Source organism: Cellulomonas sp. P5_C6 (assembly GCF_054049635.1).
Genome location: NZ_JBFULZ010000007.1, coordinates 1 through 43,965, shown reverse-complemented (window position 1 = coordinate 43,965; position 43,965 = coordinate 1). Strand labels below are relative to the sequence as shown.

At 73.7% G+C, this 43,965-nt stretch carries 42 protein-coding genes, 2 tRNA genes and 1 pseudogene; 25 read left to right on the top strand and 20 right to left on the bottom strand.

Going from position 1 to position 43,965, the window contains the following annotated elements; all coding sequences use genetic code 11:
* Positions 1 to 145 precede the first annotated feature (145 nt).
* The 6 genes from ACXJKG_RS01860 to ACXJKG_RS01835 all read right to left on the bottom strand — a co-directional run bounded on the left by ACXJKG_RS01860 (position 146) and on the right by ACXJKG_RS01835 (position 5,779).
* Complete coding sequence (locus ACXJKG_RS01860; RefSeq protein ID WP_456844052.1) at positions 146 to 850, bottom strand: ATP-dependent Clp protease proteolytic subunit; 705 nt, start codon at positions 848 to 850, stop codon at positions 146 to 148.
* Positions 851 to 890: 40 nt separating this feature from the next.
* Complete coding sequence (locus ACXJKG_RS01855; protein WP_456844054.1) at positions 891 to 1,490, bottom strand: ATP-dependent Clp protease proteolytic subunit; 600 nt, start codon at positions 1,488 to 1,490, stop codon at positions 891 to 893.
* 222 nt (positions 1,491 to 1,712) lie between these two features.
* Positions 1,713 to 3,116: a trigger factor gene (tig, locus tag ACXJKG_RS01850; protein WP_456844051.1), complete on the bottom strand. Its 1,404-nt coding sequence runs from the start codon at positions 3,114 to 3,116 to the stop codon at positions 1,713 to 1,715.
* Between the two features lie 192 nt (positions 3,117 to 3,308).
* On the bottom strand, positions 3,309 to 4,598 hold the full coding sequence (locus ACXJKG_RS01845) for a glycosyltransferase (protein WP_456844050.1): 1,290 nt from the start codon (positions 4,596 to 4,598) through the stop codon (positions 3,309 to 3,311).
* A 74-nt stretch (positions 4,599 to 4,672) separates the two neighbouring features.
* Positions 4,673 to 5,635: a DUF389 domain-containing protein gene (locus tag ACXJKG_RS01840; protein WP_456844049.1), complete on the bottom strand. Its 963-nt coding sequence runs from the start codon at positions 5,633 to 5,635 to the stop codon at positions 4,673 to 4,675.
* Between the two features lie 70 nt (positions 5,636 to 5,705).
* Positions 5,706 to 5,779, bottom strand: a tRNA-Pro gene (locus ACXJKG_RS01835).
* Between the two features lie 106 nt (positions 5,780 to 5,885).
* Between ACXJKG_RS01835 and ACXJKG_RS01830 the strand changes: the two genes are divergently transcribed.
* Positions 5,886 to 5,956: transfer RNA gene (locus ACXJKG_RS01830), tRNA-Gly, on the top strand.
* Positions 5,957 to 6,116: 160 nt separating this feature from the next.
* Positions 6,117 to 6,986, top strand: coding sequence for an SDR family NAD(P)-dependent oxidoreductase (locus tag ACXJKG_RS01825; protein WP_456844048.1), 870 nt, complete (start codon positions 6,117 to 6,119; stop codon positions 6,984 to 6,986).
* Here ACXJKG_RS01825 and ACXJKG_RS01820 read toward each other — a convergent pair.
* Positions 6,890 to 7,252, bottom strand: coding sequence for an SLC13 family permease (locus ACXJKG_RS01820; RefSeq protein ID WP_456844053.1), 363 nt, complete (start codon positions 7,250 to 7,252; stop codon positions 6,890 to 6,892). The genes ACXJKG_RS01825 and ACXJKG_RS01820 overlap by 97 nt on opposite strands.
* 163 nt (positions 7,253 to 7,415) lie before the next feature.
* Between ACXJKG_RS01820 and ACXJKG_RS01815 the strand changes: the two genes are divergently transcribed.
* From ACXJKG_RS01815 to ACXJKG_RS01805, 3 genes are read left to right on the top strand one after another with little or no spacing between them, the layout of a single operon-like run.
* Entirely contained in the window at positions 7,416 to 7,832 is a 417-nt protein-coding gene (locus ACXJKG_RS01815; RefSeq protein WP_456844047.1) for a nitroreductase/quinone reductase family protein, read from the top strand.
* Positions 7,833 to 7,834: 2 nt separating this feature from the next.
* The gene (locus ACXJKG_RS01810) at positions 7,835 to 8,299 is read left to right on the top strand and encodes a GyrI-like domain-containing protein (RefSeq protein ID WP_456844046.1); all 465 of its coding nucleotides are present in this window, start codon (positions 7,835 to 7,837) and stop codon (positions 8,297 to 8,299) included.
* 35 nt (positions 8,300 to 8,334) lie between these two features.
* A complete protein-coding gene (locus ACXJKG_RS01805) occupies positions 8,335 to 9,381 on the top strand; it encodes a Gfo/Idh/MocA family protein (protein ID WP_456844045.1) in 1,047 nt (348 codons plus the stop codon).
* Between the two features lie 18 nt (positions 9,382 to 9,399).
* Here the strand turns inward: ACXJKG_RS01805 and ACXJKG_RS01800 are convergent, their stop codons facing one another.
* Entirely contained in the window at positions 9,400 to 9,600 is a 201-nt protein-coding gene (locus ACXJKG_RS01800; RefSeq protein ID WP_456844044.1) for a hypothetical protein, read from the bottom strand.
* 124 nt (positions 9,601 to 9,724) lie between these two features.
* Here ACXJKG_RS01800 and ACXJKG_RS01795 point away from each other — a divergent pair, with 124 nt between their 5' ends.
* From ACXJKG_RS01795 to ACXJKG_RS01750, 10 genes are all read left to right on the top strand, one after another.
* Complete coding sequence (locus ACXJKG_RS01795) at positions 9,725 to 10,450, top strand: MerR family transcriptional regulator (RefSeq protein WP_456844043.1); 726 nt, start codon at positions 9,725 to 9,727, stop codon at positions 10,448 to 10,450.
* A 416-nt stretch (positions 10,451 to 10,866) separates the two neighbouring features.
* Positions 10,867 to 11,283 carry a VOC family protein gene (locus ACXJKG_RS01790; protein WP_456844042.1) on the top strand — a complete coding sequence of 139 codons (417 nt, stop codon included), beginning with the start codon at positions 10,867 to 10,869 and terminating at the stop codon, positions 11,281 to 11,283.
* A gap of 24 nt (positions 11,284 to 11,307) precedes the next feature.
* On the top strand, positions 11,308 to 11,949 hold the full coding sequence (locus ACXJKG_RS01785) for an SGNH/GDSL hydrolase family protein (RefSeq protein WP_456844041.1): 642 nt from the start codon (positions 11,308 to 11,310) through the stop codon (positions 11,947 to 11,949).
* Positions 11,950 to 12,328: 379 nt separating this feature from the next.
* Positions 12,329 to 13,264 carry a cysteine synthase A gene (cysK, locus tag ACXJKG_RS01780; RefSeq protein WP_456844040.1) on the top strand — a complete coding sequence of 312 codons (936 nt, stop codon included), beginning with the start codon at positions 12,329 to 12,331 and terminating at the stop codon, positions 13,262 to 13,264.
* A gap of 47 nt (positions 13,265 to 13,311) precedes the next feature.
* Complete coding sequence (gene epsC / locus ACXJKG_RS01775; protein ID WP_456844039.1) at positions 13,312 to 13,896, top strand: serine O-acetyltransferase EpsC; 585 nt, start codon at positions 13,312 to 13,314, stop codon at positions 13,894 to 13,896.
* Between the two features lie 101 nt (positions 13,897 to 13,997).
* Positions 13,998 to 14,348: a GntR family transcriptional regulator gene (locus ACXJKG_RS01770; RefSeq protein ID WP_456844038.1), complete on the top strand. Its 351-nt coding sequence runs from the start codon at positions 13,998 to 14,000 to the stop codon at positions 14,346 to 14,348.
* Positions 14,345 to 15,343 carry a DUF1648 domain-containing protein gene (locus tag ACXJKG_RS01765; RefSeq protein WP_456844037.1) on the top strand — a complete coding sequence of 333 codons (999 nt, stop codon included), beginning with the start codon at positions 14,345 to 14,347 and terminating at the stop codon, positions 15,341 to 15,343. The genes ACXJKG_RS01770 and ACXJKG_RS01765 overlap by 4 nt, the downstream gene beginning before the upstream one ends.
* Positions 15,344 to 15,388: 45 nt before the next feature.
* Complete coding sequence (locus ACXJKG_RS01760; RefSeq protein WP_456844036.1) at positions 15,389 to 16,426, top strand: LLM class F420-dependent oxidoreductase; 1,038 nt, start codon at positions 15,389 to 15,391, stop codon at positions 16,424 to 16,426.
* Positions 16,427 to 16,434: 8 nt separating this feature from the next.
* Positions 16,435 to 16,764, top strand: a complete 330-nt coding sequence (locus tag ACXJKG_RS01755) for an MGMT family protein (protein ID WP_456844035.1) — start codon at positions 16,435 to 16,437, stop codon at positions 16,762 to 16,764.
* Positions 16,765 to 16,864: 100 nt separating this feature from the next.
* Positions 16,865 to 18,811: an acyltransferase family protein gene (locus ACXJKG_RS01750; protein ID WP_456844034.1), complete on the top strand. Its 1,947-nt coding sequence runs from the start codon at positions 16,865 to 16,867 to the stop codon at positions 18,809 to 18,811.
* Between the two features lie 4 nt (positions 18,812 to 18,815).
* Here ACXJKG_RS01750 and ACXJKG_RS01745 read toward each other — a convergent pair whose 3' ends face one another.
* Positions 18,816 to 19,907 carry a PP2C family protein-serine/threonine phosphatase gene (locus tag ACXJKG_RS01745; protein WP_456844033.1) on the bottom strand — a complete coding sequence of 364 codons (1,092 nt, stop codon included), beginning with the start codon at positions 19,905 to 19,907 and terminating at the stop codon, positions 18,816 to 18,818.
* Between the two features lie 96 nt (positions 19,908 to 20,003).
* Here ACXJKG_RS01745 and ACXJKG_RS01740 point away from each other — a divergent pair, with 96 nt between their 5' ends.
* Positions 20,004 to 21,272, top strand: coding sequence for a GNAT family N-acetyltransferase (locus ACXJKG_RS01740; RefSeq protein WP_456844032.1), 1,269 nt, complete (start codon positions 20,004 to 20,006; stop codon positions 21,270 to 21,272).
* A gap of 25 nt (positions 21,273 to 21,297) precedes the next feature.
* On the opposite strand, the gene ACXJKG_RS01735 is transcribed toward ACXJKG_RS01740, so the two are convergent.
* The gene (locus ACXJKG_RS01735) at positions 21,298 to 21,747 is read right to left on the bottom strand and encodes a ribose-5-phosphate isomerase (protein WP_456844031.1); all 450 of its coding nucleotides are present in this window, start codon (positions 21,745 to 21,747) and stop codon (positions 21,298 to 21,300) included.
* A 93-nt stretch (positions 21,748 to 21,840) separates the two neighbouring features.
* Between ACXJKG_RS01735 and ACXJKG_RS01730 the strand changes: the two genes are divergently transcribed.
* Positions 21,841 to 23,838: a M13 family metallopeptidase gene (locus ACXJKG_RS01730; RefSeq protein ID WP_456844030.1), complete on the top strand. Its 1,998-nt coding sequence runs from the start codon at positions 21,841 to 21,843 to the stop codon at positions 23,836 to 23,838.
* Positions 23,839 to 23,868: 30 nt separating this feature from the next.
* On the opposite strand, the gene ACXJKG_RS01725 is transcribed toward ACXJKG_RS01730, so the two are convergent.
* From ACXJKG_RS01725 to ACXJKG_RS01715, 3 genes are all read right to left on the bottom strand, one after another.
* The gene (locus ACXJKG_RS01725; protein ID WP_456844029.1) at positions 23,869 to 24,399 is read right to left on the bottom strand and encodes a hypothetical protein; all 531 of its coding nucleotides are present in this window, start codon (positions 24,397 to 24,399) and stop codon (positions 23,869 to 23,871) included.
* 106 nt (positions 24,400 to 24,505) lie between these two features.
* Positions 24,506 to 25,126: a mycothiol-dependent nitroreductase Rv2466c family protein gene (locus tag ACXJKG_RS01720; protein WP_456844028.1), complete on the bottom strand. Its 621-nt coding sequence runs from the start codon at positions 25,124 to 25,126 to the stop codon at positions 24,506 to 24,508.
* Positions 25,127 to 25,209: 83 nt separating this feature from the next.
* Entirely contained in the window at positions 25,210 to 26,754 is a 1,545-nt protein-coding gene (locus ACXJKG_RS01715) for a phytoene desaturase family protein (protein ID WP_456844027.1), read from the bottom strand.
* Between the two features lie 102 nt (positions 26,755 to 26,856).
* Here ACXJKG_RS01715 and pepN point away from each other — a divergent pair, with 102 nt between their 5' ends.
* Positions 26,857 to 29,457: an aminopeptidase N gene (pepN, locus tag ACXJKG_RS01710; RefSeq protein WP_456844026.1), complete on the top strand. Its 2,601-nt coding sequence runs from the start codon at positions 26,857 to 26,859 to the stop codon at positions 29,455 to 29,457.
* A gap of 119 nt (positions 29,458 to 29,576) precedes the next feature.
* On the opposite strand, the gene ACXJKG_RS01705 is transcribed toward pepN, so the two are convergent.
* Together ACXJKG_RS01705 and malQ are read right to left on the bottom strand one after the other, a co-directional pair.
* A complete protein-coding gene (locus ACXJKG_RS01705) occupies positions 29,577 to 30,122 on the bottom strand; it encodes a toxin (RefSeq protein WP_456844025.1) in 546 nt (181 codons plus the stop codon).
* Entirely contained in the window at positions 30,122 to 32,254 is a 2,133-nt protein-coding gene (malQ, locus tag ACXJKG_RS01700) for a 4-alpha-glucanotransferase (protein ID WP_456844024.1), read from the bottom strand. The genes ACXJKG_RS01705 and malQ overlap by 1 nt, the downstream gene beginning before the upstream one ends.
* A gap of 100 nt (positions 32,255 to 32,354) precedes the next feature.
* Here malQ and ACXJKG_RS01695 point away from each other — a divergent pair, with 100 nt between their 5' ends.
* Positions 32,355 to 34,493 (top strand): prolyl oligopeptidase family serine peptidase, encoded by a 2,139-nt coding sequence (locus ACXJKG_RS01695; protein WP_456844023.1) that lies wholly within the window; start codon positions 32,355 to 32,357, stop codon positions 34,491 to 34,493.
* The gene (locus tag ACXJKG_RS01690; RefSeq protein WP_456844022.1) at positions 34,490 to 35,599 is read left to right on the top strand and encodes a mechanosensitive ion channel family protein; all 1,110 of its coding nucleotides are present in this window, start codon (positions 34,490 to 34,492) and stop codon (positions 35,597 to 35,599) included. Before ACXJKG_RS01695 ends, ACXJKG_RS01690 begins: the two co-directional genes overlap by 4 nt.
* Before the next feature lies 1 nt (position 35,600).
* On the opposite strand, the gene ACXJKG_RS01685 is transcribed toward ACXJKG_RS01690, so the two are convergent.
* From ACXJKG_RS01685 to ACXJKG_RS01675, 3 genes are all read right to left on the bottom strand, one after another.
* Positions 35,601 to 36,176, bottom strand: coding sequence for a dihydrofolate reductase family protein (locus ACXJKG_RS01685; RefSeq protein WP_456844021.1), 576 nt, complete (start codon positions 36,174 to 36,176; stop codon positions 35,601 to 35,603).
* Between the two features lie 66 nt (positions 36,177 to 36,242).
* Positions 36,243 to 36,704: a PTS sugar transporter subunit IIA gene (locus ACXJKG_RS01680; protein WP_456844020.1), complete on the bottom strand. Its 462-nt coding sequence runs from the start codon at positions 36,702 to 36,704 to the stop codon at positions 36,243 to 36,245.
* A 16-nt stretch (positions 36,705 to 36,720) separates the two neighbouring features.
* Complete coding sequence (locus ACXJKG_RS01675; RefSeq protein ID WP_055921493.1) at positions 36,721 to 36,951, bottom strand: glucose PTS transporter subunit EIIB; 231 nt, start codon at positions 36,949 to 36,951, stop codon at positions 36,721 to 36,723.
* Positions 36,952 to 37,113: 162 nt separating this feature from the next.
* Here ACXJKG_RS01675 and ptsP point away from each other — a divergent pair, with 162 nt between their 5' ends.
* The 5 genes from ptsP to ACXJKG_RS01650 all read left to right on the top strand — a co-directional run bounded on the left by ptsP (position 37,114) and on the right by ACXJKG_RS01650 (position 42,851).
* A complete protein-coding gene (gene ptsP, locus ACXJKG_RS01670) occupies positions 37,114 to 38,805 on the top strand; it encodes a phosphoenolpyruvate--protein phosphotransferase (RefSeq protein ID WP_456844019.1) in 1,692 nt (563 codons plus the stop codon).
* Between the two features lie 23 nt (positions 38,806 to 38,828).
* A complete protein-coding gene (locus ACXJKG_RS01665) occupies positions 38,829 to 39,212 on the top strand; it encodes a globin (protein ID WP_456844018.1) in 384 nt (127 codons plus the stop codon).
* Positions 39,213 to 39,278: 66 nt separating this feature from the next.
* Positions 39,279 to 40,148: an acyl-CoA thioesterase gene (locus ACXJKG_RS01660; protein WP_456844017.1), complete on the top strand. Its 870-nt coding sequence runs from the start codon at positions 39,279 to 39,281 to the stop codon at positions 40,146 to 40,148.
* Positions 40,149 to 40,192: 44 nt separating this feature from the next.
* On the top strand, positions 40,193 to 41,197 hold the full coding sequence (locus ACXJKG_RS01655) for a DNA topoisomerase IB (protein WP_456844016.1): 1,005 nt from the start codon (positions 40,193 to 40,195) through the stop codon (positions 41,195 to 41,197).
* Between the two features lie 52 nt (positions 41,198 to 41,249).
* On the top strand, positions 41,250 to 42,851 hold the full coding sequence (locus ACXJKG_RS01650) for an SDR family oxidoreductase (protein WP_456844015.1): 1,602 nt from the start codon (positions 41,250 to 41,252) through the stop codon (positions 42,849 to 42,851).
* Here the strand turns inward: ACXJKG_RS01650 and ACXJKG_RS01645 are convergent.
* Together ACXJKG_RS01645 and ACXJKG_RS01640 are read right to left on the bottom strand one after the other, a co-directional pair.
* On the bottom strand, positions 42,832 to 43,326 hold the full coding sequence (locus tag ACXJKG_RS01645; protein WP_456844014.1) for an acyl-CoA thioesterase: 495 nt from the start codon (positions 43,324 to 43,326) through the stop codon (positions 42,832 to 42,834). The two genes, ACXJKG_RS01650 and ACXJKG_RS01645, sit on opposite strands and share 20 nt — an antisense overlap.
* A 20-nt stretch (positions 43,327 to 43,346) precedes the next feature.
* Positions 43,347 to 43,965, bottom strand: a pseudogene (locus tag ACXJKG_RS01640) (GTP-binding protein HSR1); the annotation flags it as partial.

The following is a 43,965-nucleotide window of genomic DNA, read 5'->3' as shown; positions in this document are numbered from 1 at the left end:
CCCTCAGGGTGCGCGTCCTCCCCCATTGCACACCACGACGGGCTGGATGTCAGCCGAACACACGCCGTGGCGTCCCGCCAACTCACCCGTCCGGCGGCGACACGACGACGCCGCACCCGCGGACGGGCACGGCGTCGTCGTGCAGTCAGTCCTTGGGCTGCACCGTCGTGGGGACGACGCCCTTGCGGCTGGCCAGCACCTGGTCGACGATCCCGTACTCCAGCGCCTGCTGGGCCGTGAGGATCTTGTCGCGCTCGATGTCCTTGCGGACCAGCTCGATGTCGCGTCCCGTGTGGTGCGCGATGGTCAGCTCGAGCCACTCGCGCATCCGGATCAGCTCGTTGGCGTGGATCTCGATGTCGGACGCCTGCGCGTACCCGCCACCCTCCATCGCCGGCTGGTGGATGAGCACGCGGGCGTTGGGCAGGGCCAGGCGCTTGCCGGGCGAGCCCGCCGCGAGCAGCACCGCCGCCGCCGAGGCGGCCTGCCCGAGGCAGACCGTCTGGATGTGCGGCTTGATGTACTGCATCGTGTCGTAGATCGCCGTCAGCGCCGTGAACGAGCCGCCGGGCGAGTTGATGTACAGGATGATGTCGCGGTCCGGATCGGTGCTCTCCAGCACCAGCAGCTGGGCCATGACGTCGTCCGCCGACGCGTCGTCCACCTGCACGCCGAGGAAGATGATCCGGTCCTCGAACAGCTTGGTGTACGGGTCCTGGCGCTTGAACCCGTAGGCCGTGCGCTCCTCGAACTGGGGCAGCACGTACCGGGCGGCGGGCGACGACGGCGCGAGGCCGCCGGGGCCGGCCAGCATCCCGGCACGGGCCATGAACTGGGATTCCATGCTCACGAGCTTCTCCTCAAGATGAAGGGTCTGAGGGCGTCGGCCGTCAGGCCGTGCCGCCGCCGCCGGCGACCGAGTCGGCCTTGGTGACGACCTTGTCCACGAAGCCGTACTCGAGGGCTTCGGGGGCCGTGAACCAGCGGTCGCGGTCCGCGTCGTTGTTGATCTGCTCGACGGACTTGCCGGTCTGGGCGGCCGTGAGCTCGGCCAGCACGGTCTTCATGTGGAGGATCAGCTGGGCGTTGATCCGCACGTCGGTCGCGGTGCCGCCGATGCCGCCCGAGGGCTGGTGCATCATCACGCGGGCGTGCGGCAGGGCGTAGCGCTTGCCCTGGGCGCCCGACGAGAGCAGGAACTGGCCCATCGACGCGGCCATGCCCATCGCGATCGTGGCGACGTCCGGCTGGATGTACTGCATGGTGTCGTAGATCGCCATGCCCGCGGTGATCGAGCCACCGGGCGAGTTGATGTACAGCCAGATGTCCTTGTCCGGGTCCTCCGCGGCCAGCAGCATCATCTGCGCGCAGATGGCGTTGGCGTTCTCGTCGCGCACCTCGGAGCCGAGCCAGATGATGCGTTCGCGGAGCAGTCGGTTGTAGATGGAGTCATTGAGGCCGAAGGCCGGGGACTCTGCCCTGGCCATCATCGGCGCTAGCTCGTTCACGAAGGCTCCCTCGTCTGACGGTGACGTCTGTCCTGCACCGCGCGGCGCTCCCCTCGCGGGGACCCGTGCGATGCAGTGACCCTAACGCGCAGCCACACCCGCCCATGTCCCTGCCACCACCGTTTTCGCTGACGGCAGAGCAGGGGCCACGGAACGCCGAAGGCCCCGCACCCGGGGTGGGTGCGGGGCCTTCCACGACGTGCGTCAGGCCTTGGCGTCCTCGACGGCCTCGGCGTCGTCGAGCACCGAGATGTCCGCGGCGGCGTCGGTCGAGGCCTCGGTACCGGCGGCGGCCTCGGCGGCCTCCTCGGCGTCCTCGGCGTCGGAGCCGATGAACTCGCTCAGGTCGACGGCCTGGCCGGCGCTGTCGGTGACCGTGACGCGACGCAGGGCGACGGCGAGCGCCTTCGAGCGGGCGACCTCGGCGACCATCGTCGGGATCTGGCCCTGCTGGTCGATGGTCTGGATGAACGTGTTCGGGTCCATGCCGTACTGGCGCGACGCGTTGACCAGGTAGTCGAGCAGCTCGTTCTGGCTGACCTTGATCTCCAGCTGCTCCGCCAGGGTGTCCAGGAGGATCTGGTTGCGCAGCGCGACGGTGGCCTGCTCGCCCACCTCTGCGCGGTGCTCGTCGTCCTCGAGCCGGCCCTCGCCCTCGAGGTGACGGTGCACCTCGGCCTCGACGACGCCGTTCGGGACCGGGATCTCCGTGCCGGCGAGCAGCTGCTCGAGCAGCAGGTCCCGGGCCTGGACGGCCTGGTTCGAGACCTTGATCCGCGACGCCTGCTCGCGCAGGTCCGCCGTCAGCTCCTCGAGCGTGTCGAACTCGCTGGCCAGCTGCGCGAAGTCGTCGTCGGCGTCGGGGAGCTGGCGCTCCTTGACGGTCGTGGCGGTCACGCTCACCTGGGCGGTCTCGCCGGCGTGGTCGCCGCCCGCGAGCGCGGTCTCGAACGTGGTGCTCTCGCCGGCCGACAGGCCCGTCAGCGCCTCGTCCATGCCCTCGAGCATGTTGCCCGAGCCGATCTGGTAGCTGACGCCCGAGACGTTGTCGACCTGCTCGTCGCCGATGGTGGCGGTGAGGTCGATGACGACGAAGTCGCCCTCGGCGGCCGGGCGGTCGATGCCGACCAGGGTGCCGAAGCGCTCGCGCAGCGCGTCGAGACGGCCCTGCACGTCCTCCTCGGAGACCTCGACGTCGTCGACGGACACGGCGATGCCGTCGAGCGCCGGGACGGTGATCTCCGGGCGGACCTCGACCTCGGCGGTGAAGTGCAGCTCGCCCTCCTCGCCCTTCGGCGTGGCGGTCAGGCCGGGGACCTGCGTGACCTCGACCTCGGGCTGGCCCAGGGGACGCAGCTTGTTCTCGCGGACGGCCTCGGCGTAGAAGCCGGACAGGCCCTCGTTGATCGCGTGCTCCAGGACGGCGGGACGGCCGATCCGCTGGTCGATGATGCGCGGCGGCACCTTGCCCTTGCGGAAGCCCGGGACCACGACGTCCTGGGCGATGTGCTCGTACGCGTGCTCGATGCTCGGCTTGAGCTCGTCGTACGTCACCTCGACGGTCAGCTTGACCTTGGTGGGCTCCAGGGTCTCGACGGCGCTCTTCACTTCGATGGTCTCCAACTGATCGGGGCGGGCGCCGGCGACTCCGGCGATCTCCGTTGCTTCAGGGCCGCACGCCGTCGTCCACGCCCACGAAGGGGCCGACGACCGCACGCTGGCGACCCTCGACCTTACGCCACGCCGGGCGGCGGTCCCAAGCCCGCAGGTTGTGGGACCGCCCACGCCGTCGGCGCCCGCTCACCGACCCGCGCCCGCGACCTCCGTGACGACCGAGACGGTGCGGGCCACGCCGTCGTACTCGGCGTACTCGGCCGCCAGCTCGCCTGCCCGGCGCGCGAACGACGGGTTGTCCAGGACCGTGCGCACGCCCTCGCGGACGGCCTGCGAGGTGGTGGCGTCGGTGGTCCTGTCGGTCGCGATCGCGACCCCCACGCCGGACCAGACGACCCGGGCGCCGACCTCGGCCTTGTCCTCGGTCCGCCCCGCGACGACGAGCGGGACGCCGGCCGCGAGAGCCTGCTGCACCTCGCCGAACCCGCCGTTGGTGACCATGACGTCCACGAGCGGCAGCAGGTGCTCGAACGGGACGAACGGCGCCGCCCGCACGTTCGCCGCGTACCCGATGTCCTCCGTGGTCGCGACGACCAGCACGTCCTCGTCGGCCAGGGCGTCGATCGCGGGCCACAGGAGCCGCTCGGGGTCGGTCGCGATCGTGCCCTGCGTGACGAGCACGACCGGGCGGCCGGTCGCTCGCGCCTCGAGCACGTCGTCCCACCACGCCGGGGGCTCGAACCGGTCGATGCCCGCGGGCAGGTACGGACCCACCAGCTCGACGTTGTCGGGCAGGTCGCTGCGCGGGTACTCGAACGACGGCACCGACGCGTGCAGCACGCGGGTGCCCGCGGTCTGCGCCCAGTCGAGGAAGAAGCCGTCGGGGACGGGCCGGCCGGCGTCCGCGACGACATGCTCGGCGGCCTTCTGGACGTCCCGGAAGACGACCGTGCGCGTGAACCAGTCGAGCAGCGCGTACCGCAGGCCGTCGAGGCCCGTGCGTGGCGGCTGCAGCCCGAGGCCGAACGGTGCCGTGTCCTTGCTCGAGATCGCGAGCGGCGACACCGTGAACAGCACCGACGGCAGGTCGTGCCGCCCTGCCGCGAGGGCGCCGGCCATGAACGCGGTGTCCAGGACGAGGGCGTCGGGTCGCTCCGCTGCGACGAGACCGTCGATGTCGGCCAGGAAGCCCGGCACCGTCTCGACGACGTGATGGAGCACGTCCCACTGGAGCCGCTTGATGCCGGGGGCGGGGGCGCCGTGCTCGAGGGACCACGCGTCGAGCTCGGCGTCGTCGAGGTCGCGGCCCTGCACGATCGGCGCGTGCTTCGCGCCTGTCGCGGTGACCGCCTGCGCGAACCTGCGGCCCGTGTAGACGACGACGTCGTGGCCCTCCTCGACGAGCGCACGAACCAGCGGCAGCGCGGGTCGCACGTGGCCGGTGACGGGCGTCAGGGTGAACAGGATCCTGCTCATGGTGGGGACTCCCAGGGTGTCGGGGCATGTCCCCGAACAAGATCCCGGGTGATTCGTCCTGATACATCCGCGGATCAGCGGTGGTGCAGCAGCCTCTCGCGCAGGCGCTCGCGCCGTGCGGCGAACCTGTTCCACACGGTCTTCTGGAACACGAGCGTGAGCCAGCCGGCGAGGGCCATCCCGACGACGTTGACCCCCAGCTGCAGGGCGCTGCCGCGGACCTCGGCCATCTGCCCGAACGCGAGACCGAGCGCGACGTTGCCCGCGGCGGGGACGGTGGTGACCGAGATGAACACCCCGGCGAGCCCCCCGACCCGCGCCGACGTGAGCGACAGGACGCCCGCCGCGCCGGCGATGACCGCCACGATGAACGACCACTTGTCCGGCGTGTAGATGAACTCGGTCTCCGGCCGCGGGGCCGTGACCTGCTCCAGCGTCACCCAGCCGACCGCCTTGCCGACGAGCGCCGCCACGCACGTCAACGCGATCGCGATGAGGAAGCCGACCACCAGCGTCCAGAGCGCGATCCGGAACAGGTGGAACCGGCGGCGGACCAGCGCGATGCCGAGCGCCGCGATCGGTCCGAACTCCGGCCCGAGGACCATCGCGCCGATGACGAGGATCTGCGAGTCGACCACGATGGCGATGGCAGCGATGGCCGTCGCGAAGCACATGAAGCTCAGATAGGTCCAGTTGAGCTCCGAGTCGGCATAGGCGCGCCTCGTGACGTCGATCCAGACGACGGAGTCGGCGCTGCTGCCCGGCGCGAGCAGCTCGGCGTCGTACCCGCGCTGCGACACCCAGGTGTCCACCGGCTTGATCTCCAGCGTGCCCTCGCGCTGCACACCGAGCTCCAGGAGCTCGTCCAGGACGTCGTTGGCCGCCTCCCGCGCGATGTCCGCGAGGACGACGTCGCCGACGGGCAGCCGCGACGCCCCGTCGAGGACGGCGAGGCTGCTCACCGCAGGCGCCCGCTCGAGCACCTCGACGACACCTCCCGTGAGGTCCGCCGGGACCGAGATCCGCAGGTGCAGCACGGGGCCAGTGTGTCGTCGGCCGCCGGGCAAACGTGGGAGCCGCTCCGCCTGCGCCGCGCGGACGTGCTTGTCGGGGTGGCGGGATTCGAACCCACGACCTTCCGCTCCCAAAGCGGACGCGCTACCAACCTGCGCCACACCCCGTGCACACCCGGCAGCGGCCCTGGCGGGCGGTCCGGGTGCACGAGACGCCCTCACGCACCCGGTACCCTGGGTGCCGCGGTCCGGGCTCGAGAGAGCCGGGACCAGTGCGGACGTAGCTCAATGGTAGAGCCCCAGTCTTCCAAACTGGCTACGCGGGTTCGATTCCCGTCGTCCGCTCCCATCCCTCCCTCGCTCCATCCGCTCCACCCGGTTCTCGATCGACGGACCGTCTCGCGACGACGGATCCGACTCGGCCGGCGCCGATCTGGTCTCTTCTCGAGCCGGTCGGGGCCCGAGCGTCGGCTGTCGTCCGACCTGCCGCCTCTACGGTGGTGTCGTGGGTACCGCGCTGATCACCGGGGCGGCCGCCGGGCTGGGACTCGAGTTCGCCTGGCAGCTCGCCACGGCCCGTCATGACCTGGTCCTCGTCGACCGGGACTCCGAGCGGCTCGGGCGGCTGGCCGGTCAGCTACGGGCCGTGGCGGGCGTCCGCGTCGAGATCCTCGTCGCGGACCTGTCGGTGCGCAGCGACGTCGAGCACGTCGCCGAGCGGCTGCGGTCGACCGAGCGCCCCGTGGGGCTGCTCGTCAACAATGCCGGCGCCGCTCCGGGTCAGCGCTTCGTCGGCGGCGACATCGGCCGCGAGGAGTGGGTGTTCGACGTCATGGTCCGCTCCGTGATGGTGCTGTCGCGCGCCGCCGCAGGTCAGATGACTGCGCGCGGTCGCGGGGCCATCCTCAACGTCGCGTCGGTCGCCGCACTGATCACGCTCGGCACGTACTCCGCGCACAAGGCGTGGGTCCGGACGTTCACCGAGGGCCTGGCGGTCGAGCTGCGGGGCACCGGGGTCACGGCGACGGTGGTGTGCCCCGGGTTCGTCCACACGGAGCTTCACGATCGCGCCGGCATCGACATGACGTGGCTGCCCGAGATCGCCTGGCTGCGCGCCCCCGACGTCGTCGCCGCCGCCCTCGCCGACACTCGGCGCGGTGTCGTCATCTCGACGCCGAGCGTGCGATACCGGCTCGGGGCCGGCGCGGCGCGAGTGATGCCCCGCTCGGTCGTGCGCGCGATCGGGTCGCCACGGCGGCGGGTGCCTTCTCGCGACGGTCACGTGGACCAGATGACAGGGATGAGCGCGATGGCCACGACGAACCACGCGACGGTCGTCGCCAGCCCGAGCTTCCAGAAGTCCGAGAACGTGTAGCCGCCCGGCCCCGAGACGATCAGGTTCGCCGGGGTGGCGATCGGCGTGAGGAACGACGCCGCGCCGGCGACGGCCACCAGCATGAGGACCGGCGCGAGCGGGACGCCGGCGTCGCCGGCCATCGCCACCGCGATCGGCACCACGATGAGGACGGTCGCCGTGTTGCTCACGACCTGGCCGAGCACGAGCGTGAGCAGGAAGATCGCGGCCAGCAGCACGCGCTCGCCGCCGCCCCCGACGAGGTCGCCGAGCCACCCGGCGACCAGGTCCGCCGCGCCGCTTCTTGAAGTCGTCGAGGCTGATCATCGTGCCGAGGTGCACGATGATGAAGCCGACCACGACGCGGGCCAGCAGCATCCGTGGACCAGGCCGTGCCTGCGCACCCGACCCCGGTCGCGGGACGGCGCGGGCTGGACCGACACTGGTCGCATGAGCGACTGGAACAAGCAGATCATCGACGAGTTCCGTGCGAACGGCGGTGACGTGCGGACGAACGGGTTCGGCAAGGGCCTCGTGCTGCTCCACCACCGCGGCGCGAAGACCGGGACCGACCGTGTGAGCCCCGTCGCCGGGATCCGGGTCGACCAGAACACGTGGCTCGTCGCCGCCTCGAAGGGTGGCGCCCCGGACAACCCCGCGTGGTTCCACAATCTGCTCGCGCACCCCGACGTCGAGATCGAGACGCCCGACGACGGGTTCGTCCCGGTCAGCGCGACGGAGCTCACCGGCGCCGAGCGAGACGAGGCCTGGACGCGGTTCACCGCCCGGTCGGAGGGGTTCCGGTCCTACGAGCAGCGCACGGCGCGCACCATCCCGGTCTTGCGGCTCGCTCGGCGGGAGGCCTGACCGTGGACATCACCGTCGAGGACCAGCCGACCGTGCTCGTCGCCGTCCTGCGTGAGCGCGTCCCCATGGACGCCCTCGCCGAGTTCTACGACCGCGCCTACGGCCTGGTCGCCCGGGAGGTGGCGGCGGCGGGCGTGCCCATCACCGGACCGGCGTTCGGCTGGTACCGCGACATTCCCACCGACTCGGTCGACCTCGCGGCCGGCTTCTGGGTCGGCGCCGAGGGTGCACGAGAGCTTGGCAGCGGAGTCGAGATCGTCGAGCTCCCGGGTGGCCCGGCCGCGGTCGGCGTGCACGTCGGCGGCTACGACAGCCTCCCCGGCGCCTGGGGCGAGGTCCGCGCGTGGTTCACGGAGCAGGGGGCGAAGATGCGTGGCGACTTCCTCGAGGTGTACGTGACGGACCCGTCCGAGGTCGCCTCGGCGGACCAGAACGAGACGCGCCTGGTGCTGCCGATCGTCCCGTGACCTGAGCGGGGCCGGGCCGATGCCAGGCTGTGCGCATGCCTGACCTGACCCTCCCCGAGCCACGGACCGCCGACCCTGCGGATGCCCCGGCGCTCCGCTGGGGCATCCTCGCCCCGGGCCACATCGCCGGGCACTGGGCGACCGCGCTGCGCGAGCACGCCCGGCAGCGCCTGGTCGCGGTCGGCTCCCGCTCGCCGGAACGCGCTGCGGCGTTCGCCCGCGAGCACGGCGTGGACCGGGTGCACACGTCGTACGAGTCGCTCGTCGACGATCCCGAGGTCGACGCCGTGTACGTGGCGAGCCCGCACAGCCACCACCGCGACCACGCGCTGCTCGCGCTGCGCGCCGGCAAGCACGTCCTCGTCGAGAAGGCGTTCACGCGCAACGCGGTCGAGGCGCGCGAGCTCGTCGCGGCCGCGGGCGATGCCGGCGTGCTGCTCATGGAGGCCATGTGGACGCGCTACCTCCCCCACACGGACGTCGTGCGGCGGGTGCTCGAGGACGGCCTGCTCGGCGAGGTGCACCGGATCACGGCGGACTACGGCGTGCGGGCAGCGAAGGACCCGACGCACCGGTTGTTCGACCCCGCCCTGGCGGGCGGCGTGCTGCTGGACCTCGGCATCTATCCCCTGTCGTTCGCCTCCGCGGTCTCGCGCGCGATGGGCCTCCCCGGTCCGACGAGCGTCCAGGCCGCCGGATCGCTCACGACGACGGGAGTGGACGCGCAGGTCAGCGCCCAGATCGGCTACGGCGAGGCGCAGGCCCAGCTGTTCACGTCGATGCTCACCGCCTCGGGGCACACGGCGCACGTGTACGGCTCGCTCGGGCGGATCGACGTCGACGACCGGTGCTACGTCCCGGCCGGCGTCACCCTGACCGTCGGCGACCGCACCGGCACGTGGGACGCCAACCGGATCCACGGCTACGGCGGGCTGTCCTTCCAGGTGGCCGCGTTCGCCACCTACGTCGCCGAGGGTCGCACCGACTCTCCGCTGCTCCCCCTCGACGAGACGGTCACCGTCCTCGAGACGGCCGACGAGATCCGCCGTCAGGTCGGCGTCGTCTACCCGGGCGAGGCCTGAGCGGAGGCGTACGCCTGCTCAGTAGTGGGTCGGGCCCTGCTCGCTGTCGACGATGTGGCGGCAGCCCGGGCACTCGCCGGGGTCGGGTCCGTCGTCCTCCGGGAACTCGGTCACCGGCGTGACGAACCGCCCGCACACGCTCATGCCGTCGCGGAAGAAGTGCTGCCGCCGGTCGTTGCCCATCAGGCGCAGCCAGCCCTCGGTGTCGCTCAGCACCATGTCCCTCTCCTGTCCGGGGTCGAAACACCCTCGTTCCATGCTCGCGCGCGCACGGGCGACGCAGGCATGACGAAAGGCCCCCGACGGTTGACCCTCGGGCCACCCGAAGGTCCAGAGTTCTGCTGTGGACATCGACGACCTCACCATCGGCCGGTTCGGCCGCCTCTGCGGCCTCTCGGTGCACACGCTGCGGCACTACGACGACGTCGGGTTGCTCGTCCCGGCGCGCGTCGACGAGGTGACCGGGTACCGCTACTACCGCCCGGACCAGCTCGAGCGCGCGCGGCACATCCGTTCGCTGCGGTGGACCGATCTCTCCGTCGAGGACACCCGCACCGTGCTCGACGACCCGGACGGCGCCCCGGCCGTCCTGGGCGCCCACCGGGCCCGCCTCGAGCGCGAGCGCTCGCGGATCGCCGCCAGCCTCGGGGACGCCGAACGGATCGCCGACGAGGGCCTGCCCTCCCCCGCCCGCGCGGCCGGCGCCCGCCCCGTGCAGATCAAGCTGCTCGTCAGCGACCAGGACGCCGCGGCGGCGTTCTACATCGACGCGTTCGGGTTCGACTACGACGTCACCCAGCGCACCGCGGACGAGGACTTCTCCGGCTTCGTCTTCGGCCGGTACGGCGAGAGGGACTTCTTCCTGGTGCACCTGCAGACGCCCGACTACCCGGGCGCCGCGGGACCGGCGACGATCGGGCTGCTCGTCGACGACCTCGACGCGGCGCACCGCCGGGCGCTCTCCGCCGGCGCGACCGAGGTCCTCGGCCCGCACGACTCCGCGGGGATGCCGCGGTCGTCGGCGGTGCGGGACCCGGACGCCAACGTCGTCTGGCTGTACCAGGGGTGAGGGGACGACAACGGCCCCGGTGCTGCGCCGCGACTCTCGTCGCGGGCTGCACCGGGGCCGCATGTCCGTCAGCACCTGTTGGCCTTCGCCCACCGCGCCCGCTTGTCCTTGTTGCGCGCGGCTTGAACCGCCCCCAGCGCCATTGGGGGCTGTCGAAGATCAGCCACCCGGACCATGGCCGTCAGCCGCTCTCGTAGCGACGCGTTCCACATCCGGGCCGATCCTTCGCGATGGGATGCTGACACCATCACGCAGACCGGGAGATCCAAGAAGGAACACTACACGGATCCTGGTCATCTGTCCACTTCGACCGGGTGCGCCGCCTCGAGGTGGTCGAGGGACATCGATCCTGTCGCGTGTCGGCGGGTCGTGGAAAGGTGAAGCGCACGAGCCGATCACCGTCGAAGGAGACCCCTGTGCCCACGTACCTGAACCCGTACCTGAACTTCCGCGACACCGCGCGCCAGGCGATGGAGTTCTACCAGTCCGTGCTCGGCGGCGAGCTGACGCTCAGCACGTTCGGGGAGTTCCACGCGACCGAGGACCCCGCCGAGGTCGACAACATCATGCACGGGCAGCTGGAGACGCCCAGCGGGTTCGTGCTCATGGGCGCCGACACCCCGAGTCACATGGGGCTCCCCGCGGAGAGCAGCGTCTCGGTGTCGCTCAGCGGCGAGGACGAGGCCGAGCTGCAGGGCTACTGGGACAAGCTCGCCGACGGCGCCACGATCGTCGTCCCGCTGGCCGCGGCCCCGTGGGGTGCCACGTTCGGCATGCTGGACGACAAGTTCGGCACCCACTGGCTGGTGAACATCACGCCCGCCCAGGGGTAGGCGCCCGTCCGCTAGCGTGCCGCGGTGACGTTCCTGCAGCCCCACGACCGCGTCCTGCTCACGGGTGACTCGATCACCGACTGGGGCCGGGACCGTTCCGACCCCACGAGCCTCGGGCACGGGTACGCGGGCATCGTCGCGGCGCTGGCGGGTGCCCGCCGCCCCGACCTCGACCTCACGTTCCTCAACCGGGGCGTCGGCGGTGACACGGCGGCGATGCTGCACGCCCGGTGGGAGCCGGACGCCCTCGCGCTCGAGCCCACCGTCATCTCGGTGCTGGTCGGCGTCAACGACACCTGGCGGCGGTACGACTCCGGGGCGGCGACGTCCACGGCGCGGTACGCGTACGAGCTCTCCACGATGCTCGCGTCCGCGCGGGAGCGGCTCCGCGCCCGGTTCGTGCTGGTCGAGCCGTTCCTGGCGCCTGTCGACGAGGCGCAGCACGCCTGGCGGGAGGACCTGGACCCGCGGATCGGGGTGGTCCGGCGGMTGGCCGCGGAGCACGACGCGGTGCTGGTGCCGGCCGACGGGCTCTTCGCCGCGGCGGTCGTGCGCTCGACGCCCGCGGCCTGGTGCTACGACGGTGTGCACCCGACGCCGGCGGGCCACGGTCTGCTCGCCGAGGCCTGGCTGCGCGCCGTGGGGATCGACCGGCCGTCCACCTGATGGGGATGCTTTGCGCGCGTCGGGACGTTGACGCTAGCGTCATGGCCGATCGTGTCCCGCACTCGCGTGACCACGACCGCACCGACCGACCGAACCGGTCCCGGAGGACGAAGCGATGAGCGTGCAGGCTGCCGCCCCCGCCGTCCTCGTGCGCGCCCGCGCGGCGCAGCCCTGTTGTCGCTGTCTGTAGAGCGCTGGCTGCTCCTTCGCGTGCGGACCCCCTGAGCGGGGACCGTCTCCCGCGCCAGCGCTCGCCCCAGGCCCGGAACCCCACGATCCGCGCCGACCGCTCGGCGACCAGTCGGCGCCGGAGCCCCAGACTCCGCTAGTCCCCCCACCAAGCTGCCGGCCGGCCGGCGGCTTCGACCGAAGAGGAACCATGGCACGCATCTACGACGACGCGACGGCGCTCATCGGCAACACCCCGCTGGTCCGCATCAACAAGATCACCGACGGCGCCCCCGCCACGGTCGTCGGCAAGCTCGAGTTCTACAACCCCGCCAACTCGGTCAAGGACCGCATCGGCGTCGCGATCATCGACGCCGCCGAGGCGTCCGGTGCGCTCAAGCCCGGCGGCACGATCGTCGAGGCCACCAGCGGCAACACGGGCATCGCGCTCGCGTTCGTCGGCGCGGCCCGCGGCTACGACGTCGTCCTGACGATGCCCGAGACCATGTCGAAGGAGCGCCGCGCCCTGCTGCGCGCGTTCGGCGCCGAGCTCATCCTCACGCCGGGCTCCGAGGGCATGAAGGGTGCGGTGAACCGCGCCGACGAGATCGTCGCCGAGCGCGAGGGTGCGATCCTGGCCCGCCAGTTCGCCAACGAGGCCAACCCCGAGATCCACCGCACCACCACGGCCGAGGAGATCTGGGCCGACACCGACGGCAAGATCGACATCTTCGTCGCCGGCATCGGCACGGGCGGCACCATCACGGGCGTCGGCCAGGTGCTCAAGTCGCGCAACCCGAACATCCAGGTCGTCGGCGTCGAGCCGGCCGAGTCGCCCATCCTCAACGGCGGCGCCCCCGGCCCCCACAAGATCCAGGGCATCGGCGCCAACTTCGTGCCCGAGATCCTCGACACCACGATCTACGACGAGATCATCGACGTCGACGCCGAGACGGCCGTGAAGGTCGCTCGCCGCGCCGCCGCCGAGGAGGGCCTGCTGGTCGGCATCTCGTCCGGCGCCGCCCTGCACGCCGCGACCATCCTGGCCAACCGCCCGGAGAACGCCGGCAAGCTCATCGTCGCGATCATCCCGTCGTTCGGCGAGCGCTACCTGTCGACCGTGCTCTACGCGGACCTGCTCGACTGAGCGCGCCCGTCACGTCCCCCCGCACGACACCACAGGACGAAGGCTGCATGTCCGAGCACCAGCACCTCCTCGCCACCCTCAGGGAGGACCTCGAGGCCGCCCGGAACCGCGACCCCGCGGCCCGGTCCCTCGCCGAGGTCGCCCTCGGGTACCCCGGGGTGCACGCGGTCTGGGTGTACCGGCTCGCGCACCGGATGTGGCACCAGCCCGGCCTGCAGCTGCCCGCGCGACTGGTCTCCCAGCTCGCGCGGGCAGTCACCGGGATCGAGATCCACCCGGGGGCCCGGCTGGGCCGCCGGCTGTTCATCGACCACGGCATGGGCGTCGTGATCGGCGAGACCGCCGAGGTGGGCGACGACGTGGTGCTGTTCCACGGCTCCACCCTGGGCGGCAAGACGATGCGGCACGGCAAGCGGCACCCGACCCTCGGCGACGGCGTCGTGGTCGGTGCCGGGGCCAAGATCCTCGGGCCGGTCTGGATCGGGCCGGGCGCGCAGATCGGCGCGAACGCCGTCGTCATCCACGACGTCCCCGCCGGGGCGATCGCCGTGGGGGTTCCCGCGACCATCCGCCTGCGCCCGAAGGCCGCTCCGTTCGACGTCGAGATCGACGACCCGGCGATCTACATCTGACGGCACCCGCCGTCGGTCGAGAACCCCGCCCGAATGCTCGGGCGGGGTTCTTTGCTGTCCGGAAGTTGTTCTAGTTGTTTCCTAACAACTAGGATCGCCCCGTGCTCTTCCGCGTCGACCCCGCCTCCCCCGACCCGCTGTTCACGCAGCTCGCCGGGCAGGTGCGTGCGGCCGTCGCCCGCGGGGAGCTGGCCGACGGCGAGAGGCTGCCGGGCGCTCGACAGCTGGCGGCGTCGCTGGACATCAACCTGCACACGGTCCTGCGGGCCTACCAGGAGCTCCGCGACGAGGGGCTGATCGAGCTGCGTCGCGGACGCGGGGCGGTCGTCACCGTCCCCGTGCAGGACAACGCCGAGCTGCACGCCGCCATCGACACGCTCGTCCGCGTCGCCCGGTCGCTCGGCATCGCGCCGCAGACCACCACCGCTCTCGTCAAGGAGGCCCTCCGGTGACCCCGGTCCCGCACCGCACGCTCACCACCGCGCTGACCCTCGTCGTGCCGGCCGCGCTGGTCGCCGGCACGTTCGTCGTCGCCGGCGCCTGGTCGTCCGAGCTGCCGGACCCGGTTGCGGTGCACTTCGGTCCGGACGGCCCGGACGGCTTCTCCTCGCTGGCCGGCGCGCTGTGGCCGTCGGCGGTCGTCTCGCTGCTCCTCGCCGTCGGGTGCTGGGCCGTCGCCTTCTTCTGGGGCCGCACGGCCCTGGTCCGACGGATCTGCGCCGGCACGGCGCTCGGGCTGTCGGCCTTCCTCTCGACCCTGACGATCGGGCTGCTCGACCTGCAGCGCGGCCTGTCCGACGCGGCCGACATGGGCTCGACCGGCCTGGTCTTCACGCTCGCGTCGGTCCTCGGGATCACCGCCGCGGCATTGGGTGCGTGGCTGACCCCGGGCGACGTGCACCAGCCGACGAGCGCCCCGATCCCCGCGTCCGCCGCCGTCCTGGACCTGCGACCCGACGAGTCCGCGAGCTGGGTCACGCACGCCGAGAGCCGCACCGCGCTGGTCGTCGGCGGCAGCGTGACGGTGCTCGTGGCGGCGCTCGGGCTCCTGCTCTCGGCGCCGTTCGTGCTGGTCCCGGCGCTGGTCGTCGCCGCGGCGGTGCTGTCGTGCACGTGGTTCACGGTCACGGTCGACCGGCGGGGGCTGACGGTGCGCTCGGCCGTGGGGTGGCCGCGGATCACGGTGCCGCTCGACGAGGTGGAGCAGGCCGAGGTCGTGACGGTGAAGCCGTTCCCCGAGTTCGGCGGCTGGGGCTACCGCGTCGGGCGCGGCGGTCGCGTCGGCGTCGTGCTGCGCACCGGCGAGGGCCTGCAGGTCGAGCGCACCGGCGGGCGGTCGCTCGTCGTGACCGTCGACGACGCCGCCACGGGAGCGGCGCTGCTCAACACCCTGGCGGCGCGGGCGCGCGTCGGGCCGCAGTCACGCGATACCCGCGGTACCAGGTAGCCTGGCGCGGGCGTCGACGGCGACGCCGGACCGGGAGGACTGACGATGCGGCTGGGCTACCACACGGGCTACTGGTCGGCGGGTCCCCCGCCGGGCGCGCAGGAGGCCGTCCTCGGCGCGGAGCAGCTCGGGTTCGACTCGGTCTGGACCGCCGAGGCGTACGGCTCCGACGCCCTGACCCCGCTCGCCTGGTGGGGGTCGCGCACCTCGCGCATCCGCCTGGGCACCGCGATCGCGCAGATCTCCGCGCGCACCCCCACGGCCGCCGCGATGGCCGCGCTCACGCTCGACCACCTCTCGGGCGGACGCTTCGTCCTCGGGCTCGGCGCGTCCGGGCCGCAGGTGGTGGAGGGCTGGTACGGCCAGCCGTACCCACGACCCCTGGCCCGCACCCGCGAGTACGTGTCGATCGTCCGGCAGGTCCTGGCCCGCGAGGCACCGGTGACGTTCGACGGGCAGTTCTACCGCCTTCCGCTGGGGCCCGACGAGGGCGCCGGTCTGGGCAAGGCGCTGCGCTCGACCGTGCACCCCCTGCGCGCGGACCTGCCCATCCACCTCGCCGCCGAGGGCCCGAAGAACATCGCGATGTCCGCGGAGATCGCCGACGGCTGGCTGCCGCTGTTCTACTCGCCGCGCATGGACGGCGAGTACCGGACGCTGCTGGCCGAGGGCTTCGCGCAGCGCGACCCCCGGTTGAGCCGCGCCGAGGACTTCGAGGTCGTCGCCACCGTCCCCGTCGTGCTCGGCAACGACGTCGAGTCCGCCGCCGACAGCGTGCGTCCGTTCATCGCGCTCTACGCGGGCGGGATGGGAGCCAAGGGTGCCAACTTCCACCGCGCCGTGCTCGACCGGCTCGGGTACACCGAGGCGTGCGACGAGATCCAGGCGCACTACCTCGCCGGCGACCGCGCCCGCGCGACCGCCGCGGTGCCGCTCGAGCTGGTGCAGGACATCGCCCTGGTGGGCACCGCGCAGGACATCCGCGCGCAGCTGCCGGCGTGGGAGGCCACGGCGATGACCACGATGCTGGTCCAGGCCGACCCGCGGACGCTGCCCGCGATCGCCGACGCCCTGCGGGGCTGACCACGCCCGTGGACGACGACTACGCCGAGGCGGTGCTCGACCTCGTGGACGAGATACCCTCGGGGCGCGCGATGACGTACGGCACGGTCGCCGAGGTGGTCGGCGACCGCCTCGAGGCCGTCGACGGCCGGCGGCGGGGCGGCCCGCGGCAGGTGGGTCAGGTGCTCAGCCGGGCCGGGTCCGGCGTGCCGTGGTGGCGGGTGGTGAACGCCGCGGGCAGCCCGCCCGCCCGGCACCTGACCCGCGCGCTGGAGCTCCTCGGCGACGAAGGCACGCCGCTGAGCGCCGACGGCTCGCGGGTGGCGCTCCGGCGGGCGATCTGGTTCCCGGAGACCTGAGCCCCGCCGCGTGTCCCCGCGGCCCGCACCGCCGCGACCGACTTAACCTGAACAGACGGGTGGCACGCCGCCCGTGAACGAGCACCGACCCGGGGGATCCATGACCGTCACCGCCCAGCGCTCGGCGCCCGCGGTGGAACGCGCGGAGCCCGTGCCGCCGGCGATCCCCTCGCGCATGCCCCACCTCGGCGGGTTGGACGGGATCCGCGCCCTGGCCGTCGCCGGGGTCGTGGTCTACCACCTCGGCGCACCGTGGATGCGCGGCGGCTTCCTCGGCGTCGACGTCTTCTTCGTCCTGTCCGGCTACCTCATCACGACGCTCGTGCTCGACGAGGTCGAGGGCACCGGCCGGTTCTCGTTCCGGCGCTTCTACGCCCGACGCGCGCGCCGCCTGCTGCCTGCGCTCGGCCTGCTCCTGCTCGGGATGGCCGGCGTCGCCGTCGCCATGCCGAGCGAGGCGGCCGAGCTGCGCGGGGACATCGCCGCGGCCGCGGGCTACGTGTCGAACTGGTGGCAGGTCCTGGCCGACCGCTCCTACTTCGAGATGGTCAGCCGGCCGCCCCTGCTGCAGCACCTGTGGTCCCTGGCCATCGAGGAGCAGTTCTACCTCGTCTTCCCGCTGGTGATCCTGCTCGCGCTGCGGGCCGGCCGCGCCCGGGTCGGGCAGGTGGCCGCGGTGCTCGCGCTGCTGTCGACCGTGGCCATGGCCGTGCTCGCCGTCCGCGCGTCCGCGCCTGTGCCGAACGACCCCAGCCGCGTGTACTTCGGCACGGACACGCACTCGATGGGGCTGCTGGTGGGCGCCGCGATGGCCGCCGTCTGGACCCCGTGGCGCACCTGGCAGCAGGTGGGCTCCTGGGCGAAGGAGCGGGGCAACGCGGTGCGCCGGTTCGAGGCCGGGGTGACCGACGTGCTCGGCGTGACCGCCCTGGTCGGGGTCCTGGCCGCGTTCGTGTGGGTCGACGAGTTCAGCGCCGCGCTGTACCGCGGCGGCTTCCTGGCCTTCTCGCTGCTCACGGCCGTGCTCGTCGGCGCGGTCGCGGACCCCGCGGGCCTGCTGGGCCGGGCGCTGGGCCGGCAGCCGTGGCGGTGGGTCGGCGAGCGGTCGTACGGCATCTACCTGTGGCACTGGCCGGTGCTGATGCTCACCCGGCCGGGCATCGATGTCGAGATGTCGCCGTGGCTCGCGACGCCCCTGCGCCTCGCCGCCGTCCTCGCCATCGCCGAGATCTCGTACCGGTTCGTCGAGCTGCCCGTGCGCCGCGGAGCCCTCGGCCGGGCCGTCGCCCGCCTGCGTCACCCGGGCCGCGAGCACCCGCGGACGATCCTGCGGCTGATCGCCGGGTCGGTCGGCCTGCTCATCGTCGGCGGCGTGGCGACGGCCGCCCTGGCGCAGGTGCCCGCCGACTCGACGGACGCCGGCGCGTGGCAGCCCGGACCGCAGCCCGCCGTGACGTCGCTGCGACCGTCACCCACGCACACGCCCACCTCGACGCCGACCACCGCCCCGGCCGCCGGGCCGGAAGACGTGCCGACCGAGACCGCCGCCGCTGCCGCGCCACCCGCGCCCGCGCCCGCGCCGGACCAGGTCGGCGGCGCCTCGGCCTTCGKGGACTCCGTGATGCTCGGCGCGGCCCCGGAGCTGGCCGCCCGCGGGATCGCCGTCGACGCGGAGGAGTCGCGCCAGTTCGGGGTGATGGTGGACCTGGTCCGCGCCGGCGTGGCCGCGGGCACCCTCGGGCACACCGTGATCGTGCACGGCGGCACCAACGGGCCGATCGACGAGGGCACGCTCCGGGAGCTGCTCGACCTGACCAAGGACCGCCGCGTGTACCTGGTGAACGTGCACGTCCCCCGGACCTGGGCGGACTACGACAACCAGCTGTTCGCCCGCGTGGGCCCGGAGTACCCGAACGTGCACGTGCTCGACTGGAACTCCCTGGCCGGCGCTCACCGCGACTGGCTGTACAGCGACGACATCCACCTGCGGACCGGCGGCGGTCGCGAGGGCTACGCGGACTGGCTGGTCGCCTCGATCCAGCCCTGACCGCTCACGAGCGACGGAGCAGGACCACCGCGCGGTCGTCGTCGTCGCCCGCCCGCACGCCCGCCAGCACGGCCGCCGCGGTGCCGCGGCCCGACACCAGCACCCGGTCCGCCACCCCCATGAGCCGGTCGATTCCCTGGTCGACGTCGCCGCCGCGGAGCTCCACGAGGCCGTCGGTGTAGAGCATCAGCAGGTCGCCGGGCAGCAACCGGCCGGCGCGGGGCTCGCCCGTGACCCCCTCGACGACGCCCAGCGCAGGGCTCCCGACCATCTCGAGCAGCTCGAGGCGGCCGGAACCGGCGTGCAGCTGCACCGGCGGGGGGTGCMCTGCCGACGAGACCCAGAAGTCGCCCGTGGGCAGGTCGACGGCGACGTGGATCGCGGTCGCGAAGCCCTCCTCCCACGCCTGGTCCAGCAGGTACCGGTTGGCCGCCCCGAGGAACTCGTCCCGCGGCATGGCCCCCAGCAGCCCGCCGAAGGCCCCGGAGAGCTGCAGCGAGCGGACGCCGGCGTCGAGGCCCTTGCCCGACACGTCGACCAGCACGATCTCGAGCGTCGTGCCGCCCGAGCGGGTCCCGGCGACCATGAAGTCCCCGGAGAACCCGTCGGCGTGGGCGGACCGGATCTCGCTGTCGACGCGCCACCCGGCGGGCAGCGGAGGGACGCGGCCGTGCGCGGCGAGGCGGTCGCGGAGGTCGACCAGCATGAGGTCGCCGGGAGCGCCGTGGAGCCCGAGCCGTTCCCGTTCGCGCGCGAACGCGACGATCGCCACGACGGAGACCGAGATGACGACGAGGATGCCGGGGATCATCGACGGGCCGCCCCACCACCACAGCCCCCAGGTGCAGCACAGGATGACGACCCCGAGCACGACGAGCATGCGGAGCCGCAGCAGGAACACGGCGACGAGCTCCACGAGCAGGAACGTCGACGGCGGGACCCACTCGGGCTGCTGCGCGATGCCGACCGTGATCAGACCGGTGCACACGACGAGCACGGCCGTGAGGCTCGCCTGCGACCGGCCGCTCCACCGCCGCAGCGCGAGGGAGCCGCGCGTGAACAGCCCCTGCGCCGGCGCCCACCTAGTCCCCCACACCCGGCGAGCGTATCCGCAGGTCGTGAGCCCGCCCAGGCATCCGACGCGCCGGAAATGGGGGTGCTCCTCGAGGTCCGATGGCGCACGATGTCTGCCATGAGCCCTCTTCCCGCCGGATACCGCCTCGTCGACGTCCCGGAGAGCCGCAAGGACGAGTTCCTCGAGGTCGACCGGCTCGCGTTCGCCTTCGAGTCGACGCCCGAGACCGACGCCCTCCTGCCGATCACGTTCGCCTGGGACCGCGCGCAGGCCGTCGAGGACGCGGACGGCGCCCTCGCGGCGGTGCACGCCTCCTACGAGCACCGGATGCCCGTGCCCGGCACGCACATCGCCTGCTCCGGCCTGACGTGGGTGGGTGCGCGCCCGGACCAGCGCCGGCGCGGCCTGCTGACCGCGATGATCGAGTCGCACTTCGCCCGGTCGCTCGCCCGCGGGGAGCCCGTCTCGGCCCTGTTCGCCGCCGAGCACGCGATCTACGGCCGGTACGGCTACGGCTCGGCCGCCGACGACGTCCGCGTGAAGATCGCCCGCGGCGCGAAGCTGCGCGACGTGCCCGGCACCGAGGAGCTGACGGTGAAGCTCGCCACGGCCGACGTCGCCCGGCACGGCGCGCTCGTCGACGAGCTGCACCGCGCCGCGGGCGCCGGCCGCCCCGGCTGGACCACCCGCGACTCAGACGCGTGGCGGACCCGCGCGGTCGCGGACCCGCCGGCGCTGCGCGAGGGCGCGGAGCCCCTGCGCATCGCCACCGTGCACGACCCGGCCGGCGCCGTGCGCGCGTACGCGCTGTTCCGGCGCAAGGAGAACTGGGCGGAGGGTGGCCCCGCGGGCACGGTACGGGTGCGTGAGGCCGTCGCCGTCGACGCCGCGGCCACCCACCAGCTCTGGTCGTTCCTGCTGGACCTCGACCTGACCGCCACCGTCGAGGGGCCGATGCTGCCGGTCGACGACGCGCTGCTGCACCTGCTGGTGGACCCGCGCGCCGTGGTGCCCAAGGTCAACGACAACCTCTGGGTCCGCCTGCTCGACCTGCCGGTCGCGCTGGCCGGCCGGCGCTACGCGGCACCCGTCGACGTGGTCCTCGAGGTCAGCGACGCGCGCCTGCCCGACAACGCGGGCCGGTGGCGCCTGACCACGGACGCCCAGGGCCCGGACGGGACGTACCCCGCGACGGCCACGCGGACCGACGACGACGCCGACCTGCGCCTCGACGTCCGCGAGCTCGGTGCCGCCTACCTCGGCGGCCGCTCCCTCGCGGCCCAGGCGCGGGCAGGGCTCGTGGTCGAGGTGACCCCGGGTGCCGTGCAGACCGCGGCGGCGGCGTTCCTGTGGCCCGTCGCGCCGTTCTGCAGCTACGTCTGGTAGCCGCGACCGCGACGGCCGGTGGCCGCTACCGCGCGGCCTCGTAGTCGGCGAGCAGGTCGATCCGGCGCTGGTGGCGCGGGTCGTGGCTGAACGGCTCGGCCACGAACGCGTCCACCAGCGCGAGCGCCTCGTCGACGGAGTGCTGGCGGGCACCGATGGCGACGACGTTCGCGTCGTTGTGCTGGCGTCCCAGCTGGGCGGTCGCGAGGTTCCACGCGAGGGCTGCCCGCACGCCCGTGACCTTGTTGGCGGCGATCTGCTCGCCGTTGCCCGAGCCGCCGATGACGACGCCGAGGGACCCCGGGTCGGCCACGACCGCCTCGCCGGCGGCGAAGCAGAACGGCGGGTAGTCGTCCTGGGCGTCGTACGAGTGGGCGCCGTGGTCGACGACGTCGTGGCCCGCGGCGCTCAGGTGCTCGACGAGCGAGACCTTGAGCTCGTAGCCGGCGTGGTCGGAGGCGACGTGGATGCGCATGCTCCCATCCTGCCGCACCTGCGCCCTGGGACCTGCGTCCGCCCTCGGCGTAAGCCGCGACGTGGTGTCGGTCGCCGTACCTAGGCTGTGCGCATGACGCGCAGTGGCATCGACCTGACCGCACTCGACCCCGACGTCCGTCCCCAGGACGACCTCTACGCCCACGTGAACGGCCTGTGGGCCGCGACGCACGAGATCCCCGCCGACCGGGCGATGGACGGCTCGTTCCGCGCCCTGCACGACCAGGCCGAGGAGCAGGTGCGGGACATCATCACCGACGCGGGCGCGGCTGCGGCCGCCTCCCCCGACCCGGCCGGTGCCGACTCCGTCGAGGCCAAGGTCGGCGCGGTCTACGCCTCCTTCATGGACACCGACGCGGTCGAGGCCGCGGGCACCGCGCCCCTGCGCACGGACCTCGCGCTGATCGACACGGCGACCACGCAGGCGGAGCTGACCGGCGCGCTCGGCGCGCTGCAGCGCACGGGGGCGGGCGGCGCCGTCGGCTTCTACGTGGACAACGACGCCAAGGAGCCCACCCGGTACGCCGTGCACCTCGCGCAGGGCGGCCTGGGTCTGCCGGACGAGGCCTACTACCGCGACGAGCAGTACGCCGAGGTGCTCGCGGCCTACCGCCCGCACGTCGCGCGCATGCTGACGCTGGCCGGCGTGGCCGCGACCGAGGACGTGGCCGACGACCTCGCCGGCCGGATCGTCGCGCTGGAGACCAAGCTCGCCACGGCGCACTGGGACGTGGTCAAGGACCGCGACGCCGACCTCACGTACAACGCCCTCACGCTGACCGAGCTGGCCGAGCGGGCGCCGGGCTTCGACTGGAGCTCGTGGGTGCTCGCCCTCGGGGCTCCCGCCGGCTCGTTCGACCGCATCGTGGTGCGCGAGCCCTCGTTCGCCGAGGCGTTCGCCGGGCTGTGGGTCAGCGAGCCGCTGGCGGACTGGCAGGCCTGGCTGACGTACCACGTGATCTCCGACCGGGCCCCGTACCTGTCCGACCAGCTGGTGCAGGCCAACTTCGACTTCTACGGCCGCACGCTGACCGGGGCGCAGGAGGTCCGCGACCGCTGGAAGCGCGGCGTGTCGCTGGTGCAGGGCGTCCTGGGCGAGGCTGTCGGCAAGGTCTACGTCGAGCGGCACTTCCCGCCCGCGCACAAGGCGCGGATGGAGGAGCTGGTCGCCAACCTGGTCGCCGCGTACCGCGAGTCGATCTCGCAGCTGGAGTGGATGGGCGAGGAGACGCGCGCCAAGGCGCTGGCCAAGCTCGAGGCGTTCACCCCGAAGATCGGCTACCCGGCCCGGTGGCGCGACTACTCGTCCCTCGAGGTCGCCGCGGACGACCTGCTGGGCAACGTGCGGCGCGCCTACGCGTTCGAGCAGGACCGCGACCTCGGCAAGATCGGCAAGCCGATCGACCGCGACGAGTGGTTCATGACCCCGCAGACGGTCAACGCCTACTACAACCCCGGCATGAACGAGATCGTGTTCCCCGCCGCGATCCTGCAGCCGCCGTTCTTCGATGCGGAGGCCGACGACGCGGTGAACTACGGGGGCATCGGCGCCGTCATCGGCCACGAGATCGGTCACGGCTTCGACGACCAGGGCTCGAAGTACGACGGCGACGGGCGCCTCGAGGACTGGTGGACGGCCGACGACCGCGCCGAGTTCGAGACGCGGACCAAGGCCCTCATCGACCAGTACTCGCAGTTCTCGCCCGGGCAGCTGGGCGGGTCCCACCACGTGAACGGCGAGCTCACCATCGGCGAGAACATCGGCGACCTCGGCGGGCTGTCCATCGCGCTGCAGGCGTACCGGATCGCGCTCGGCCGCCCGCTCGAGGAGGCCCCGGTGATCGACGGGCTGACCGGCGTGCAGCGCGTGCTGCTCGGGTGGGCGCAGGTGTGGCAGTCCAAGGGCCGGGACGAGGAGATCATCCGCCGGATCGCGATGGACCCGCACTCCCCCAACGAGTTCCGGTGCAACGGCGTGGTCCGCAACGTCGACGAGTTCTACGCGGCGTTCGACGTGCAGCCGGGCGACGCGCTGTACCTCGCGCCGCAGGAGCGCGTCCGCATCTGGTGACGCCGGGCGACTGGTCCGGGTGAGCCGCCGTCAGGCGGGCAGCTCGGACCAGCTCGCGCGGGCCAGCTGGAAGCCGACGCCCGACCCGTCGACGCACTGCACGCCGTCCGTGGCGCTGCGGCACGTGTAGTCGCCGACGCTGGTCGACGAGCCGTACTCGAGCACCGGGACGTCGTCCCCGGCGACGGCCGGCGGCGGACCGCTCACGCAGTCGAACGCGACGCCGTCGGCGTTGAGGACGAGCACGTGCCCGGTGGTCTCCGTGCACCCCGCGACGACCGGCGGCGCGTACGTGAAGCTGGCGATCGTGCAGGTCACGCCGTCGACGGACATCGTGCACGCGATGTTCCCGCTGGGCAGGGCGAACGCCACGGGCTGCGTGGACGTCGCGGACGAGCTGGCCGACGGGGTGGCCGACGTGGTGGACCCGGGGTTCGGCCCGCCGGCGTCATCACCGCCGCCGCCGCCCCCGCTGACGAACACGACGATCAGCACGACCACGAGCGCCAGCAGCACCACGTCGACGATGACGAAGATGCGGATGTTGCGCGCCGAGGCCATGCTGCTCCGTCCTGCCCGAGGGTCTCCGGCCCGCCCGGGTCCGGGCAGGTCGGCGACCAGGATCACACGGGACGAACCGGACGGGCCAATCGCGCAGGTGGGCGGCTCAGAAGGACGGGCCGGCGGTCCGCGAGCGCTTCAGCTCGTAGAAGCCCGGCACGGTGGTCATGAGGGCCAGTCCGTCGAAGAGCCGCCCGGCCGCGTCGCCCGTGGGCGCGGGCGTCATGACGGGACCGAAGAACCCGACGCCGTCGATGGCCACGACCGGCGTGCCGACGTCCTCGCCGACCAGCCCGATGCCCTCGCCGTGCGACTCCCGCAGCAGGGCGTCGACCTCCTCGGTGCCGGCGACGTCGGCCAGCTCCGCCGGCAGCCCGACCTCGGCCAGCGACTCGGCGATGATCGCCGCCGTGTCCTGGCGGCCGCCCGGGTGGCGGCGCGAGCCCATCGCGTCGTACAGCGGCTTGATGACCTGGTCGCCGTGGTCGCGCGCGGCGGCGACGATCACGCGGACCGGCCCCCAGCCCTCGGCCAGCATGTCGCGATAGCGCTCGGGCAGGTCGTCACGCTTCTCGTTGAGGACGGACAGGCTCATCACGTGCCAGCGGACGTCGACGTCCCGGATGGTGCTGACCTCGTCCATCCAGCGGGAGGTCATCCACGCCCAGGGGCACGCGGGGTCGAACCAGAAGTCGACGACGGGGCGGGTGGTGGGCGTGCTCGTCACAAGGGCCTCCGAGAGATGTGGGTGCCTCGCGCAACCAACGGGCGGCGCCGGTGTATTCCCGCAGGCGACCAGCCGCGCCTCGGTCAGCCGCGCCCGAGCACCGCCATCGCCGCCGCACGCCCGGGGATGCCGCTGACCCCGCCGCCGCGCCGGGCACCCGCGCCCGCGAGCAGCACGCGGGGGTCCGTCGTCCCGACGCCCCACGTGCCCACCTCGTCGTCCGCCTCGGCCCACGGCCACGCCAGGTCGCGGTGGAAGATGTGCCCGCCGGGCAGCCCGACGTCCGCCTCGAGGTCGACCGGGCTGCGCACCTCCAGGCACGGCTCGCCGTTCTCGTCGCGCGCCAGGCAGTCCTCGAGCGGCTCGGCCAGGACGCCGTCCAGGGAGCGCAGGGTCGCCGTCAGGGCCGCGCGGCGCGCACCCGACGGGTCGGCGGCGAAGAGCCGGGCGGGCATGTGCAGGCCGAACGCCGTCAGGGTGTGGTGGCCGGACGCGCGCAGGGCGGGGCCGAGGATCGAGTCGTCGGTCAGGGAGTGGCAGTAGGTCTCGACGGGCGGCSTCGACGGGATCAGCCCGGCGGCCGCCTCCCGGTAGGCGGCCTCGAGCTCGGTCGCCGACTCGTGCACGTGGAACGTCCCGGCGAACGCGGTCCTGGGGTCGACCCCGGAGCGCAGCCGCGGCAGGCGCGTGAGCAGCATGTTCACCTTGAGCTGGGATCCCTCGGGCGAGGGTCCGGGCGCGTTCCCGAGCAGCCGGTCGAGCACCGCGGGTGCGCACGCCGCCAGCACGCGCCGCGCGCCGACCCGGTGCTCGAGACCGTCGTCGTCGACCCACACGACCTCGGCCGGTCCGGACGCGCCGCCCGGGTCGATCGCCGTGACCTCCGCCGACGTGCGCAGCTCGGCGCCGCCCGCCCGCGCCGCCGACTCCAGCGCGCCGGCGACCGCGCCCATGCCGCCGACGGGGACGTCCCAGTCCCCCGTCCCGCCGCCGATCACGTGGTAGAGGAAGCACCGGTTCGCGCGGCCGTCGGCGTCGTGGGCACGGGCGAACGTGCCGATGAGCGCGTCCGTCAGCACGATCCCGCGGACCAGGTCGGAGGCGAACGTCGCGTCGACGAGCTCGCCGACCGGCCGCTCGACCAGGTCGCGCCAGTCGTCCGGTCCCAGCAGGCGGCGCGCGTCCGCGGTCGACATCAGAGGCTCGGTCATCGTCGGGAACAGCCGTGCGGCCAGCGCGCCGGTGCGCGCGCCGAGGGCGCGGAAGGCAGCGAGGTCGTCGGCGGCGCCCACGTCGGCGAACGAGGCCGCGGTCGCCGCCGGGTCCGCCGTGTCCACCAGCAGGCCGCGGTCGCCGACCGGCGCGTAGGACGCGATCCGACGTCGGCGCAGCTCGAGCGGGAGCCCCAGCTCGTCGCGCACCTGCCGGGGCATCAGCGAGACCAGGTAGGAGTACCGCGACACGTTCGCGTCGAGTCCCGGGAAGACCCGGGCGGACAGCGTCGCGCCGCCCACGTGGTCGGCGCGCTCGAGGAGCAGCACGGTCCGCCCGGCGTGGGCCAGGTAGGCCGCGGCGGTGAGGCCGTTGTGGCCCCCGCCGACGATGACGGCGTCGTAGGTCGCGCGCATGCGACGACCTTAGGACGCGTCTCGTCGGGAAATGGCGCGTCCCCAGGTGCGATGATCGACCCGGCCAAGAGCCCACCCGATCGCGTCACTAGGAGTACCTGCGTGCCTGGAGAGAACCTCACCCGTGCCGAGGCGCGCGAGCGCGCCACCGTCGTGCGTACCGAGTCGTACGAGGTCACCCTCGACCTGACGACCGGGCCGACGACCTTCGCCTCCCGCACCGTCGCGCGGTTCGCGGCCACCGCAGGCGCGAGCAGCTTCGTCGACCTCATCGCGCCGACCGTGCACGAGGTCACCCTGAACGGCCGCTCGCTCGACGTCGCCGACGTCGTCGCCGACTCCCGGATCCGGCTGGACGACCTCGCCGCGAGCAACGAGCTGGTCGTCGTCGCCGACGCCGCGTACATGAACACGGGCGAGGGCCTGCACCGGTTCGTCGACCCCGTGGACGACGAGGTCTACCTCTACTCGCAGTTCGAGGTGGCCGACTCCCGGCGCGTGTTCGCCGTGTTCGAGCAGCCCGACCTCAAGGCGACCTTCTCGTTCACCGTCACCGCCCCGGCGCACTGGACCGTCGTGTCGAACTACCCCCAGGTGGGCATGCCGGTCGTCGTCGAGGACGGCGTGAACCGCAACGGCGGCGCCGAGAAGGGCACGGCCACCTGGACCTTCGAGACCACGCCGCGCATCTCGTCGTACATCACCGCCGTCATCGCCGGGCCGTACCACGCGGAGCACCGCGAGCTCACCAGCTCCGACGGCCGCGCGATCCCCCTCGGCGTCTACTGCCGCGGCTCCCTGGCCGAGCACCTCGACACCGACAACATCGTCGACATCACGCGGGCCGGGTTCGAGTTCTACGAGGCCGCGTTCGATGCCCCGTACCCGTTCGCCAAGTACGACCAGCTCTTCGTCCCCGAGTTCAACGCGGGCGCCATGGAGAACGCCGGGGCCGTCACGTTCCTCGAGTCCTACGTGTTCCGGTCCAAGGTCCCCGAGGCCACGATCGAGCGCCGCGCGGTGACGATCCTGCACGAGCTCGCGCACATGTGGTTCGGCGACCTGGTCACCATGCGCTGGTGGGACGACCTGTGGCTCAACGAGTCGTTCGCGGAGTACATGTCGACGCTCGCCGCCGCGGAGGCCACGCGCTGGACCAGCGCGTGGACCACGTTCTCGTCGCTGGAGAAGAACTGGGCCTACCGCCAGGACCAGCTGCCCTCCACCCACCCGATCGTCGCCGACATGCGTGACCTCGAGGACGTCGAGGTCAACTTCGACGGCATCACCTACGCCAAGGGCGCGAGCGTGCTCAAGCAGCTCGTCTCGTGGGTGGGCCACGACGAGTTCTTCGCCGGCGTGCGCTCGTACTTCGCGAAGCACTCGTGGGGCAACACCGAGCTGCGCGACTTCCTCACGGAGCTCGAGGCCACCAGCGGCCGCGACCTGTCCGCCTGGTCCGGCCTGTGGCTGGAGAAGGCCGGCGTGACCCTGCTGCGTCCGTCGATCGAGGTCGACGACGCCGGCGTGACCACGTCGTTCGCCGTCCTGCAGGAGGTGCCCGACGAGTACCCCGTGCAGCGCCCGCACCGCCTCGCCATCGGCGGCTACGACCGCGACGCCGCGACCGGCCGCCTGGTGCGCACGGTCAGCGTCGAGCTCGACATCGACGGTCCGCGCACCGAGGTCCCCGACCTGGTCGGCGTGCCGCGGCCCGCGCTGGTGCTGGTCAACGACGACGACCTSGCCTACGCSAAGGTCCGSCTCGACGAGCAGTCGCTCGCSGCGTCGATCGASCWSCTCGGCWCGTTCGACGACTCCCTGCCGCGCACCCTGGTGTGGACGGCGGCCTGGGACGCGACGCGCGACGGCGAGACGCCCGCCCGCGACTTCGTCGACCTGGTGCTCAACAACATCGCGCACGAGACCGACTCTTCCGTCGTGCTCGTTCTGCTCCGGCAGCTGACGACGGCGCTCGACCTGTACGTGGCGCCCGAGCACCGTCTCGCCACCGAGACCGCCGCCGCCGACCGCCTCCTCGCGCTCGCCCGGGAGGYCGAGGCGGGGTCGGACACGCAGCTGCAGCTGGTGAAATCCTTCGCCGGCCGGGCCGCGACCTCCGAGCAGCTCGACGCCGTCCGCGACCTGCTCGACGGCCGGTCGACGCTCGAGGGCCTCTCGATCGACACCGACCTGCGCTGGGAGCTGCTCACCTCCCTGGTCACCGGCGGGCGGGCGGCCGAGCCCGACATCGCCGCGCAGCTGGCCGACGACGCCACGGCCACCGGCCAGCGCGCCGCCGCCGCCGCGCGCGCGGCAGTCCCGACGGCGGAGGCCAAGGCGACCGCCTGGGCCTCCGTGGTGGACCAGGACGGGCTGCCGAACGCGCTGCAGGCGGCGACGATCGCCGGCTTCGGCCGCGTGCACGACCGCTCGCTGCACCTGCCGTTCGTCGAGCCCTACTTCGCGGGGCTCGAGACCGTCTGGGCGGACAGGACGAGCGAGATGGCGCAGAACATCGTCGTCGGCCTGTACCCGACCGACCTGGCGGACGAGCCGTCGGTCGACGTGCTCGGCGCCACCGACGCGTGGCTGAGCGGCCACCCGGACGCCCCGGCCGCGCTGCGCCGCCTGGTGCTCGAGTCCCGCGACGGCGTCCGGCGGGCGATCGCCRCACAGGAGGCGGACCGCCGCCGCGCCTGACGTGGACGGKGCCCGCACTGCTCCGGCGGTGCGGGCCGGTCGCGCCGCCGGACGGCCGAACCGCAGCCGGCCGGGCGTTCCCGGCTGTCCGCGCGCGGTTCGGCTGTCCGCCGAACCCGTCAGGGGCTCGCGGGGACCAGCGTCGCCAGCCAGCGGTGCGCCTCGCGCGGGCTGCGCAGGCGGACCACGGGGATCGGCGAGCGCTGGGCGAGCTCCTCGTAGCGCAGCCGGTACGGCTCGTGCTGGGTCCACGACCACAGCACCACGTTCTGGTCGGGGTCGCGGCTCAGCAGGTTGCGCAGGTCCTCGCGGTTGCCGTGCCAGAGCTCGGTGCGCAGCAGCCCGCGCCGCAGGGTCCGCCGGATCACGCGCGGCATGACCGTCCGGCGGGGGAAGTCCAGCCAGACGAACGCGTCGGCGTCGTCGAGCAGGCCGGCGACCCCCGTGGTCCAGTTCCCGTCGGTCACCCAGCCGCCCGACGAGGACCCGACGAGCTCACGGAGCCGCGCACGCGCCTCGTCGGGGTCGCGCTTGGTCCAGTCGGCGTCCCAGAACACGGCGTCGAGCTCGACGTGCGGGACGCGGAGCACGGCGGCCGCGCGGGCCGCGAACGTGGTCTTGCCCGACCCGGTGTTGCCGACGACGCGCAGGCGACGCAGCTCCATCAGCCGTTGAGGACGGCCGCCAACGAGCGCAGGCGCTGGTTGGTGAACAGGTCCTCGACCAGCACCACGCGGCCCGAACTGTCGGCCAGCGGCACCTTCCAGTTGGGGTACTCCTGGTCCGTCCCCGGCTGGTTCTGCGCGCGCCGCTCCCCCACCGCGTCGGCCAGCGAGACGCCCACCAGCACCGACGGCGTCGCCATCACGTAGCGGTGCAGGGCCTCGACGATCTCGCGCTCCGACGGGTCGTCGCCCACCAGGCCGCGGTCCCGCAGGACCCCGAGCATCTGGTCGCGCTCGGCCAGCGCCGCGGCGCGGACCACCTCGATCGGCTCGGTGAGCAGCCCCAGCCGCTCGCGGATGGCGACGTGCTCCCCCGCGAGGTACCCGGCGCTCGGGGGCAGGTCGTGCGTGGTCACGGTGGCGAGCACCAGCGGCCGGTAGTGCTCGGGGGCCAGGGGCGCGCCGTGCATGTCCCGCTCGAACCACAGCACCGAGGTGCCCAGGATCCCGCGGTCCGACAGGTAGTCGCGCACCCACGGCTCGACCACCCCGAGGTCCTCCCCGATCACCACCGCGCCGGCCCGGTGAGCCTCCAGCGCGAGGATGCCGACGAGCGCCTCGTGGTCGTAGCGGACGTACGCGCCGTCGCCGGCGTCCGCACCCTCGGGGATCCACCAGAGGCGGAACAGGCCGATGACGTGGTCGATCCGGATGGCGCCCGCATGCCGCAGCACCGTGCGGAGCATGTCGCGGTAGGGCCGGTACGCGGCGCGCGCGAGGGCGTCGGGACGCCACGGCGGCTGCGACCAGTTCTGGCCCTGCTGGTTGTACATGTCCGGCGGCGCACCCACGGTCGCGCCACGGGCGAGCACGTCGCCGAGCGCCCACACGTCCGCGCCCTGCGGGTGCACGCCGACGGCGAGGTCGTGCATGATCCCGAGCGCCATGCCGCCGTCGAGGGCCGCGCGCTGCGCCGCCGCGAGCTGCTCGTCGGCGAGCCACTGGAGCCACATGTGGAACTCGACGCGCTCGGCCAGCTCCTCGCGCAGGCTCGCCACCAGCGCCGACGCCGGGTCGAGGGCCTCGGCGGGCCAGCCGTCGGGGTCGTCGTACTTCTCGGCGAGCGCGCACCAGAGCGCGAAGGTCTCGAGGCCCGTGCCCTCCTGCTCGACGAACGCGTCGAACGAGGCCTGCCGGGCGGCCGACCGCGGCGCCGCGAACACGACCTCGAGGGCCGCGCGCTTCGCGGTCCAGGCGGCGTCCCGGTCGATCGGGCCGGCGTCGTCGTCGGTGGCCAGCACCGGCTCGGCGGCCCACTCGATCAGCGTGCGGTCCGCCGACGACAGGTACCCCGCCTCCCGCACGTCCTCGACCCGGATGTACAGCGGGTTCACGAAGCGGCGGGTGGTCGGCAGGTACGGCGACGGCGTGAGCGGGRCCGTGGGCTCCGCGGCGTGCAGGGGGTTGATGAGCAGGAAGTCGGCGCCGAGCTCGCGGCCGGCCAGCCAGCCGATCTCCGCCAGGTCCGCCAGGTCGCCGACGCCCCACGACGTCCGCGAGCGCACCGAGTAGAGCTGAGCCATGAGCCCCCACGCGCGGCGCCCGTCCAGCGAGGCAGGCAGCTCCAGGTGCGCCGGGGTCACCACGAGCGGGCTGTGCGCGGCGGCGCTGGGCCCCTCGGCGACCACCTCGTGCCACCCGAGCGGCAGGTCCGTCGGCAGCGTGAACGTCGCCCGTCCGACCAGCCGCCCGTCGACGGTCCGCGGGTCCACCTGCACGTCCGCCTGCGACACCTCGCGCCGGCCGCCGCCCACCTCCGGGTCCAGCTCGACCCACACCTCGACCGGGTCGCCGTGGGTGACGTGCACCGCGACGTGGGCCTGGCGGCCCTCCTGGACGACGAGCACGGGCGGCAGCACGCGGCGCCACGGCATGTCCTCGACGTGGGCGATGGCGAGGTCGACGCGCTCCGGCGAGGACGCGTCGACGCCGAGCGCACCGAGCACGCCCTGCAGCGTGGCGGCCGACGCACGGCGGTTGCGACCGTGGAAGTCCCAGTGGTCCGGCACCACGCCGTAGGCGGCCGCAAGGCGCAGCAGGGCGTCGGACGCGCTTGCGGTGTCGTCGGCCACAGACCGATCCTGCCAGAGCCGCGCTCGCGCACGCAGGACGAACGCACCCGACTGCGTCACTGCCGCCAGGTCGCACCCACGCGTCGTAGCCTTGCGGACCATGACCGCACCCGCTCTGCGCACGTACCCGCAGGCCCCTCGACTGGATCTGGTCGAGGACCTGCACGGCCACCAGGTCGCCGACCCGTTCCGCCCGCTCGAGGACGCGGCTGCCGACGACACCGAGGCCTGGTCGCTCGCGCAGGACGACCTCTACGCCGACTACCGGGCCGGGATCGGCGCGGACGGCCCGTTCGGCACCGAGGCCCTCACCGCGCGGCTGCGCGAGCTGTTGGGAGCAGGGTTCGTGAGCCCGCCGGCGTGGCGGGGCGACCGGCGGTTCTTCTCGCGGCGCTCCGGCGACCAGGAGCACGCCGTGGTCGTGGTGGCCGAGGGGGACGACGAGCGGGTGCTGCTCGACCCCGTCGTCATCGACCCGGCCGGGACGACGACGCTCGACTCGTGGCAGCCGTCCAAGGAGGGCCACCTGGTGGCCTACCAGGTCTCGTCGGGCGGGACCGAGGAGAGCGTCCTGCACGTCCTGGACGTCGCCACGGGCGAGCTGGTCGACGGTCCCGTCGACCGCGCCCGGTACTCGCCCGTCGCCTGGCTGCCCGGCGGCGAGGCGTTCTACTACGTGCGCCGGCTGCCTCCCGAGCAGCTCCCCGAGGACGAGGCCCAGTACCACCGCCGCGTCTGGCTGCACCGGCTGGGCACCCCCGCCACGGACGACGTCGAGGTGTTCGGCGCCGGGCTGGACCACACCAACTACTACGGCGTGTCGGTCTCCCGCGACGGGCGCTGGCTGATCGTCTCGGCGTCCGCCGGCACGGCTCCGCGCACCGACGTCTGGATCGCGGACCTCGCCGGCGGCGACCCGTCTGCCCCGGACTTCGTCGAGGTCGCGGTCGGGCTCGACGCCGAGACCGGCGCATGGGTGGCCCGCGACGGGCACCTGTACGTGCACACCAACCTCGACGCGCCGCGCGGTCGGATCGCCGTGACGGACCCCACCGCGCCCGGCGTCGAGCACTGGACGACGCTGGTGGCCGAGGACCCGACGGCGGTGCTCGAGGACGTCGCGTTCACCGACGGCGGCGGCGACGACACCTCCCCCGTCCTCCTGCTCGTCTCCTGGCGCCGGCACGCCGTCTCCGAGGTGACGGTGCACGACCCCGGGACCGGGTCGCGGACGGGCACGCTCGAGCTGCCCGGGCTCGGCTCGATCTCGGGCCTGGCCACACGGCCCGACGGCGGGCACGAGGTCTGGTTCTCCTACGCCGACCACACCACACCCACCACGGTGCACCGCTACGACGCCCGCACCGGCACCACGTCGCTGTGGGCGGCCCCTCCCGGCCTCGTCGCCGACCTGCCCGACGTGCGCGCCCAGCAGATCGAGGTCACCAGCCCCGACGGCACGACGGTCCGCGCGTTCGTCGTCGCCMGCACCGACGCGCTCGATGCGGCCGGCCGGCCGCTCGCACCCGCACCGACCGTCCTCTACGGGTACGGCGGCTTCCAGATCTCGCTCGACCCCGCCTTCTCCGCCAGCACGCTCGCATGGGTCGAGGCGGGCGGCGTGTACGTCGTCGCCAACCTGCGCGGGGGCGGCGAGGAGGGCGAGCAGTGGCACCGCGCCGGCATGCGCGAGCACAAGCAGAACGTGTTCGACGACTTCCACGCGGTCGGTGAGCACCTCGTGGCCCAGGGCTGGACCACCCCCGAGGCGCTGGCGTGCTGGGGCGGCTCCAACGGCGGCCTGCTCGTCGGCGCCGCCGTGACGCAGCGGCCCGACCTGTTCGCCGCCGCCGTCTGCTCGGCCCCGCTGCTCGACATGGCCCGGTACCAGCTGTTCGGGCTCGGAGTCACCTGGACCGAGGAGTACGGCGACGCGGACGACCCGACCGAGCTGGGCTGGCTGCTCGGCTACTCGCCGTACCACCGCGTGGTCGACGGCACCGACTACCCCGCGACCCTGTTCACGGTGTTCGAGGGCGACACCCGGGTCGACCCGCTGCACGCCCGCAAGCTCGCGGCCGCGCTGCAGGCGGCGACCAGCGGCGACCGGCCGATCCTCGTGCGCCGCGAGCGGGGCGTGGGCCACGGCGGCAGGGCACTGTCGCGCACCATCGGCCTGTCGGTCGAGCAGCTGCAGTTCGTGGCGGACCGGACCGGGCTCGCCGGGGGCCGCGCGTGATCGCGGTGACGCCGACCCCGGACCCGTCCTCGTCGAGCACGGACCTGCCCGACCTCACGGCGCCGAACACCTGGTGGGACTGGTTCGTGGGGCTCCCGCTCCGGATCATCCTCATCGTCGGCATCAGCGGCATCGTGCTCGTGCTGCTGCGACGCTCCATCCGCTCCATCACCAACCACGTCGCGGACGGCACCCCGTTCCTCGACCGCGGGATCCTCAAGCCGATCGGTCAGTCCGAGGTCGGCGGGGTCCTGGCCAAGGCGAACCCGCTCGCCAGCGCGCGCCGGGCCCAGCGCGCCCGCACCCTCGGCTCCGTGCTGCGCTCGTCGGCCACCATCGTCGTCGGCGGGACGGCGTTCTTCCTCGTCCTGTCCGAGCTCGGGGTGAACCTGGCCCCGTTCATCGCGTCCGCCGGCGTCATCGGCGTGGCGCTCGGCTTCGGCGCGCAGAGCCTGGTGAAGGACTTCCTCACCGGCCTGTTCATGCTGCTCGAGGACCAGTACGGGGTCGGCGACGTGGTCGACGTCGGACCGGCCAACGGCACCGTCGAGGCGGTGACGCTGCGGATCACCAAGATCCGCGACGCCGACGGCACCCTCTGGTACGTCCCCAACGGCACGATGCTGCGCGTCGGCAACAAGACCCAGGGCTGGGCCACCGCCGTCGTCGAGATCGACGTGGACTACTTCGCGGACCTCGACCAGGTCCGCTCGCTGCTGAGCGAGGCGGCGGCGCGGGTCGTCGCCGACCCCGTCGTCGGCGCGCACGTGCTGGGGGCGCCGACCATCACCGGCATCGAGCGGCTCAGCGCCGACGCGGTGACCCTGCGGCTCAAGGTCAAGACGTCGCCCGCCCTGCAGTGGGAGGTCGCCCGCGAGCTGCGGATCGCCGCACGCGACGTCCTGGAGCGCGCCGACGTGCCCCTGGCCGGCCAGCGCGACCTCATGGCCACCCACCGGGCGCAGGTCGGGGTCGACGGCGCGACGCCGCGCGACCCGCGCAACACCCCGCTGGACGACCTCGTGTCCAACCGCGACGCCCGCGTCGCTGCCACCGGCGAGGAGCCCGAGACGACCGAGGAGCCGGCGCCGACGGAGGAGCGCTGACCTACTGCTGAGCGGCGCCCGGCGGACCGGCGAGCACGGTCGGCACGTACTCGACCAGCTGGATCCTGCGGTCGAACGTCCGGCTGTCGACCATCTCGAGACCGACGTCGGGGTAGCCGTCGTAGATCCGCTCGCTCCCCGTCTTCCCGGTGATCACGGGGAAGACGACCACGCGGAAGCGGTCGACCAGCCCCGCCTCGAGCAAGGACCGGCACAGCGTGAGGCTGCCGATCGTGCGCAGCCCGGGGACGTCGCTCTGCTTCATCGAGCGGACCGCCTCGACCGGGTCCTGGTCGACGAGGCGCGTGTTGTCCCAGGTCAGCGGCTCGCTCAGCGTCGACGAGAAGACGACCTTCGGCATCGCGGTCATCGGGTCCACGCCGTCCTCCCCTGAGGCGGCGAACTGTGACATCAACCGGTACGTCGTGGCGCCCATGAGCACCGTCCAGCCGGCCTCCGGTGACGCCTCGAGCCACGCCAGGTACTCGGGCCCCTGGAGCCCCCACCAGCCGGGCCAGCCGTCCGCCGACGCGTACCCGTCGAGCGAGGTGATGAAGTCGACCAGCAGCTCTGCCATGGGTCCTCCCGGTGCTCGCGCTCGTCTCCACCGTGCACGCGTCGGCGGTCGACGGCAACCGCGCGGTCAGGACCAGTCGAGCAAGGGCTGCCCGGCGCCTACCTGCTCGCCGTCGGCGACGAGGACGGTCAGCACGTCGGGGTCCGCCTGGAGCGCGACGACCGGGCAGATCGTCTCGAGCCCGGCCGCCGCGACGTCGACGGGCGACCAGGTGATCAGACGGTCGCCCGCGCGCACGGTCTGGCCGCCGTCGACGTGCAGCGTGAAGCCCTGCCCGGCCAGACCGACGGTGTCGATGCCGAGGTGCACGAGGATGGTGCGGCCCTCGCTCAGCTCGAGCGCGAAGGCGTGCGGGTGCAGGGCGCCGATGACGCCGTCGGCCGGGGCCAGCACGGTCTGGGTCTGCACGTGCTGCGGCTCGATCGCGAGACCGGGTCCCACGATGCCCTCGGCGAACACCGGGTCCGGGACCGCGGTCACGGGGCGCACGACACCCGTGAGCGGGCTCAGYAGCCGGAGCGTCGTCATCGGCTGCGGAGGGCGGTCAGCGCAGGCTGTCGAGCTCGGCGGCGAGGTTGTCCGCCTCGGGGCCGACGATCACCTGGACGATGCGGCCCGAGCGCACGACGCCGAACGCGCCGCTCGCCTTGAGGGCGACCTCGTCCACCAGGTGGGCGTCGCTCACCTCCACGCGGAGCCGGGTGATGCACGGCTCGAGGTCGACGACGTTCGCGTCGCCGCCCAGCGCTGCGAGGATCTGCTCTGCCTTGCTCATGGAACTCCCCAGATCGTCCGACGCCGATCGGCGTCCGTCGCACAGCCTAACCCTGAGACGGCGCTCACATGCCGCCCGCCCCCGTGTCCGGCTGGCGTGCGCGGACGCCGAGGGACCACACTGCGATCAGGTCGACGAGGAGGTCACGCCAAGGTGAGCCCGGTGCACGCTGCAAACCCCACAGTCCTCACCGGCATCGGGGTGAGCCCAGGCCGCGTCGTCGCGCCCGCCGTGCTCATGCCGGACCCGATCGCGGAGCCGCCCTCGGGCCGACGCCTGCCGCCCGGCACCGACTACGCGCAGGTCGCCACGCGCATCGGCGCGGCCTCCGAGGTGGTCCGCGCGGCGCTCGACGCGGCGGCCGACCTCGCCCAGGGCGAGAGCGCCGACCTGCTGCACGCGACCGCCGCGATCGCCGCCGACCCGAGCCTGGTCGCCGACGCCGAACAGCGCGTGGTCGACGACCGGCTGGTGCCCGAGCGTGCGGTCTGGGAGGCCGCCGAGGCGATCTCCGTGCAGTTCGAGGCGCTCGGCGGCTACTTCGCCGAGCGCACGCGGGACATCGCCGACGTCCGCGACCGCCTGGTCGCCGAGCTCACCGGCCGGCCGGCGCCCGGCGTCCCCGCGCACGAGGCCCCGTTCGTGCTCGTCGCCGCCGACCTCGCCCCCGCCATCGTCGCCACGCTCGACGTGGAGCGCGTGCTCGCGATCGTCACCGGCACGGGCGGCCCCACGTCGCACACCGCGATCCTGGCGCGAGCCCGCGGCATCCCGACCGTCGTGGCGGCCCGCGGGGCCGAGGCCGCGGTGCAGGCCGAGACGCTCGTGCTGGTCGACGGCTCGGCGGGCACGGTCACCATCGACCCGACCGAGGAGCAGGTCGCCGCCGCGCTCGCGCTGGCCGCGCAGGTGCGCACGTTCGACGGCCACGGGCACACGTCGGACGGCCACCACGTCGAGCTGCTCGCCAACGTGGGCGACCCCGCCGACGCGGCGCCCGCTGCCGCGGCGGGCGCCGAGGGCGTGGGGCTGTTCCGCACCGAGTTCGGCTTCCTCGACCGCGAGGAGGCGCCGACCATCGACGAGCAGGTCGCGGCCTACCGCAAGGTGCTCGCCGCGTTCCCGGGCCGCAAGGTCGTCGTCCGCACGCTCGACGCCGGCGCCGACAAGCCGCTGCCGTTCCTCGCCGGGGACGCCGAGGTCAACCCGGCGCTGGGCGTCCGCGGCCTGCGTACGGCGGTCCGCCACCCCGAGGTCCTGCAGGACCAGCTCGCCGCGATCGCGCAGGCGGCCGCCGCCGAGACGGCCGAGGTCTGGGTCATGGCGCCGATGGTGTCGACGGTCGACGAGGCCGCGCAGTTCGTCGCCGCCTGCGCCGCGCACGGTCTCGGGGTCGCCGGTGTGATGATCGAGGTGCCGAGCGCCGCGCTGCTGTCCGGGCCGATCCTCGCGCACGCCGCGTTCGCCAGCATCGGCACGAACGACCTGACCCAGTACGCGATGGCCGCCGACCGGCTCCTGGGCGCGGTCGCCGAGCTCTCCGACCCGTGGCAGCCCGCCGTGCTGCACCTGGTGGCCKCGGCGTGCAACGGYGGGGCCCAGCAGGGCCGGCCGGTCGGCGTCTGCGGCGAGGCCGCGGCCAACCCCGCGCTCGCGGCCGTGCTGGTCGGGCTCGGGGTCTCCTCGTTGTCCATGACGCCCCGCGCGCTCCCGGACGTCGCGGCCCTGCTCGCCACGACGTCGCTGCAGGAGTGCCGTCGCCTCGCGCAGCTGGCGCTCGCCGCCTCCAGCGCCGCCGACGCCCGGGCCGTGGTCCGGGCCGCGCTGCCCGTGCTGGAGGAGCTGGGGCTCTGAGTGCGCGTGTGAGGATGGTCGCCGTGAGACCCGACTCCTTCTACGCGGCGATCGGCGGGCACGAGACGTTCGTCGCCCTGGTCGACGAGTTCTACCGCGGCGTGGCCGACGACCCGGTGCTGCGCCCGATGTACCCCGAGCAGGACCTCGGTCCGGCGGCCGAGCGGCTGACCCTGTTCCTCGAGCAGTACTGGGGCGGCCCGACCACCTACTCCGACCAGCGCGGGCACCCCCGGCTGCGCATGCGGCACGCGCCGTTCAAGGTGAACCCCGAGGCCCGCGACCGGTGGCTGCTGCACATGCGCGCCGCCGTCGACAGCCTCGGCCTGGCCCCGATGCACCGGGCGCAGCTGTGGGACTACCTCGAGCGCGCCGCGTACTCGATGCTCAACACGTTCGACGACTGAGCCCTGCGACCGACGTCACGCGGTGTCCACGGCTCCGGGACGGCGCGTCGTGAAAGGCTTCCGACCATGACGACCGAGCCCGACCTGACCGCCCCCGTGCTCGACATCCTGCGGCTCGACGACGACCCGGCGACGCCCGACCTGTTCAGCGGCCGCAGCCTCCCGCAGCCCAGCGGGCGCGTGTTCGGGGGTCAGGTGCTCGCGCAGGCGCTGCTCGCGGCAGGCCGGACGGTTCCCGAGGGTCGGCTGCCGCACTCGATGCACGGCTACTTCCTGCGGGCCGGCGACGTGCGCGAGCCCATCTCGTTCGCGGTCGAGCGCATGCGCGACGGCCGGTCGTTCACCGCGCGCCGGACGCACGCGCTGCAGGGCGGCGAGGCCATCCTGTCGATGATCGCCTCGTTCCAGGAGCAGCAGCCCGGGCTCGACTACGCCGACCCGATGCCCGAGGGGATCCCGGCCCCGGAGGAGGTGCCGTCGGCGCTCGAGATGCTCGGCGGGATCGACCACCCGGTGGCCAAGTTCTGGACGCAGGAGGCCGCGTTCGACGTGCGGCACGTCGGCGGGTCGATCTACCTCGGGCCGCCCGCCGAGCCCACCGGCCAGCAGTGCGTGTGGTTCCGGTCCCGCGGCCCGCTGCCCGACGACCAGTTGCTGCACCGGGCGCTGCTGGCCTACGCGTGCGACCAGGTGATGCTCGAGCCGATCCTGCGGCGGGCCGGCAAGTCGTGGGTGACCCGCGGCCTGTCCATCGCCAGCCTGGACCACGCCATGTGGTGGCACCGAGATGTACGGGTCGACGACTGGCTCCTGTACGTGCAGTCGACCCCCAGCGCCCAGGGCGGGCGCGGCCTCGGTGCCGCCCGCGTGTTCACCCGGGACGGGGTGCTCGTGGCGTCCGTGGCCCAGGAGGGCATGGTCCGCTTCCCCGACTGACGGCTCCCCGCGCGGAGCGACCGCCGCCGGGTGACACTGCCCGCATGGTTCGCCTGCGCCGCGTCCGCATCGACGCCCCCGGCTGGTCGCGACGCCGCGCCGGTCGGGGGTTCGTCTACCTCGACCTCGACAAGGTCCGGATCGTCGACGAGGACCACCTCGAGCGGATCACGACGCTCGCGATCCCGCCCGCGTGGCGGGAGGTCTGGATCAGCCCGTGGCCCAACGGCCACATCCAGGCGGCCGGGCTCGACGACGCCGAGCGCCGCCAGTACCTGTACCACCAGCAGTGGACGCTGCGCCGCGGCCGCCTCAAGCACGACCGCGTGCTCGAGATCGCCCGCCGGCTGCCCGCCGCCCGGCGCAAGGTACGCGCGCACCTCGCGCTCGACGGCATGCCGCGCGAGAAGGTGCTGGGCCTGGCGTTCCGGCTGCTCGACCTCGCCTACCTGCGGGTGGGCGGCGAGGGCTACGCGCTCCAGCACGGGTCGTACGGCCTGGCCACCCTGCTGCGCTCGCACGTGCGGGTCCTCGCGCCCGAGAACGACGGCGACCCCGGCCGCGTGCACCTGCACTTCCCCGCCAAGTCCGGCCAGGTGCGGGACACGGTCGTCGAGGACGACGACGTCGCCACCCTGGTGCGGGCGCTGACCCGGCGCCGCGACGACGGCGAGGAGCTGCTCGCGTGGCGCGACGACGACGGCGCCTGGCACGACGTGACCAGCGCGGACGTCGGCGCCTACGTCAAGGAGCTGCTGGGCGAGGACGCGACGCCGAAGGACTTCCGCACGTGGCACGCGACGGTGCTGGCCGCGCGCGGGCTCGCCGATGCCGGTGCCCCGCCCCGGGCCGAGCGAGCGCGCCGCCGGGTGGTCACGGAGGTCGTCCGTGCGGTCGCCGAGGAGCTCGGGAACACGCCTGCGGTCTGCCGGGCGTCGTACATCGACCCCCGCGTCGTCGACCTCTGGGAGCACGGCGCCACCATCCGGCCGACCAGGTCGCAGGCGGTCGCCGAGCGCGAGACGCTGGCGTTGCTGAGCCCCGGCTGAGGATCGGGCGCGACCGGGTGCGGGTCCGGGCCCCGCACCGCAGACTGCCCGGATGGCCACCGCCCCGGACGACCTCCTGCCCGAGCCCGTCGCCGACACGCTCGAGGGCCTCGTGCCCGGGCTCGGTCCCGACGGCCACCCCCGGGCCGACGCGCCGCTCGTCGCGGTCACCGGCGTCACCGGGTACGTCGGCGGCCGCCTGGTCCCCGAGCTGCTCGCGGCCGGCTACCGCGTCCGCGCGATCGCCCGCCACCCCGACCGCCTGCGGGGACGGCCCTGGTACGCGGACGTCGAGGTCGCCGCAGCCGACGCCGACGACCCCGCGCAGATCCGCGCGGCGCTCGACGGCACGGACATCGCGTACTACCTCATCCACTCGCTCGGCTCCGGCCGCAGCTTCGAGTCGACCGACCGGCACACGGCCCTGACGTTCGCGCAGGCGGCGCGCGAGGCCGGCGTCGGGCGCCTCGTCTACCTCGGCGGGCTGTACCCCGAGGGCGAGGACCTCTCGCCGCACCTGGCGTCGCGCACGGAGGTCGGGGAGATCCTGCTGGCCTCCGGCGTCCCGACCACCGTGCTGCGCGCCGCCGTCATCCTCGGGTCCGGGTCCGCGTCGTTCGAGATGATGCGCTACCTCACCGAGCGGCTGCCGGCGATGACGGTCCCGCGCTGGGTGGAGAACCGCATCCAGCCCATCGCGATCCGCGACGTCCTGCGGTACCTCGTCGGCTCCGCGGCGATGCCTCCCGAGATCAGCCGAGGGTTCGACATCGGCGGCCCGGACGTCCTGACGTACCGGGACATGATGCAGCGCTACGCGCAGGCCGCGGGCCTGCACCGGCGGGTCATCGTCGGCGTCGGCGTGCTGACGCCGCGGCTCTCCAGCCTGTGGGTGTCGCTGGTGACCCCGGTGCCGTCGGGTCTGGCGCGCCCACTCGTCGAGTCCCTCGTGCACGAGGTGGTGTGCGACGAGCACGACATCGCCGACCACGTACCCGACCCGCCCGGCGGCCTGATCGGGTTCGACCGCGCGGTCCGCCTCGCCCTGCAGCGGGTGCACGACGCCGCCGTCACGACCCGGTGGTCGTCGGCGGCCGTGCCCGGGGCGCCCAGCGACCCGCTGCCCAGCGACCCCGACTGGGCCGGCGGCTCGCTGTTCGTCGACGAGCGCCGGGTCACGGTCGACGCCTCCCCCGAGGCGCTCTGGCGCGTGATCGAGGCGGTCGGCGGCGAGCGCGGCTGGTACTCGTGGGGGCTCGCCTGGCGGGTCCGCGGGCTGGCCGACCGGCTGGTCGGGGGACCGGGTCTGCGCCGCGGTCGTCGCGACCCCCGCCTGCTCGTGGTGGACGACGCCGTCGACTTCTGGCGGGTCGAGGCCATCGAGCCGGGCAGCCTCCTGCGGCTGCGCGCCGAGATGCGGGTGCCGGGACTGGCGTGGTTGGAGCTGCGGGTCGAACCGTCCGAGGGGGCGGGCACCGCGTTCGCGCAGCGCGCCCTCTTCCACCCGAAGGGCCTGCTCGGTCAGCTCTACTGGTGGTCCGTGTACCCGTTCCACGGCGTGGTGTTCGGCGGGATGCAGCGGAACATCGCGCGCGCGGCCGAGACCGCCGAGCTGGCGCGGACCGACCGGCGGGTCAGCGCCGCCGGCGGATGACGACCGGGTCCTCCAGGAACGGGGTCCACGCGGCCCGGCCCTCGGCGTCGATGCGGCGCGGCACGCCCGTCGCGGCGTCGACCAGCACCAACGTGGTCAGGGCGCGCGCGTAGGTGATCCGGTCGGGTCCGGGCTCCCCCGCGTCGCGCACCTCGTAGCAGACGTCGAGGCTCGCGCCGCCGAGGTGCCCGATCCACATCTCCACGATCACGGGGGTGCGCCGGTAGCCCAGCGGCCGCAGGTACTCGATCTCCTGCCGCGCGACGAGCGTCGACAGCTCGGCGCCGGGTCCGGCATCGAGCACCGCGGTCGGCCAGGCGCTCTCGACCCGGCTGCCGTCGGGCGCGGCGGGATGGCTCCAGAACGCCTCGATCCGGGCCTCCTCGAGAAGCCGCAGCATCTCGACGTTGTTGACGTGCTGGTAGGCGTCCATGTCCGACCAGCGCAGCTGGACGGGAACCTCGAGGCGAGTCATGCCGACGATCCTAGGAGCGGTCAGGCCCCCGCTCTCGCCGCCGCGGCACGGCACCGGGCCAGTGCGTCCATCTCGGCCGCGACCGGGCCGATCACGTGGTCGGTCACCGCGAGCGACACGGACGCGCCGAGCTTGCGCCGGGCCTGCGCGGCACGCCGCCGACCCCCGAGACGGCCGAGCACCCACCCGAGCCCCGCGACCAGCAGCCCGGCGAGGATGCCCGCGAGGAGCAGGAACGTCGGCGCCGGGAACCCCCACCACGTCGGGGTCTCCGGCTCGGGCAGCCGGAGCCAGCCCAGTCCCGCCAGGAGCAGGAGCCAGACCAGACCGGCGGCGGCCACGGCGAGCAGCACCCACTGCAGCAGGGCGAGCGCCCGCCACGTCCAGGGGACGCGCGCGGCCCCGACGGGCACGCGGACGACGGTGCGGTCGAGCACGTCGTCGAGGTCCACGTCCGCGGCACGGCTGCGGGCCGCCAGCACCCAGTCGTCCGGGGCGCCCGCGGTCGCCGCATCGACGTAGGTCCGCACAGCGCTGACGGCCGCGGCCCGTTCCCCGGCGGCGGGTGCCGGGCGGGAGGAGCGCAGCAGGTCGTCCTGGCCGGCCCGGGTGCGCTCGCGCCCGAGCCCGAGGCGGCGG

Coding starts and splice junctions, on each gene's coding strand:
- ACXJKG_RS01855 (WP_456844054.1), bottom strand. CDS start 1,490: ATGATGGCCAGGGCAGAGTCCCCGGCCTTCGGCCTCAATGACTCCATC.
- ACXJKG_RS01845 (WP_456844050.1), bottom strand. CDS start 4,598: ATGAGCAGGATCCTGTTCACCCTGACGCCCGTCACCGGCCACGTGCGA.
- ACXJKG_RS01815 (WP_456844047.1), top strand. CDS start 7,416: ATGAGCGACTGGAACAAGCAGATCATCGACGAGTTCCGTGCGAACGGC.
- ACXJKG_RS01805 (WP_456844045.1), top strand. CDS start 8,335: ATGCCTGACCTGACCCTCCCCGAGCCACGGACCGCCGACCCTGCGGAT.
- ACXJKG_RS01800 (WP_456844044.1), bottom strand. CDS start 9,600: ATGGTGCTGAGCGACACCGAGGGCTGGCTGCGCCTGATGGGCAACGAC.
- cysK (WP_456844040.1), top strand. CDS start 12,329: ATGGCACGCATCTACGACGACGCGACGGCGCTCATCGGCAACACCCCG.
- epsC (WP_456844039.1), top strand. CDS start 13,312: ATGTCCGAGCACCAGCACCTCCTCGCCACCCTCAGGGAGGACCTCGAG.
- ACXJKG_RS01760 (WP_456844036.1), top strand. CDS start 15,389: ATGCGGCTGGGCTACCACACGGGCTACTGGTCGGCGGGTCCCCCGCCG.
- ACXJKG_RS01740 (WP_456844032.1), top strand. CDS start 20,004: ATGAGCCCTCTTCCCGCCGGATACCGCCTCGTCGACGTCCCGGAGAGC.
- ACXJKG_RS01735 (WP_456844031.1), bottom strand. CDS start 21,747: ATGCGCATCCACGTCGCCTCCGACCACGCCGGCTACGAGCTCAAGGTC.
- ACXJKG_RS01730 (WP_456844030.1), top strand. CDS start 21,841: ATGACGCGCAGTGGCATCGACCTGACCGCACTCGACCCCGACGTCCGT.
- ACXJKG_RS01725 (WP_456844029.1), bottom strand. CDS start 24,399: ATGGCCTCGGCGCGCAACATCCGCATCTTCGTCATCGTCGACGTGGTG.
- ACXJKG_RS01705 (WP_456844025.1), bottom strand. CDS start 30,122: ATGGAGCTGCGTCGCCTGCGCGTCGTCGGCAACACCGGGTCGGGCAAG.
- ACXJKG_RS01685 (WP_456844021.1), bottom strand. CDS start 36,176: ATGGCAGAGCTGCTGGTCGACTTCATCACCTCGCTCGACGGGTACGCG.
- ACXJKG_RS01675 (WP_055921493.1), bottom strand. CDS start 36,951: ATGAGCAAGGCAGAGCAGATCCTCGCAGCGCTGGGCGGCGACGCGAAC.
- ACXJKG_RS01660 (WP_456844017.1), top strand. CDS start 39,279: ATGACGACCGAGCCCGACCTGACCGCCCCCGTGCTCGACATCCTGCGG.
- ACXJKG_RS01655 (WP_456844016.1), top strand. CDS start 40,193: ATGGTTCGCCTGCGCCGCGTCCGCATCGACGCCCCCGGCTGGTCGCGA.
- ACXJKG_RS01650 (WP_456844015.1), top strand. CDS start 41,250: ATGGCCACCGCCCCGGACGACCTCCTGCCCGAGCCCGTCGCCGACACG.
- ACXJKG_RS01645 (WP_456844014.1), bottom strand. CDS start 43,326: ATGACTCGCCTCGAGGTTCCCGTCCAGCTGCGCTGGTCGGACATGGAC.